58 protein-coding genes and 1 tRNA gene (2 of these 59 only partly in view) are annotated in these 54,696 nt (G+C 68.0%); 26 read left to right on the top strand and 33 right to left on the bottom strand.

The features are described 5' to 3' along the window. A protein-coding gene (locus D7I44_RS08005; protein WP_120789014.1) for an LLM class flavin-dependent oxidoreductase crosses the window boundary here: on the bottom strand, positions 1-906 show its 5' portion. It extends 417 nt beyond the left edge of the window; 906 of the gene's 1,323 nt are visible here — the first part of the coding sequence; its start codon is at positions 904-906; its stop codon lies beyond the left edge, outside the window. A 17-nt stretch (positions 907-923) separates the two neighbouring features. After that, entirely contained in the window at positions 924-2,162 is a 1,239-nt protein-coding gene (locus D7I44_RS08000; protein ID WP_120789013.1) for an O-acetylhomoserine aminocarboxypropyltransferase/cysteine synthase family protein, read from the bottom strand. A gap of 84 nt (positions 2,163-2,246) precedes the next feature. On the opposite strand from D7I44_RS08000, the gene D7I44_RS07995 reads away from it, so the two are divergent. Continuing rightward, positions 2,247-2,546 (top strand): antibiotic biosynthesis monooxygenase family protein, encoded by a 300-nt coding sequence (locus tag D7I44_RS07995; protein WP_120789012.1) that lies wholly within the window; start codon positions 2,247-2,249, stop codon positions 2,544-2,546. Here D7I44_RS07995 and D7I44_RS07990 read toward each other — a convergent pair. The 3 genes from D7I44_RS07990 to D7I44_RS07980 are packed head-to-tail and all read right to left on the bottom strand — an operon-like array spanning position 2,543 to position 4,964. Further along, the gene (locus D7I44_RS07990) at positions 2,543-3,181 is read right to left on the bottom strand and encodes a fumarylacetoacetate hydrolase family protein (protein WP_162940143.1); all 639 of its coding nucleotides are present in this window, start codon (positions 3,179-3,181) and stop codon (positions 2,543-2,545) included. The two genes, D7I44_RS07995 and D7I44_RS07990, sit on opposite strands and share 4 nt — an antisense overlap. Before the next feature lie 44 nt (positions 3,182-3,225). Further along, positions 3,226-3,687 (bottom strand): GNAT family N-acetyltransferase, encoded by a 462-nt coding sequence (locus D7I44_RS07985; RefSeq protein WP_245980127.1) that lies wholly within the window; start codon positions 3,685-3,687, stop codon positions 3,226-3,228. Then, entirely contained in the window at positions 3,684-4,964 is a 1,281-nt protein-coding gene (locus tag D7I44_RS07980) for an MFS transporter (RefSeq protein ID WP_120789010.1), read from the bottom strand. The genes D7I44_RS07985 and D7I44_RS07980 overlap by 4 nt, the downstream gene beginning before the upstream one ends. 91 nt (positions 4,965-5,055) lie before the next feature. On the opposite strand from D7I44_RS07980, the gene D7I44_RS07975 reads away from it, so the two are divergent. Next, positions 5,056-5,715 (top strand): sugar O-acetyltransferase, encoded by a 660-nt coding sequence (locus D7I44_RS07975; RefSeq protein ID WP_245980118.1) that lies wholly within the window; start codon positions 5,056-5,058, stop codon positions 5,713-5,715. Here the strand turns inward: D7I44_RS07975 and D7I44_RS07970 are convergent. After that, positions 5,682-6,269, bottom strand: a complete 588-nt coding sequence (locus D7I44_RS07970; protein ID WP_162940142.1) for a TetR/AcrR family transcriptional regulator — start codon at positions 6,267-6,269, stop codon at positions 5,682-5,684. The two genes, D7I44_RS07975 and D7I44_RS07970, sit on opposite strands and share 34 nt — an antisense overlap. 65 nt (positions 6,270-6,334) lie before the next feature. On the opposite strand from D7I44_RS07970, the gene D7I44_RS07965 reads away from it, so the two are divergent. The 4 genes from D7I44_RS07965 to D7I44_RS07945 all read left to right on the top strand — a co-directional run bounded on the left by D7I44_RS07965 (position 6,335) and on the right by D7I44_RS07945 (position 9,873). Next, positions 6,335-7,360: a hypothetical protein gene (locus D7I44_RS07965; protein WP_120789008.1), complete on the top strand. Its 1,026-nt coding sequence runs from the start codon at positions 6,335-6,337 to the stop codon at positions 7,358-7,360. 207 nt (positions 7,361-7,567) lie between these two features. After that, the gene (locus D7I44_RS07960; protein WP_162940141.1) at positions 7,568-8,149 is read left to right on the top strand and encodes an HdeD family acid-resistance protein; all 582 of its coding nucleotides are present in this window, start codon (positions 7,568-7,570) and stop codon (positions 8,147-8,149) included. Positions 8,150-8,173: 24 nt separating this feature from the next. Then, positions 8,174-8,644: a hypothetical protein gene (locus tag D7I44_RS07955; protein ID WP_120789006.1), complete on the top strand. Its 471-nt coding sequence runs from the start codon at positions 8,174-8,176 to the stop codon at positions 8,642-8,644. A 23-nt stretch (positions 8,645-8,667) separates the two neighbouring features. Further along, on the top strand, positions 8,668-9,873 hold the full coding sequence (locus D7I44_RS07945) for a PucR family transcriptional regulator (protein WP_162940140.1): 1,206 nt from the start codon (positions 8,668-8,670) through the stop codon (positions 9,871-9,873). A gap of 43 nt (positions 9,874-9,916) precedes the next feature. On the opposite strand, the gene D7I44_RS07940 is transcribed toward D7I44_RS07945, so the two are convergent. Beyond that, positions 9,917-10,714: an aldo/keto reductase gene (locus D7I44_RS07940; RefSeq protein ID WP_120789003.1), complete on the bottom strand. Its 798-nt coding sequence runs from the start codon at positions 10,712-10,714 to the stop codon at positions 9,917-9,919. A gap of 74 nt (positions 10,715-10,788) precedes the next feature. On the opposite strand from D7I44_RS07940, the gene D7I44_RS07935 reads away from it, so the two are divergent. Then, a complete protein-coding gene (locus D7I44_RS07935; protein WP_120789002.1) occupies positions 10,789-11,163 on the top strand; it encodes a DUF2255 family protein in 375 nt (124 codons plus the stop codon). A 41-nt stretch (positions 11,164-11,204) separates the two neighbouring features. Here the strand turns inward: D7I44_RS07935 and D7I44_RS07930 are convergent. Next, positions 11,205-11,278 (bottom strand) — tRNA-Gly (locus D7I44_RS07930). 212 nt (positions 11,279-11,490) lie between these two features. On the opposite strand from D7I44_RS07930, the gene D7I44_RS07925 reads away from it, so the two are divergent. After that, the gene (locus D7I44_RS07925; RefSeq protein WP_120789001.1) at positions 11,491-11,763 is read left to right on the top strand and encodes a hypothetical protein; all 273 of its coding nucleotides are present in this window, start codon (positions 11,491-11,493) and stop codon (positions 11,761-11,763) included. A gap of 6 nt (positions 11,764-11,769) precedes the next feature. Here D7I44_RS07925 and D7I44_RS07920 read toward each other — a convergent pair whose 3' ends face one another. Together D7I44_RS07920 and D7I44_RS07915 are read right to left on the bottom strand one after the other, a co-directional pair. Further along, positions 11,770-12,276 (bottom strand): GNAT family N-acetyltransferase, encoded by a 507-nt coding sequence (locus D7I44_RS07920; protein ID WP_245980115.1) that lies wholly within the window; start codon positions 12,274-12,276, stop codon positions 11,770-11,772. Further along, entirely contained in the window at positions 12,276-12,626 is a 351-nt protein-coding gene (locus D7I44_RS07915; protein WP_120790848.1) for an ArsR/SmtB family transcription factor, read from the bottom strand. The genes D7I44_RS07920 and D7I44_RS07915 overlap by 1 nt, the downstream gene beginning before the upstream one ends. 87 nt (positions 12,627-12,713) lie before the next feature. Here D7I44_RS07915 and D7I44_RS07910 point away from each other — a divergent pair, with 87 nt between their 5' ends. After that, entirely contained in the window at positions 12,714-14,021 is a 1,308-nt protein-coding gene (locus tag D7I44_RS07910) for an FAD-dependent oxidoreductase (protein ID WP_120789000.1), read from the top strand. Continuing rightward, positions 14,021-15,247, top strand: coding sequence for an MFS transporter (locus tag D7I44_RS07905; RefSeq protein WP_162940139.1), 1,227 nt, complete (start codon positions 14,021-14,023; stop codon positions 15,245-15,247). The genes D7I44_RS07910 and D7I44_RS07905 overlap by 1 nt, the downstream gene beginning before the upstream one ends. A 4-nt stretch (positions 15,248-15,251) precedes the next feature. On the opposite strand, the gene D7I44_RS07900 is transcribed toward D7I44_RS07905, so the two are convergent. Both D7I44_RS07900 and D7I44_RS07895 read right to left on the bottom strand, forming a co-directional pair. Next, complete coding sequence (locus D7I44_RS07900) at positions 15,252-15,896, bottom strand: arsenate reductase ArsC (protein ID WP_120788998.1); 645 nt, start codon at positions 15,894-15,896, stop codon at positions 15,252-15,254. Positions 15,897-15,917: 21 nt separating this feature from the next. Continuing rightward, on the bottom strand, positions 15,918-16,625 hold the full coding sequence (locus D7I44_RS07895; protein ID WP_342768610.1) for an arsenate reductase/protein-tyrosine-phosphatase family protein: 708 nt from the start codon (positions 16,623-16,625) through the stop codon (positions 15,918-15,920). A 10-nt stretch (positions 16,626-16,635) separates the two neighbouring features. Here D7I44_RS07895 and D7I44_RS07890 point away from each other — a divergent pair, with 10 nt between their 5' ends. After that, positions 16,636-17,349: an aquaporin gene (locus D7I44_RS07890; protein WP_120790847.1), complete on the top strand. Its 714-nt coding sequence runs from the start codon at positions 16,636-16,638 to the stop codon at positions 17,347-17,349. Beyond that, on the top strand, positions 17,346-18,719 hold the full coding sequence (locus D7I44_RS07885) for an FAD-dependent oxidoreductase (RefSeq protein ID WP_120788996.1): 1,374 nt from the start codon (positions 17,346-17,348) through the stop codon (positions 18,717-18,719). Before D7I44_RS07890 ends, D7I44_RS07885 begins: the two co-directional genes overlap by 4 nt. 263 nt (positions 18,720-18,982) lie before the next feature. On the opposite strand, the gene D7I44_RS07880 is transcribed toward D7I44_RS07885, so the two are convergent. The 5 genes from D7I44_RS07880 to D7I44_RS07860 are packed head-to-tail and all read right to left on the bottom strand — an operon-like array spanning position 18,983 to position 23,143. After that, positions 18,983-19,393, bottom strand: coding sequence for a (R)-mandelonitrile lyase (locus D7I44_RS07880; RefSeq protein ID WP_120788995.1), 411 nt, complete (start codon positions 19,391-19,393; stop codon positions 18,983-18,985). Then, complete coding sequence (locus D7I44_RS07875) at positions 19,390-19,743, bottom strand: carboxymuconolactone decarboxylase family protein (protein WP_120788994.1); 354 nt, start codon at positions 19,741-19,743, stop codon at positions 19,390-19,392. The genes D7I44_RS07880 and D7I44_RS07875 overlap by 4 nt, the downstream gene beginning before the upstream one ends. Positions 19,744-19,770: 27 nt before the next feature. Further along, entirely contained in the window at positions 19,771-21,168 is a 1,398-nt protein-coding gene (locus D7I44_RS07870; protein WP_120788993.1) for an MFS transporter, read from the bottom strand. A gap of 5 nt (positions 21,169-21,173) precedes the next feature. After that, positions 21,174-22,073 carry an aldo/keto reductase gene (locus D7I44_RS07865; protein ID WP_120788992.1) on the bottom strand — a complete coding sequence of 300 codons (900 nt, stop codon included), beginning with the start codon at positions 22,071-22,073 and terminating at the stop codon, positions 21,174-21,176. Between the two features lie 32 nt (positions 22,074-22,105). Next, positions 22,106-23,143, bottom strand: a complete 1,038-nt coding sequence (locus D7I44_RS07860) for a zinc-binding dehydrogenase (protein ID WP_120788991.1) — start codon at positions 23,141-23,143, stop codon at positions 22,106-22,108. Positions 23,144-23,306: 163 nt separating this feature from the next. Between D7I44_RS07860 and D7I44_RS07855 the strand changes: the two genes are divergently transcribed. From D7I44_RS07855 to D7I44_RS07845, 3 genes are read left to right on the top strand one after another with little or no spacing between them, the layout of a single operon-like run. After that, on the top strand, positions 23,307-24,215 hold the full coding sequence (locus D7I44_RS07855) for a helix-turn-helix domain-containing protein (protein ID WP_120788990.1): 909 nt from the start codon (positions 23,307-23,309) through the stop codon (positions 24,213-24,215). After that, positions 24,212-24,589, top strand: coding sequence for a DUF2255 family protein (locus tag D7I44_RS07850; protein ID WP_120788989.1), 378 nt, complete (start codon positions 24,212-24,214; stop codon positions 24,587-24,589). Before D7I44_RS07855 ends, D7I44_RS07850 begins: the two co-directional genes overlap by 4 nt. Positions 24,590-24,627: 38 nt before the next feature. After that, positions 24,628-25,332, top strand: a complete 705-nt coding sequence (locus D7I44_RS07845) for a flavodoxin (RefSeq protein ID WP_245980109.1) — start codon at positions 24,628-24,630, stop codon at positions 25,330-25,332. 355 nt (positions 25,333-25,687) lie between these two features. Here the strand turns inward: D7I44_RS07845 and D7I44_RS07840 are convergent, their stop codons facing one another. The 5 genes from D7I44_RS07840 to D7I44_RS07820 form a co-directional block, all read right to left on the bottom strand. Further along, a complete protein-coding gene (locus D7I44_RS07840) occupies positions 25,688-26,425 on the bottom strand; it encodes a M23 family metallopeptidase (protein WP_162940138.1) in 738 nt (245 codons plus the stop codon). A gap of 64 nt (positions 26,426-26,489) precedes the next feature. After that, the gene (locus D7I44_RS07835) at positions 26,490-28,646 is read right to left on the bottom strand and encodes a copper-translocating P-type ATPase (protein ID WP_120790846.1); all 2,157 of its coding nucleotides are present in this window, start codon (positions 28,644-28,646) and stop codon (positions 26,490-26,492) included. A 457-nt stretch (positions 28,647-29,103) separates the two neighbouring features. Beyond that, on the bottom strand, positions 29,104-29,775 hold the full coding sequence (locus D7I44_RS07830) for a DUF305 domain-containing protein (RefSeq protein ID WP_220093847.1): 672 nt from the start codon (positions 29,773-29,775) through the stop codon (positions 29,104-29,106). 85 nt (positions 29,776-29,860) lie between these two features. Next, the gene (locus tag D7I44_RS07825; protein ID WP_162940137.1) at positions 29,861-30,274 is read right to left on the bottom strand and encodes a DUF6153 family protein; all 414 of its coding nucleotides are present in this window, start codon (positions 30,272-30,274) and stop codon (positions 29,861-29,863) included. A gap of 437 nt (positions 30,275-30,711) precedes the next feature. Further along, positions 30,712-31,683 carry an IS481 family transposase gene (locus D7I44_RS07820; RefSeq protein ID WP_120788984.1) on the bottom strand — a complete coding sequence of 324 codons (972 nt, stop codon included), beginning with the start codon at positions 31,681-31,683 and terminating at the stop codon, positions 30,712-30,714. Between the two features lie 242 nt (positions 31,684-31,925). Between D7I44_RS07820 and D7I44_RS07815 the strand changes: the two genes are divergently transcribed. Beyond that, positions 31,926-32,564, top strand: coding sequence for a response regulator transcription factor (locus D7I44_RS07815; protein ID WP_245980104.1), 639 nt, complete (start codon positions 31,926-31,928; stop codon positions 32,562-32,564). Positions 32,565-32,570: 6 nt separating this feature from the next. On the opposite strand, the gene D7I44_RS07810 is transcribed toward D7I44_RS07815, so the two are convergent. Then, entirely contained in the window at positions 32,571-33,641 is a 1,071-nt protein-coding gene (locus D7I44_RS07810; RefSeq protein WP_120790845.1) for a PAS domain-containing sensor histidine kinase, read from the bottom strand. On the opposite strand from D7I44_RS07810, the gene D7I44_RS07805 reads away from it, so the two are divergent. Beyond that, complete coding sequence (locus D7I44_RS07805; protein WP_162940136.1) at positions 33,609-34,091, top strand: response regulator; 483 nt, start codon at positions 33,609-33,611, stop codon at positions 34,089-34,091. The two genes, D7I44_RS07810 and D7I44_RS07805, sit on opposite strands and share 33 nt — an antisense overlap. Positions 34,092-34,157: 66 nt before the next feature. On the opposite strand, the gene D7I44_RS07800 is transcribed toward D7I44_RS07805, so the two are convergent. Beyond that, positions 34,158-35,114, bottom strand: a complete 957-nt coding sequence (locus D7I44_RS07800) for an alpha/beta hydrolase (RefSeq protein WP_120788982.1) — start codon at positions 35,112-35,114, stop codon at positions 34,158-34,160. 164 nt (positions 35,115-35,278) lie between these two features. After that, complete coding sequence (locus tag D7I44_RS07795) at positions 35,279-35,911, bottom strand: DUF2637 domain-containing protein (RefSeq protein WP_162940135.1); 633 nt, start codon at positions 35,909-35,911, stop codon at positions 35,279-35,281. A gap of 86 nt (positions 35,912-35,997) precedes the next feature. Between D7I44_RS07795 and D7I44_RS07790 the strand changes: the two genes are divergently transcribed. Further along, positions 35,998-36,888: a hypothetical protein gene (locus D7I44_RS07790; RefSeq protein ID WP_120788980.1), complete on the top strand. Its 891-nt coding sequence runs from the start codon at positions 35,998-36,000 to the stop codon at positions 36,886-36,888. 115 nt (positions 36,889-37,003) lie between these two features. Here D7I44_RS07790 and D7I44_RS07785 read toward each other — a convergent pair whose 3' ends face one another. The 3 genes from D7I44_RS07785 to D7I44_RS18125 all read right to left on the bottom strand — a co-directional run bounded on the left by D7I44_RS07785 (position 37,004) and on the right by D7I44_RS18125 (position 42,920). Continuing rightward, on the bottom strand, positions 37,004-39,061 hold the full coding sequence (locus D7I44_RS07785; protein ID WP_120788979.1) for a hypothetical protein: 2,058 nt from the start codon (positions 39,059-39,061) through the stop codon (positions 37,004-37,006). Then, positions 39,058-41,949, bottom strand: a complete 2,892-nt coding sequence (locus D7I44_RS18130; protein ID WP_162940134.1) for a hypothetical protein — start codon at positions 41,947-41,949, stop codon at positions 39,058-39,060. The genes D7I44_RS07785 and D7I44_RS18130 overlap by 4 nt, the downstream gene beginning before the upstream one ends. Positions 41,950-42,596: 647 nt before the next feature. Further along, positions 42,597-42,920: a hypothetical protein gene (locus D7I44_RS18125; RefSeq protein ID WP_162940133.1), complete on the bottom strand. Its 324-nt coding sequence runs from the start codon at positions 42,918-42,920 to the stop codon at positions 42,597-42,599. 419 nt (positions 42,921-43,339) lie between these two features. Here D7I44_RS18125 and D7I44_RS07775 point away from each other — a divergent pair, with 419 nt between their 5' ends. The 7 genes from D7I44_RS07775 to D7I44_RS07745 all read left to right on the top strand — a co-directional run bounded on the left by D7I44_RS07775 (position 43,340) and on the right by D7I44_RS07745 (position 49,244). After that, positions 43,340-44,599, top strand: a complete 1,260-nt coding sequence (locus D7I44_RS07775) for a hypothetical protein (RefSeq protein WP_120788978.1) — start codon at positions 43,340-43,342, stop codon at positions 44,597-44,599. Between the two features lie 49 nt (positions 44,600-44,648). After that, positions 44,649-44,867, top strand: a complete 219-nt coding sequence (locus tag D7I44_RS07770) for a hypothetical protein (RefSeq protein WP_120788977.1) — start codon at positions 44,649-44,651, stop codon at positions 44,865-44,867. Between the two features lie 146 nt (positions 44,868-45,013). Next, complete coding sequence (locus D7I44_RS07765) at positions 45,014-45,355, top strand: hypothetical protein (protein ID WP_120788976.1); 342 nt, start codon at positions 45,014-45,016, stop codon at positions 45,353-45,355. Then, positions 45,355-45,891: a hypothetical protein gene (locus D7I44_RS07760; RefSeq protein ID WP_120788975.1), complete on the top strand. Its 537-nt coding sequence runs from the start codon at positions 45,355-45,357 to the stop codon at positions 45,889-45,891. The genes D7I44_RS07765 and D7I44_RS07760 overlap by 1 nt, the downstream gene beginning before the upstream one ends. Further along, positions 45,888-46,754 carry a hypothetical protein gene (locus tag D7I44_RS07755; protein ID WP_120788974.1) on the top strand — a complete coding sequence of 289 codons (867 nt, stop codon included), beginning with the start codon at positions 45,888-45,890 and terminating at the stop codon, positions 46,752-46,754. The genes D7I44_RS07760 and D7I44_RS07755 overlap by 4 nt, the downstream gene beginning before the upstream one ends. After that, positions 46,754-47,239, top strand: coding sequence for a hypothetical protein (locus tag D7I44_RS07750; RefSeq protein WP_120788973.1), 486 nt, complete (start codon positions 46,754-46,756; stop codon positions 47,237-47,239). The genes D7I44_RS07755 and D7I44_RS07750 overlap by 1 nt, the downstream gene beginning before the upstream one ends. Position 47,240: 1 nt before the next feature. Continuing rightward, positions 47,241-49,244, top strand: a complete 2,004-nt coding sequence (locus D7I44_RS07745; protein WP_120788972.1) for a hypothetical protein — start codon at positions 47,241-47,243, stop codon at positions 49,242-49,244. Positions 49,245-49,294: 50 nt separating this feature from the next. On the opposite strand, the gene D7I44_RS07740 is transcribed toward D7I44_RS07745, so the two are convergent. After that, entirely contained in the window at positions 49,295-49,918 is a 624-nt protein-coding gene (locus tag D7I44_RS07740; protein ID WP_120788971.1) for a hypothetical protein, read from the bottom strand. A gap of 188 nt (positions 49,919-50,106) precedes the next feature. On the opposite strand from D7I44_RS07740, the gene D7I44_RS07735 reads away from it, so the two are divergent. Next, positions 50,107-51,369 carry a hypothetical protein gene (locus D7I44_RS07735; protein ID WP_120788970.1) on the top strand — a complete coding sequence of 421 codons (1,263 nt, stop codon included), beginning with the start codon at positions 50,107-50,109 and terminating at the stop codon, positions 51,367-51,369. 34 nt (positions 51,370-51,403) lie between these two features. On the opposite strand, the gene D7I44_RS07730 is transcribed toward D7I44_RS07735, so the two are convergent. The 4 genes from D7I44_RS07730 to D7I44_RS07715 form a co-directional block, all read right to left on the bottom strand. Then, on the bottom strand, positions 51,404-51,916 hold the full coding sequence (locus D7I44_RS07730; protein ID WP_162940132.1) for a hypothetical protein: 513 nt from the start codon (positions 51,914-51,916) through the stop codon (positions 51,404-51,406). A gap of 89 nt (positions 51,917-52,005) precedes the next feature. Beyond that, a complete protein-coding gene (locus D7I44_RS07725; protein ID WP_120788968.1) occupies positions 52,006-53,046 on the bottom strand; it encodes a ParA family protein in 1,041 nt (346 codons plus the stop codon). Between the two features lie 250 nt (positions 53,047-53,296). Continuing rightward, positions 53,297-53,914, bottom strand: coding sequence for a hypothetical protein (locus D7I44_RS07720; protein ID WP_162940131.1), 618 nt, complete (start codon positions 53,912-53,914; stop codon positions 53,297-53,299). Between the two features lie 471 nt (positions 53,915-54,385). Then, a protein-coding gene (locus tag D7I44_RS07715) for a hypothetical protein (protein ID WP_120788966.1) crosses the window boundary here: on the bottom strand, positions 54,386-54,696 show its 3' portion. 241 nt of this gene lie beyond the right edge of the window; only the last 311 of its 552 coding nucleotides appear in the window; its start codon lies beyond the right edge, outside the window — the gene reads right to left on this strand; the stop codon is at positions 54,386-54,388.

Raw genomic sequence — 54,696 nt, 5'->3', positions numbered from 1 at the left:
CGCCTGCAGTTCGGCGTCGCTCGGGTTCGCGCTCGCTGCGACGACCCGCTCGACCTCGTCCCTGCTCGCGACGATCTCGGGCTTGAACACGAAGAGGGTCTTGATGTCGGAGGCCGAGCGCCCGGCATCCGCCGCCGCATCGATGACCCGCTGTCGGTAGCCGGCCACAGACGAGACGTTCAGCGGCGCGAAGGCCAGCTGCACCTCAGAGTTGGCGCCGGCGAACGCGATGCCGCGGGGGCTGCCGCCGGGCGAGACGATGACCGGGTCGCCGTCGTCGAACGGGATCGCGTTGAGCGGACCCGTGACGTCGTAGTACTCCCCCTTGTGCTGGAACGGGTCGATCTTCGACCCGTCGGCGAAGTGCCACGTCTCGGTGTCGTTCAGGTAGGCGCCCTCGCCCCAGCTGTGCCAGAGCTTCGTGACGACGTCGAGCCATTCGGACGCACGGTCGTAGGCGCCGTCGTGCGCGAGCGGCGGCACGCCGAAGTGGCGGCTCGACGCGACGTCCGTCACGACGTTCATGCCGTACCGCCCTCCAGACAGGTGGTGCAGCGTCGCCGCCTGCCGGGCCGCGAGATACGGCGGCGTGGCGACCGGGTTGATCGTCGGAGTGAAGCCGAGGTGGCGGGTCGCGTTGAGCAGATACGGCACGAGCAGCAGCGGGTCGTGCTTGGGGCCGCCGTATGCCTGGCGGGTGCGCAGATCGATGGTCGACGGATTCCCGATCGAGAGCGCGTCCTCGAGGATGACGAGGTCGAGGCCGGCCTGCTCGAGCTGCTGCACCGCCTGCACGTACAGCTCGGGGCGGTACCACTCGTAGCCCCAGCGGTAGTCGGCGCGCCCCCACGCCTGCGGCCCGAAGCCGCGCGAGAAGAACCAGCCGAAGTGCTGCAGTCGGGTCATGAGGAGATTCTTCCCGATCAGTCGGCGACGAGGGCCTGCTCGAGGTCCGCGATGAGGTCGCTCACGTCTTCGATGCCCACCGACAGGCGGATCGTGCCCGGCTCGATGCCGTTCTCGGCGAGCTCGGCGGCGGTGAGGTGGATGTGGGTGGTGCTCGCCGGGTGCAGGATCAGCGAGCGCACATCGCCGAGGTGCGTCATGCGGCTCCACAGCGTGACGCCGTTGATGAGCGCCTCGGCCGCCGGCAGCCCGCCGCGCAGCGTGAACGCGAAGACCGCGCCGTAGCCGTTCTCGAGGTAGCGCTCGGCGTTCGCGTGGTACGGGCTCGAGTCGAGCCCGCTGTAGTCGATGGATGCCACTTCTGGCCGGCTCTCGAGCCACTGGGCGACCTTGAGCGCGTTGCCCGACTGCTCGCGCATCCGCAGCGACAGCGTCTCGATGCCGTGCTGCAGCAGGAACGCGTTGAACGGGGACAGCGTCGGGCCGAAGCGGCCGGCGAGGCTGCGCGCCTTCTGGGTGAAGGTCTCGTCGTTCACGGTGTGACCGTCGGCGAAGGCATCCGTCAGATACTTACTGCCCGAATCGACGATCGCGCCGCCGATCGCCGAGCCGTGGCCCGAGAGGAACTTGCTCGTCGAGTGCACGACGAGGTCGGCGCCGTGCTCGATCGGGCGGATGTGGAACGGCGTGCCCAGCGTGTTGTCGACGATGACGGGCACGCCGTGCTCGTGGGCGACGCGGGTGACGAGCTCGAGGTCGGGCACGTCGTTGCGCGGGTTCGGGATCGTCTCGATGAACACCGCCTTGGTGTTCGGCTGGAACGCGGCGGCCAGTGCCTCGGCGTCGTTCGGGTCCGTGGCGAAGGTGGCGGTGATGCCGAAGCGGGCGAAGTCCTCGCGCAGCAGGCCCCGCGTGCCCTCGTAGATCGAGCGGGCTGAGACGACGTGGTCGCCCTGCTTGAGCAGTGTGAGGAACGCGATGGTGAGCGCGGCCTGGCCGCTCGCGACCGCGAGGGCGTCGACGCCGTGCTCGAGGCCGGCGAGCTTGCGCTCGACGGCCGCGATCGTGGGATTGCCGTAGCGCGTGTAGTAGTAGCCCTCCGACTCGCCGGCGAAGCGCTCGCGCGCCTGGTCGAAGTCGTCGAACAGGAATCCGTTGCTCAGATAGACGGGGGTGATGCGCGCGCCGTGGCCGCCGTCCGGGCGGATGCCTGCGTGCACCTGCTCGGTCGAAAAGCCCCATTCAGTGTTTCCCATGGTGGCTCAAGTTTCGCGCCACGACGTGGGAGGAGCCTGCTGTGTGTCCTGCGGTTACGCAGGTGGGAACAGCAGGATGGGGTCATGTCAGTCGTGAAGATCAATGCCATCGAAGTGCCTGAGGGCGCAGGGTCCGAGCTCGAGTCGCGGTTCGCCGCGCGTAAGCACGCGGTCGATTCCGCCCCGGGATTCGAGGGATTCCAGCTGCTGCGCCCGATTTCGGGTGAGTCCCGGTACTTCGTGGTGACGACCTGGACTGACGAAGAGTCGTTCCAGGCGTGGCGAGACAACGGGGCCGCGGCCGCGCACGGCGGTGGCGCCGGCGGTTCGCGGCCGGTCGCGACGGGTGCGAGCCTTCTCGAGTTCGAGGTCGTCGAGCTCTAGGCGACGGTGAAGGCGATCTCGCCGAGGCCGTCGGCGCGCATCGCGTAGGTGCCCGGAACCAACGGGATCGGCGGGGTCAGCATGCCCGTGATGATGACCTCGCCGGCGCGAAGCGTGCGGCCCGCACTGCCGAGCACGGCGGCGACGTGCTGCACGAGCTCTCCGTAGGGGGCGGTGGCCGTGGTCGGCTCGGCGACCTCGGCGTGGGTCTCGCCGTTGACCAGCACCGTGACGGGCGGCGGGGTCGAGCGGAGCACGCGCTCACCGAAGATCACCCCGTGCTGGAACACGTTGATGTCCAGCGCGGCGACGGCATCGTCCACAGGGCCCGGCAGGTCGACCAGCTCGAAGGCGAGCGAGATGTGCGAGACGGCGGCGGATGCCTGCTCGGGGCTTGCGCCAGCCGGCACATCGGCCCCGAGCCAGACCGCGATCTCGGGCTCGAGCTTCGGGCCGACCCAGTCGGAGACGTCGATGGTGGCACCCGACTCGAGGCGCGCGTCTGCGAGCAGGCATCCGACCAGGGGCGCATCGATGCCCGCCGTGGCCATGCCGCTCGCGCTCGCCATTCCGATCTTCCAGCCGATCGCGGTGTCGCCGCGCTCGGCGACCAGCGCGGCGAATGCTTCTCTCACGTCGGCTCTCGCCCAGACACCCATGCGGTCACCGTACCGGGCGGTCAGAGCGCGAGGGTGAAGTAGACGCTGTTCGGGTCGTCGGTGTAGTCGGCGAAGGGGGCCGAGATGAGGAATCCGTGCTTGGCATACATCGCGCGGGCTGGGGCGAAATAGTTCTCTGCGCCGGTCTCGAGCTTGAGCTCGCGGATGCCTCGCGCTCGGCACTCCGCCACGATCGCGCCCAGCACCGCACTCGCGACGCCACGCCCCCGCGCGGCCGCCGAGGTGCGCATCGACTTCAGCTCGGCGAGGCTGTCGCTGTGCTGTTTGAGCGCCCCGATGCCGAGCAGCTCGCCGGTCTCGGCGTCGCGCGCCGACCAAAAGGTGATGCTCGAGTGGGCCAGTGCCTCGGGATCGAGCGCGTGCACGCTCTCGGGCGGCGAGGTCGCGAACATGTCGCTGAGGTGCTCGTCGAGCAGGGCGAGCACGTCGGGCGCCTTCGGGTCGTCGATCGCGATGATCACGCCGTCACCTCTGAGCGACGGGGCCGGCGCATCGCGAACCACCACGCGGCGAAGGCGCCCACGACGAGCACCGCCGCGAACCACCCCACGGCGGAGATGACTCCGACCGCGGCGCCGAGAACCCCGAGCGTCACCCCGCCACCGGTGCGCAGCCCGGAGGCGAACATGCCGTAGACGCCGAGGGTGCGCCCGCGCTCCCCCGCCGGCGCCTCCAGCTGCACGACGCTCTGCGTGATCGACAGCGAGGCGATCTCGCCGGCGCCGGCGAGCACGAGCGCCACGATCGCAAGCGCATAGTTCGCGGTCAGCGCGAACCCCAGTATCGCAGCCCCGAACACGATCGTCGACAGCACGGCCGCGCGCAGCGTCGGTCTGATGACGCCGGTGGCCTCGAGCAGGAATCCGCCCACCACACCGCCGAACCCCATTGCGAACAGCAGCACGCCATACGTGAGATCGCCCGACGATCCGGCGCCGAGCCGCGCGGCGAACGCCGGCATCGACGACTGCAGGGCGTTGCCGATGGTGACGGCCGTGAGGCCCGAGATGATGATCATCGCGATGATCAGATGATTCGAGCGGATGCCGCGCAGCACCCGCAGCGTGTCCCGGAACCCCACTCGTGGCCTGCCTTCGACGACGGCGTCGCGGGTGTGCCCGGTGAACTTCGTGCGGAACATCAGCACCGTCATCGGCAGATAGAGCAGAACGTTCACGAAGATGCCGCCGGTCGGGCCGAGCCACAGCAGCAGTGCCGATCCGACGACCGGCCCGAACAGGATGCCGAGGCTCTGGAACGTCGCGTTCAGCCGCACCGCGCTCGGCAGCTCGTGCCGTTCGACGAAGTCGTGCAGCATGAGCTGCTCGGCCGGGCCCCAGATCGAGCCGGCCGTGCCGTGCAGCACGAGCAGGATGCAGGCCGCCCATACGGTGAGGCTGTGCGTCAGGAAGAGCACACCCCACACGGCCGAGACGAGCATGAACAAGCCCTGCGCTGCCTGGATCAGCCGGCGGCAGTCGTACTTCTCGGCCAGAGTGCCCGTCCAGACCGAGAGCAGCAGGAACGGCAGCCAGTGGCTGATGATCTGGAAGCCGACGAGCGCCGGCGAGTGGAAGGTCTGCCAGAGTACCCAGTACGTGATGACGTGCTCGGTGTTGTCGGCCATCATCGACAGCCCCGAGGTGAACAGGTACGGTCGCGAGTCGCGATTGCGCAGGGCCGCGAAGCGGCGCGGTACCGAGACGGGGCCGGATGCCCCGGGTGTGCTTGCGTCCATGCCGGCCTCCCTCCTGCCCATCCTACATATGTTGACACTCTCAACATATGGCAGATAAGTTGACGCTCACAACTTATTTGGAGGAGGCAACGTGGCCCACACCGACGGCACGAGCGACGGGCGCTTGACGGCGCTGGTCGCCGTGGATGAAGATCTGCAGAGACTGATGGGCGGCGACTGGATCCGCTACCGCACCTCGCCGGCGCTGCAGGAGCTCAGCTGGAAGGCTCACGCCACGTGTGCCACGATCAACCGCACCTTTTACGAAGCGCCCGACGAGGCCCAGCGTCTGTTCCATGAACTCGTACCGGGCGCCGGAGCGGGCGTTGACTTCCGCCCGCCGATCAGCATCGACTACGGCTTCCGCCTGACCATCGGCGACCGCACCTTCATCAATGCGGACTTCCTCATCATCGGCGGCGGCGCGGTGACGATCGGGGCCGATTGTCTGATCGGCCCTCGGTGCGGCATCTACACCCCGAATCATGCGGAGGGTATCGAGGGTCGACTCGGCGGGTGGGAGCTGCCCGAGCCAGTCACGATCGGCGACAACGTATGGCTCGGCGGATCTGTGACGATCATGCCTGGGGTCACCATCGGCGACAACAGCATCATCGGGGCCGGCTCGGTCGTCACACGCGACGTCCCCTCGGGCGTGGTTGCGGTCGGTAACCCCTGCCGGGTGATCAGGCCGATCGCGGAATCCGATGGTCCGGATCAGCCGAGGGCGGCCGCGAGCGAGGCGAGGTAGGGCACGGGCTCGAGGTCGGCGCCGAGGGCCGAGCGCACGACGTAGCTCTGGGCGATCGCGGTCATGGCGGTCGCCGTCGAGGCGGCGAGGGCTGAGGCATCCGTTGCACCCGAATGCTTCTCGGCCCACGGGGTGATCGCCTCGGTGAGATGCGCTTCGAGCTCGCCGAGGATCTGGTGCACCGCCGCACCCAGGTCGCTGTCGACGGTCGCCTCGCCCCAGAACTGCAGCACGACCGCGAACGGCGGCTGCCGGTCGTGCACGGCGGTGAGCAGCCCCTCGAGCGCCTTGCGCGGGGTGAGCGGCTCGGCACTGTCGCGGGCGAGGGCGACGACGTCCTGCACGCGAGTGCCGAGCACCGTGCGGGCGACGAAGCTGCCGAGCTCGCCCTTGTTGCGGAAGTTGGAGTAGATCGATCCGGCGGAGAGCCCCGACTCGGCGATGATGTCGGCGATCGAGGTGCGCGCGACGCCCTTGCGGGTCAGCACACGGATCGCCGCCTCGACGATCTGCTCGCGTCGGGCCGTGCGGTAGGCCTCTGTCACTCGGGGCATAGCAAAAAGAATACCTGTTCTGTATAGTGAGCCAAACAGAACGGACATTCTCTGAAAGGCACGTCATGACCAGCTCTCGTCAGCACACCAAGTGGGGGTTCACTGTGCTCTTCGGAGTGCTCGGATCGCTCATCGTCGGCCTCTTCCTCCTGGCCTTCCTCTGGCCCGTCGCGACCGCGGCCCCGAACGGCCTGAAGGTCGCGATCAGCGGGCCGGCGCAGACCGTCAGCACCCTCAAGGGCGCGATCGCCAAGCAGACCGGCGGGGCGCTCTCATTCACCGAGGTCTCGGGCCGCTCCGCCGCAGTCTCATCGATCAGGAACCGCGACGTTTACGGCGCCATCGTGCTCGCGCCCCAGCCCGAGGTGCTCACGGCGTCCGCCGCCAACAGCTCGGTCGCGCAGCTGCTCGACACGGCGGCCGGCCAGCTGCAGAACGCGCTGCAGGCGCAGGCGCCCGGGGTCACCGTGAAGACCACCGACGTCGTCCCGCTGTCGAGCGACGACGCGAGCGGCGCGGGCATCACGGCCATGTCCATCCCGCTGGTGCTCGGCGGCATGATCGGCGGCGTCCTCATCTCGTTGCTGGTCGTCGGGGCCGTGCGCCGTGTGGTCGCGCTGCTCGTCTACGGTGCGGCGGCCGGGTTGCTCACGGTGCTGATCGGGCAGACCCGGTTCGGATTCCTGCAGGGCGGGTTCTTCGCCGACTGGGCCGTCCTGTCGCTGGCGATGCTCGCGACGGCCGCCGCGATCGTCGGGCTCAATGCGCTGCTCGGCCGAGGCGGCATCGCGCTCGGTGCCGTGCTGACGATCTGGTTCGCGCTGCCGGTTTCGGGGTCGACCGTGCCGACGCCGTTCCTGCCGTCGCCCTGGGGCAGCATCGGCCAGCTCTTCGTGCCCGGCGCCGGCTCGACGCTCGTGCGCACGCTGAGCTACTTCCCCGACGCGAGCGGCGCGCAGCAGTGGGTCGTGCTCGGCGCGTGGGCGGTCGGCGGCCTGCTGCTCACATTCCTCGGCCACTTCCGGAATGCGGCGCCGGTCAGCGTGCCGGAAGCCGAGCTCGAGCCGGCAGCGGAAGCCGTCCCTGTGTAAGCGGGGGCGGGGGCCCGGCGCGAGACGCTCGGAACGGGGCTTCTCGCGAGCCAGAAGCCCACTTCGGCGCGTCTCGCCGACGCGCCGATGGCGGCGCGCCCCCCGCCGCGCCGGTGCTTGTGGCCGCGCACAATGCGGGGGCGCCCGGAATGGCGGCGGCTCCAGTCCCGCCGCGCGCCGGCCGGTGCCGCCGGAATCATCGGCGCCATGACAGCCCTCTTGCAAACCCCGCTCGAATCCCTCGCCCGGCGCATCGGCGCACTGTGGTGGACCCTGGTGCTCGTCGGCATCGCCTGGATCGTCGTCGGGTTCGTCGTGCTCCGCTTCGACGAATCCACCGTCGCCGTCGTCTCGATCGTCTTCGGGATCATGGTGCTGCTCGCCGCGCTCGGCGAGTTCTTCCGCGCCGCCGTCACCGGCGGCGGCTGGCGGGTGTGGCACATCGTGTTCGGCATCCTGCTGATCGGCGCAGCCGCGCTCGCTTTCGCCAACCCGGGCGGCACCTTCGTCTCGCTCGCCGTGATCGTCGGAGCCTACTTCGTCGCGATCGGCATCTTCGACATCGTCTGGAGCCTGCTCAATGTGAAATTTCCCGGCTGGTGGCTGCAGCTGCTGTCGGGCATCGCCGAGCTCATCCTCGGCTTCCTCGCTTCGCGCTCGTTTGAGTCGAGCGCCGTCGTGCTCGTGACCTTCGTGAGCGTCACCGCGATCTTCCGCGGCATCTCGGAGATCTCCGTCGGTTTCGCCGTGCGCGCGGCATCCGTCCCCACCAAATCCGCAATCCGCTGACCCACCTGACGCAAGGAGAAGAACATGGCCCTTTCCGATGAGCTGCTCAAGCTCTCACAGCAGTCCAAGCATCTCGAAGATTCGGTCGAGGCGACCAAGACGCAGAACGACGCGCGACTCGCCGCCCGCAAGGCCGAGCTCGACCTGCAGCTCGGCGCGGCGCGCGACCGGCTGCACGCCAAGGCCGCGCAAGTGGCCGACGACGAGCAAGCGGCGTGGGCGGATGCTCAGAAGTCGGTATCTGACGCGTTCGCCTCGCTGCGCTCGGACGCGAGCGCGCGCCGTGCACGCTCCGCGGCGAAGCGCGCCGGCCGCGCGGCCGACGAGGCGGAGGCCGACGCGGTCGACGCGGTCGATTTTGCGATCTACGCGATCCAGGAAGCGGAGTACGCCGTGCTCGACGCGGCGGTCGCGCGAGACCTCGCCGCTGCGAAGGCGGGGGACGCTGCACTCTCGACCGCACAGGCAGAGGGCGACTCGACCTGGTCGCAGTGACCTCGTCTCGCTAGCGTGAGCCGATGGACCCCACCACCGCGAGCTGGCCGCTGCTCACCCGCCTCACGCGGGATGTGGCAGCGGCCGACCCGGAGCTCGCGACGCGCATGGCCAAGGCGATCCGCGGCGAGCTCGAGTTCTATCGAACCGACGACACCGTGCCGTTCCCCCAGCTGGTGGAGTCGGCCGCCCGCCACATCGCGGCGGTCGTCGCGATGACCGACCCCGCAGCCGACGTGGCCGAGGTGCGTGACGCCCCGGCCCGTCGGCTCGGCGAGGCACGCGCCCGCGACGGCGTCGCGCTCGCCGACGTGACCGACGCCCTGCGGGTTGGCTCCAAGTTCCTCTGGGGGCGCATCGTCGCCCACGCCCGCGCGACCCAGGTCGCCACAGAGGCAGAGCTCGTCGACATCGCGAGCGAGCTCTGGCTCATGCACGACGAGTTCGTGCAGGCGATGACCGCCGGCTACCGCACGGAGTACTCGCGCGCTCTGCTCGGGCGGCAGCAGGAGCGGCTTGGCCTCGTCTACGGACTGCTCACAGCCCGCGGGCAGGAGGCCGCGTCGCCGTGGGCGGCCGTCGACCGGCTCGGCCTGCCGCGCACCGGCGGCTTCGTGGTCGTCGCGGCCCAGGCGGCAGGGCGCGAGACGGCGCTCGGCCGCATGCCGTTGCCGCGCATCGAGCCGGAGCTCGGCGACCGCGGGCTGCTCTCGGCCTGGGTGATGGCCGGCGGCGTGCAGCTCGGCATCGTGAGCACGGCCGCACCGGACTGGCAGCTACAGCTGCGGGATGCCGCGGCCGACGCCGCGCCGACCGTCGGCGTCAGCCCGGTCGAGCCCGACTACGGTCGCATCGGCCAGTCGGTGCGCCTCGCGCGCACCGCGCTCGCCGCGGCCGACCCTGGCACCCTGTGCTTCTTCGGCGACGCCCCGGTGCCGATGTCTGCGGCCGGCTCGCCCGAGGTGAGCGGGCCGGTCGTCGATGCGGTGCTCGGCGGCCTGCTCGCCGCGCCTGAGACCGAGCGCGATGCGCTGCTCGAGACGCTCACGCAGTGGTTCGCGTCTGACGGGACCGTCGCCGATGTCGCGACGCGCATGTGGGTGCACCAGAACACGGTGCGGAACAGGTTGCGAAGAGTCGCGTCACTCACCGCGCGCGAGGTCGGGCGGCCTCGCGAGGCGGCCGAGCTGTACCTCGCGTTGACGGCGTTTCGGCAGCGGGGGAACTGATCGTTTCGAGACGCGCTACGCGCTCCTCGACGATCGGGAGTCCCTACGCGGAGAGTGCGTTCAGCTTCGCCAGCTCGTCTTCGCTCAGCTCGAAGCCGAACACGTCGAAGTTCTCTGCTTGGTGCTCCCCCGAGCGCGAGCGCGGGATCGGCACGTTCCCCGACTGGATGTGCCACCGCAGCACCAGCTGGTTCGTCGTCACGCCGTGGTCGCGGGCGATCTGCGCGAAGGCCGGCTGCTGCGCCACGCGGTCGCCGAACTTGAGGGGGCTGTAGCTCTCGGTGAGGACGCCACGCGAAGCATCCGCCGCCTGCGCCTCGCTATTGGGGTGCAGCAGCGACACGGGCACCTGATTCACGGCGGGCGTCACCCCGGTCGCGGCGATGACGTCATCGAGCTGCTTCGCGTCGAAGTTGGAGACGCCGATCGAGCGCACGCGACCCTGCTGCTGCAGCTCGACGAGGGTCTGCCACGTCTCGACGTAGCGGCCGTCCTGCGGCTCTGGCCAGTGGATCAAGTACAGATCGAGCTTTTCGAGCCCGAGCCGCTTCATCGTCTGCTCGAACGCCTCGAGCGTCGGGCGGCGGCCGTGGTGCCCGTTCGGCACCTTGCTCGTCACGATGAGCTCGGCCGGGTCGATGCCCGATTTGCGGATGCCCTCGCCCACGGCATCCTCGTTGCCGTAGCTGTAGGCCGTGTCGATCAGCCGGTAACCCAGCCCGATCGCGTGCGCGACGGATTCCGCACCAGCGGCTCCGTTCAGCCCGTAGGTGCCGAGTCCGATCACCGGGATCGTGGTGCCGTCGTTGAGGGGAAGGGTGGGAACAGCGCTGTCCGTCATATTTGCAGGCTAAATCAACAAACGGATGCTGCACAGGGGTCGCGGCGCCGACGACCCTGAGTGACACTGGCGCTATGAGCGAATGGAGCCCTGAGGAAGTTCAGGCGATCGGCGCGATCGAAGAGGTCGGCGTAGCCCCGCTCGCGGGCGACGGCACGCCGCTCGCGAGTGTCACGATCTGGGCGGTGACCGTCGGCGGCGAGGTGTTCGTGCGCTCGGTGCACGGCACTGGCGCCGGCTGGTACCGGCACGTCACCGAGACGGGTCGCGCCGTCTTCTCTGCTGGTGAGATCTCCCGCGAGGTCACGTTCGAGCCGGTCAACGAGGTCAAGAACCAGGCGGTGACGGATGCCTACAACGCGAAGTACGCAGCCCAGCCCGATGCGTTCCGCCAGCCGATGGTCGAGGGCGTCTCGCTCGGCGCGACGCTGAAGGTCGTGCCGGTGTAGCGGTATCGCGGCGCGTCTCGGCGAGCGCTACGAGCGGAAAGTGGAGCCGATGACGGGAATCGAACCCGCGCTGTCTGCTTGGGAAGCAGAAGTTCTGCCATTGAACTACATCGGCGATGCCTTGAAACTACTGGGCTGTGGCCCCTCGGTCAAGGCTTAGTGCACTCATCTGTGCACTCATGCACCTGATTCCAGGTGGTGTTACGAGACCCATCCTATGCGTTGATCTTGGGGAGTCGAACCGGGTCGCGTCGCTCGACCGGTGTCGATACCAACGATCTCCCCGGTCACCGCCGAGCACCATGAGGAGGCGCGCCGACGCCGCGGTTGGTCCTCGGTGCGACCTCATGCTGGTCGCAGACTGGACTTTCCGCGACGATCCTGACCACGGGCAGTTTCCCGTCGACCTGGGTCTTTGACCGCGCCCCTAGCTCGCCCTACAAGTACTGCATCGACCAGGCGGCTGCTGGTACTCAGCGGCTGTTCGATGCGGTGTGTGGCGCTGCCGCGGCGGGGGCCGAAGCGATCGTCGTCGACGAAGTCGCGCCGATCCCGGTGAACGGTGACTTGCCGGAGTTGATCGAGAGAGTCAGCGCCTGAGGCGGTTCAAATGCGAGGCGGGAATCGCCGCTCGATGAGCACCGTGTCGCGCCAGTAGCCTTCCCACGGGCCGTAGCCCATCTGCGCGATGCGCTCGCGGGTGCCGACGGTGCGGAATCCGCGGGAGGCGTGGAGGGCCAGGCTGGCGGTGTTCTCGGGGAAGATCGAGGACTGGATGGTCCAGATCCCGGCTGCGTCGGCGGCCTCGATGAACGCATCGAGGAGCGCGCCGCCGATGCCGTTGCCGCGCGCGGGGGCGCTCACGTAGACGGAGTGCTCGACGACGCCGCGGTACACGGCGCGCGCGGAGGTGGGTGATGCTGCGACCCACCCGACGATCTCGCCATCGAGGTCTGCCACGAGGCGCGGGGCCGGGAGCTTGCCGGAGTCGAACTTCTCCCATGCGGGCGGTTCGGACTCGAAGGTGGCGTTGCCAGTGGCGATGCCTTCGGCGTAGATGGCGTGGACGGCCGGCCAGTCGGCGGCCGTCATGGCGCGGATGCCCACAGGCATCACCTGGTGCGAAGTGCCGCGGCGGCGTTCTTCAGCGCGTCCTCGATGACGGCGTAGTAGGCCCACTTGCCGCGCTGTTCGCGGGTGACGAGGCCGGCGTCGGCGAGGAGTTTCATGTGGTGGGAGACGGTGGGCTGAGATAGGCCGACCGGGTCGGTGAGGTCGCAGATGCACGCTTCGCCGCCGTCGCTGGCTGCGATCAGGGACAGGAGGCGGACGCGGGTGGGGTCGCCGAGGGCTTTGAAGGTCTTGGCGATGCGCTCGGCCTCCTCGACGTCGAGGACGCCGCCGGTCACTGGGGAGCAGCAGGAGGCCGCGTCGGTGGTCAGCGGCGGCAGCGTCGTGGTCATGGGAGGATTCTGCCACATCGCATTGACATTCGTCGATGTGTCCGGCACGCTGATCGCATCGAAGAACGTCGATTCAAGGAGAGTGTTGTGAGCGAGCAGCTGCCCGTCGTGATCATCGGAGCCGGCCCGCAGGGCCTGGCCGCCGCCGCCCATCTACTGGAGCGGGGCATCGAACCCGTGGTCCTCGAGAAGGGGTTCGGCGCGGGCGCCGCGGTCTCCGAGTGGGGGCACGTGCGGCTGTTCTCGGAGTGGCCGGAGCTGGTCGACCAGGCTTCCCGCCGTCTTCTGGAGCAGGGCGGTTGGGCAGCGCCGCTCACGGGCTATCCGACCGGGGGTGAGTGGGTGAAGGAGTACCTCGCGCCGCTCGCTGCCGCACTTGGCAGCCGAGTGCGCACGAGCGCAACGGTCACGGGGGTCAGCCGTGTTGGCCGAGACCGTGTGGTCGACTCCGGCCGCGCATCCCAGCCGTTCACCGTGCACATGCAGCATGCGGACGGGTCCGAGGGGAGGCTGCTGGCGCGCGCCGTCCTGGACGCCTCCGGCACCTGGGAACAGCCGAACCCGGCCGGTGCCGAAGGCCTCCCGGCGCTCGACGAGCGAGCCGCGGCGGCTGCCGGGCAGGTCGAGTACCGCATCCCGGCTTCCGTGTCGGAGCTTTCCGGCAAGCACGTGGTCGTCGTCGGCAGCGGGCACTCGGCGGCGCACGCCGTCATCCGGCTCGCGGGACTCGTCCAGCGCGAGCCGGGCACCCGGGTCGACTGGGCTATCCGCCGCGGAACGCTTGCCGGGTTCGGCTCGGCCGATGACCAGCTCGCTGCCCGCGGCGCGCTCGGCGGCCGGGCGCGGAAGGTCGTCGAAGACGGCCGCGTGAACCTCGTCCCCGGGTTCCGCACGGCCGAGATCCGCCAAGACGACGAGGGCCTCGCGCTCGTCAGCGATGACGGGCAGGAGATCACGGGCGTCAACCATGTCTTCGCACTCACCGGGTTCCGCCCCGAGCTGTCGTTCCTGTCCGAGGTGCGCACCGCGCTCGACCCGTCGTTGCAGGCGGTCGCCGGGCTGGCGTCGGAGATCGACCCGAACGTCCACTCGTGCGGGACCGTGCGGGCCACCGGGGCGCTCGAGCTGGCGCAGCCGGAGCCGGGCTTCTACATCATCGGGGCGAAGTCCTACGGGCGCGCCCCGACCTTCCTCGCGCTCACCGGATACGAACAGGTGCGCTCCGTGGTCGCCGAGCTCGCTGGGGATCATGAGGCGGCCGCACGCAATGAGCTGGTGCTGCCGGATTCCGGGGTCTGCGGCGGTTCCGCGGATCTGGATGGTGGCTCGTGCTGCGCGCCGGCTGCAAGGCAGTCGGTCGAGATCGGCTCGCGCCCGCTGATCCCGCTTGGCTGATGACCGAAGCTGCCGCGGCTCCACCGGCCCGGGCGCTGACCGGTGTGCTCGTCGCACTCAGCGTGACGGTCGTCATCAGCTACGGGGCGCTCTTCTACGCGTTCACGGTGCTCGCCCCGTCGATCACACAGGACACCGGCTGGTCCCAGGTCGCCATCACGACCGCGTTCTCCGTGGGGAGCCTCGTCGGCGCGGTCTGCGGCATCCCGGTCGGGCGACTGCTACAACACTTCGGCCCCAGACCGGTGATGTCGCTCGGCAGTGTGCTGGGCGCGGCATCCGTTGCCGGCGTCGCGATGGCGCCGTCCTTCGCCGCCTTCGCGGCGGCCTGGGTGCTCGCGGGGGTCGCCACGGCGGGCCTGTACTACTCGCCGGCGTTCGCGGCGCTCACCGGCTGGTTCGGGACGCGGCGGGTGCAGGCGATCACGACCCTCACGCTTGCGGGCGGTTTCGCTTCGACGATCTTCGCCCCGTTCAACGCGTTCCTCGACGGGCGTCTCGGATGGCGCGGCGCATACCTGGTGCTCGCCGGCACCGTCCTCGTCGTCACACTCCCTGCGCACGCCTTCTCCCTGAAACTGCCTTGGCAGCCTCATCGCGCCTCGGCTCGGACGCGGGACCGTGACATCCTCGCGAGCCGGCCGTTCGTCCTTCTCGCGGCCTCCGGCACGCTCACCGCGTTCGTCAGCTACGCCTCCCTCGTCGCACTTCCGGTGCTCCTGCTCGGACGCGGCGCGAGCCCGGCCCTGGCGGCCTGGGCGGTCGGGCTCGCCGGTGCTGGGCAGGTCAGCGGGAGGCTCGTATACCCGTTGCTGAACCGCACACTTCGGCCGCGAACGCGCGCCGCGTTCGTCATTGCGCTTCTCGCCGCGAGCCTCCTCGCGCAGGCGATGATCCCGGGCCCGGAGTGGCTGTCGATCACGATCGCGATTCTCGGTGGCGCCGCCCGCGGCCTGTTCACTCTGGTGAACGCCACCCTGCCGGCTGATCTGTGGGGTCCGGAGCGCTACGCGGCGCTCAGTGGCGTCTACCAGGCGCCGCTGGCCGCGGCCGGGGCGCTCGCGCCGGGCATCGGGGCCGGGATCGCCGTGGTCGCCGGCGGCTATCCGGTGCTGTTCGCCATCCTCGCCGCCGTCTCCGTCGCCGCGGCGCTGATCGCTCTCGCCGCCGGGAAGACAGCCGAGTACGCTGCCGCGGTGTCGGCGGCCATCACGGTCGCGGAGTAATGGGTCAGCCGGCTGCGGCCATGTTCAACTCGCCCAGCAGGTGTAGCACGCGCTGCTCGATCGCGTCACGGATCGGGCGCACGTGAGCGACGTCGAGTCCGGCGGGGTCGTCGAGTTCCCACTCCTCGTAGCGCTTGCCGGGGAAGACCGGGCAGGCATCCCCGCATCCCATGGTGATCACGACGTCAGCGGCTCGCACGATCTCGTCCGTCCACGGCTTCGGGAACTCGGCGGCGATGTCGATGCCCCGCTCGGCCATCGCCGCGACCGCGGCCGGGTTCACCCGGTCGCCGGGCTCGGAACCGCCGGACCAGCCGATCGCGGCCTGCCCGGCGTAGCGCTGGAAGAACCCGAGCGCCATCTGCGAGCGGCCGGCGTTGTGCACGCACAGGAACAGCACCGTCGGCTTCCCATCCGCCTGCGGGCCCTCCACCCGGGCCAGCGCGTGCAGCCGCTGGCGGGAGAACCGCTCCGCGAGCACCGGCAGGAACGTCGCGACCGTGGCATGCTCGGCCAGCTGCCGGTGGGACTCGTGCAGGAACCGGTCGATGGTCTCCTTCCCGAAGACTCCCTCGAACTCGGCAGCCAGTCGTTCGGCGCAGTTGCGCAGCGCGAGCTCCTGGTCGAGCGTGACGTTCGCGTGGGACATCGTCGTCCTCACCTCTTCCTCTCAGGCCGCGGCGATCCGCGGCGCCAGATCCTCGACACGTTCGGCCAGCAGCTCGAACGCATCGTCGAACGCCTTCCGGGTGCCGAGTGCAACCGGGTCCGGGATCGACAGATGCAGCGCGTGAGGCTCGGCGAGTTCTTCGTGCGCGAGGTCGCACACCGTGATCACGAGATCGCCCGGCTGCGCCACCTCGGCAAGCGCCTGCGGCGCGACCTCCGGCAGCTCCAGCCCGTGCCGGTGGGCGGCATCCAGCGCGCCGCGGGCGATCTTCTCGCCCGGGTGGGTGCCGGCCGAGGTCGACGGGATCGCGCTCCTCGTGCGCCACAGCGCCGCCGCGAGGTGTGAGCGGGCGGTGTTGGCGGTGCACACGAACACCACCCGTGGCGCCGTGAGCAGCGCGCCCGGCAGGAGCCCTACAAGGCCGGCGCGTTCCAGGGTGAGGTAGCTGCGGCGCCGGTCGGCCTCCGAGCGGTGCCGGCTGATCAGCCCGGCTCCTTCCAGCGTCTTCAGGTGGTGGGCCATGAGATTCGAGGGCATGCCGAGCTCGGCCTGCAGCTCCACCGGGGAGCGGTCCCCGAGCGAAAGCGCGTCGACGATCCGCAAGCGCGCCGGATCGCCAAGCGCCGCATGCACGGCGGCACGCCTCTCCACCTCAGTTCGCTCAACATTCATCGACTCAAGCTTGACTGAGCGATCGGTTTTCGTCAAGCTGTTCGCCGTGACCTCCCATCCCGCCCTCTGGCGCCGCGCGACCGCCGAGTTCCTCGGCACAGGGCTGCTCGTCGCGATCGTCGCAGGCTCCGGCATCGCGGCCCAGCAGCTGTCTCCGCACGACGTCGGGCTCGAGCTGATGGAGAACTCGATCGCCACTGCGCTCGGCCTCGCGGTGCTGATCCTGATGCTCGGCCCGATCTCCGGCGCCCACTTCAACCCCGTGGTCACCCTCTCCGACGCGCTCCTCGGCGGCCGATCCTGGCGGGAGACACTGGTCTACCTCGCCGCCCAGATCACCGGCGGCATCGGCGGCGCCGGGCTCGCCAACGCCATGTTCGGCACCGGCTACGCGCTGTCCACCAAGCACCGCTCCACCGCCGGCCACCTGATCGGCGAGGTCGTCGCCACCGCGATCCTCATCCTCCTGATCTTCCTGCTGGCGCGCACCGGGCAGACCGCTGCGGCACCGGCCGCGATCGGCGCCTACATCGGCGCCGCCTACTGGTTCACCAGCAGCACCTCGTTCGCGAACCCCGCCGTCACCCTCGGACGGATGTTCACGGACACCTTCGCCGGGATCGCCCCGGCCTCCGCGCCCGGCTTCCTCGTCGCCCAGCTCGTCGGCGCCGCCGCGGGCCTCGGGCTCCTCGTCATCCTCGTCCCGGCTCCGCGCCTGCGCGCCGCCGACGCCATCGTCCCCGAAAGGACCCTCTCATGACCCATCTGATCGCCATCGGCGGTAGTGACGCCGGCATCTCGGCCGCGCTGCGCGCCCGCGAACTCGACCCCACGGTCGATGTCACTGTCGTCGTCGCCGACCGCTATCCCAACTACTCCATCTGCGGCATCCCCTACTACTTCTCCGGCGAAGTCCAGCCATGGCAGTCCCTCGCCCACCGCACCGCCGCCGACCTCGAGGCCACCGGCATGAACCTGCGCCTCGACACCTGGGCGACCGGCATCGACGTGGCCGGTCAGAGACTCGAGGTCCGCGGCCCCGACGGGATCATCGAGCAGCTTGGCTACGACGAGCTCGTTGTCGGCACCGGCGCCCTGCCCTCCCACGCCGGCATCACAGGCCTCGACCAGCTCACCGCGGACGACGGCGTGCACGTCATCCACTCCATGGGTGACACCTTCGCCCTCGATACACGCCTCGACGAACGCGACCCGAAGACCGCGGTCATCGTCGGCGCCGGTTACGTCGGCCTCGAGATGGCCGAGGCCTTCACCGTCCGCGGCATCAAAGTCACCCAACTGCAGCGCGGCCCCGAAGTCCTCTCCACCCTCGACCCCGAACTCGGCGCCATCGTCCACGCCGAACTCGACACGCACGATGTCGAGGTGATCACCAGGACAACGGTCACGGGGATCGAGAAGACGAGCGACGGCCTCGTCGTGCGGGGCGTCCGCGAAGACGGCCGCTTCGCACGCCTCGCCGACCTCGTCCTCGTCGTCGTCGGCGTGCGCCCCAACACCGAGCTCCTCGAGCACGCGGGCGCGACCCTCGGCGCAGGCGGCGCGGTCGTCGTCGACGAGCACATGCGCACCGGCCTTCCGCACGTCTACTCCGCAGGCGACGGCACTGTCACCCACCACCGCCTCCTCGGCCCCACCTATCTGCCGCTCGGCACCACGGCGCACAAACAGGGCCGCGTCGCCGGCGAGAACGCCCTCGGCGGCAACGCCCGCTTCGCCGGGTCCGTGGGGACCCAGGTCGTGAAGGTCTTCGACATCGTCGCCGCCCGCACCGGACTTCGCGACCATGACGCAGCCGCCGCGGGGTACCAGCCGCTCACCGTCGGGGCCACCGCCGACGACCACAAGCGCTACTACCCCGGCTCCCACCCGATCAGCTTCCAGATCACCGGCGACAACCGAGACGGAAGACTCCTCGGCGCGCAGCTCGTCGGAACCCTCGGCACCGAAGTCGCCAAACGCGTGGACACTTTCGCCACCGCTCTCTACGCCGGCCTCACCATCGAGCAGATCTCCGAGCTCGATCTCTCGTACACGCCGCCCCTCGGGTCCCCGTGGGACGCGGTGCAGGCCGCGACTCAGGCGTGGTCCGCCGCCACGCGCTCCTGATCACGCTCACCGATCGAGAGTTCCCGGCTGGTCAAGATCCGGCAGCCCATTCTTCGCCGCAGCCCGCGCCCGCCGCAGCCGGCTCACCTCCATCCAGCTCAACCGACTCGTCGTGCACCGCCTCGAAGGCGTCGCGGCACGCGTCAAAGCCGGAGAGCGGGTTGGCGCAAGTGTGCTCAGAGGTGATCTCGACGCCACAGCGGGTGCGGCTGGTGAGGAGTGATGGTTGCGCACGCGGCACGGATGCGACGACCGCGGCTCTTCTACGTCGTGTCGGGGCGACGGTATTCGCCGGGTGCGAGGTGCTCCAGCCAGGTGGTTGTGTCCGCGCGGTCGTCGGCGTTGTCGAGCATCGCGAGGTGTTCCATGAAGTCGTCTGGGGTCGCGCCGTGCCAGTGCTCTTCGCCTGACGGGGTGAAGATCGTGTCGCCGGGATGGGCTTCGATGGTGGTGCCGTCGCGGGTGCCGATCAGTGCGACGCCTTCGGTGATGTGCAGCGTCTGCCCGAGCGCGTGGGAGTGCCAGGCGGTATGAGCACCGGGCGCGAAGCGAACGCGGCTTACGCTCATCCGCTGGTCGCTGCCCTGCGGCGCGGCGATCGCGTCGACCCAGACGTCCCCGGTGAAGTTCGAGGCCGGACCCTTGGAGGTCGGTGACTTCGGGACGAGTTTCACGGCTTCTCCCCGTCGGTCGCGTTCTCGATGTCGCCGAAGACCTGCTTGGCGACGAGGATCGCGGACATCGCTTTCGGCCACCCGGCGTAGAAGGCGAGGTGGATGATCGCTTCCTTCAGCTCATCCTCGGTCAGCCCGTTCTGCTTCGCCAGGCGCAGATGGCTGACGAGCTGCTCGGTGCTGGAGGAGGTGACGAGGCTTGCGACGGTGACGAGGCTGCGGTCGCGGCGGCTGAGTGCGGGACGCTCCCATACGTCGCCGAAGAGGACTTCGTCGGTGAGCTCGGCAAGCTTGGGAGCGAAGTCGCCCACGAGCTGTTGGGCGCGGCTGGGCTGAGGCATGTCGATCATGGTCGTCTTTCTGCGGATGGAGGTCGGTTATTCGTGCGGGACGTGCCGCAGCGTCAGGCTCGCGATGGTGGTGATGGCGACGAGAACGGCGATGGCGATGAGGCTGATGCGCAGCCCGGTCATGAAACTCGTCTGGACGGCGATGACGGCGCCGACGGCGGCCACACCGAGGGAGCCGCCCATCTGACGGAACATGTTGAGCACGCCGCTGGCGGTGCCGGTGCGACTGGCCGGGATGCTGTCGATCAGAAGGCTGGTCAGAGGTGGGACGGTGAAGGACCCGCCGACCCCGACCGGAACCATCAGCACAGCGACAACCCATGTGGGGGCGCTGACTGGGATGCAGGCGAGGGCGACGAGCCCCGCGACCATGAGCGCCTGGCCGCCGACGATCGGGACTCGCAGCCCGAACCGGGCCGCCACGCGAGGAACAATGGGACTCAGCGCGGCCACGCAGGCGGTCATCGGTAGAAACAGCAGGCCGGATGTCAGCGGGGAGGCGCCACGCAGCTGCTGGAAATACAAGCTTTGGATGAACACGACGCCGTAGAAGCCGACCATGCCGATGAACGCGGCGGCCAGCGCGACGATCACGCGCCGGGAGCGGAACAGGTCGAGCGGGACCATGGGATGCATGCCGCGCTGCTGCGCGGTGAGGAAAACGATCACGGCGATGACGAACACGGCGAAGCCGGTGAGGATCAGCGGCTGCCCATAGCCGTGGCTGCCGCCTTCGATGATCGCGTAGGTGAGCGCGGCGAGCCCCGCGACTGCAGCGATCTGCCCTGTCCAGTCGAAGGGATGCTCGCGCCGCGGTGAGGTGCCGACACGGAACAGGATGAGGAGGGCGATGATGCCGACCGGCAGGTTCAGGTAGAAGATGATCCGCCAGTCGACCTGGGTGAGCGCGCCGCCGACGATCGGCCCGGCCGCGGCGGCGATGGAGCCGCCCATCGCCCAGTAAGCGATCGCCCGTGCCCGTTTACGGGCGTCCTGGTATGCCTCGCGGATGAGGGCGAGCGCGGTCGGGGTGATCAGCGCCGCGCCGAGGCCCTGCACGAAACGGGCGCCGATGAGGACCGGGAGGTTCGGAGCGAGTCCGCAGGCGGCGGAGGCCAGAACGAACAGGATCATCCCGGCCCCATAGGCGCGCTTGGCGCCGACGCGTTCGGAGAGAGTGCCGGCGAACAGGATCAGGGCGGAGAACATCAGCGTGTACCCAGTGACGATCCACTGCAGCCCGGACAAGCCACCGCCGAGGTCATGCCGGATCGACGGCAGGGCGACGTTGACGACCTGGGAGTCCAGGGCGACGACGAAGAAGCCGAGCATGGCGACCCCGAGCGCCGCACCAGGATGCCCGGCTCGGGGCGCCCGGGACGCGCCCGGTGACGCCGCGAGCGGGAGGGAGGTGGTTTCGGTCATCGCTCTCAGCTGTTGTCCACGGCGCGGGGGAAGGTACGGGTGTTCAGCAGCTCCGGGTCGGGGCCGCCGCGCAGGCCGGTGTCGAGAGCGTCGATCGCGGCGAGCTCGTCGGAGGTCAGGGTGAAGTCGAAGACGTCGAAGTTCTCCGCGATGCGGTTCGCGTGCGTCGACTTCGGCAGCGCGGAGCGGCCTTCGTCGAGGTGCCAGCGCAGGATCACCTGCGCCGGGCTCTTGCCGTACTTCGCCGCCAGTCCCGTGATGACGGGGTTCTCGAACACGTTCCCGGCGCCGGCCCCATCGGAGGGCCGGTAACGGTGGATGCCGCCGATCGGCGACCACGCCTGGGTGAGGATGCCGAGCGTCGTGTCGGCGTGCTGCACGGTGGCGTTCGTGAAGTACGGGTGGACTTCGACCTGGTTGACCGCCGGGACGGTGTCGACCGTGTCGAGGAGCCGGGTGAGGTGGTCGGGGCTGAAGTTGGCGACGCCGATGGCGTGCACCTTGCCCTCGGCGAGCTTGCGCTCGAGCAGCTGGTAGGCGGCGATGGTGTCATCGAAATCGGCCGGGGTGGGCTGGTGCAGCAGATACAGGTCGACGTAGTCCACGCCGAGACGGCGCAGGCTCGCCTCGAACCCGACTTCGGGCTTGTCGTCGGCGTAGTCGCTGATCCACAGCTTCGACTCGATGACGATCTCGGAGCGGTCGATGCCGGATCGCCGGATGCCTACGCCGACCTCGCGCTCATTGCCGTAGGAGGCGGCGGTGTCGATCAGCCGATAGCCGCCCTGCAGGGCGGTCGTCACGGAGGTGACGGTGTCCTCCGGGGAGGCCTGGAACACGCCGAAGCCGAGGGCCGGGATCGCAAGGCCGTTGTTCAACGTCACGGTTATCTGGTTGGTGGTCATTGCGGTGCTGCCTTTCGATTGAAGTGTTCGAGTCACGGGCGGACGAGGACCTTGAGGGCCTCGCGGTCGTTCATCGCCTGGTATGCCTGCGCGATGTCGGGCAGAGCTACGGTGCGGTCGAATACCCGGCCCGGGTGGATGGTGCCGTCGAGGATCTTGGGCATGAGCTGCTCGATGTACGCGCGGGCGGGCGCGACGCCGCCGGTGAGGGTGATGTTGCGGAAGAACATCCGCGCGAAGCCCACGTTCGCGTCCTGGTACTGCGGCACGCCGACCCGCGAGACGGTGCCGCCGGCGCGGACGGCCCCGAATGCCTGGTCGTAGGCGGCGGGGAATCCGACCGCCTCGATGACCACATGCGTGCCGTCACCGTTCGTGAGATCCTGCACCTTCGCGACGCCCTCTTCACCACGCTCGGCGACGACGTCGGTGGCGCCGAACTCGACACCGAGATCCGTGCGGGCCGGGTGGCGCCCCATGAGGATGATCCGTGGGGCGCCGAGCAGTTTGGCCGACAGCACCGCGGACAGGCCGACCGCGCCGTCTCCGATCACGGTGACCGTCGTCTCCGCGCTCACACGACCCTTGACCGCGGCGTGGTAGCCGGTACACATCACATCCGAGAGGGTGAGAAGGTCCGGCAACAGCTCCGAGTCGGCGGGAACCGGGAGCTTCACGAGCGTGCCGTCGGCCTGCGGGACGCGCACGGCCTCGGCCTGCCCGCCGCCGACGTCCCCATTGCCCCAGGAACCACCGTGGCGGCAGGAGGTGTGCAGCCCCTCACGGCAGAACTCGCAGGTGTTGTCGGCCCACACGAACGGGGCCAGCACCAGGTCGCCCTTCTTCAGCGTCTGCACATCCGCCCCGGTCTCCTCGACGACTCCAAGGAACTCGTGGCCCATCCGGGCAATGCCGGACCGTGTGCCGCCGCCGTGGTAGGCGTGCAGGTCCGACCCGCACACGCAGGAGAGCGTGATGCGCACGATCGCATCGGTGGCGGCGAGGATCTTGGGCTCCTCGGCCTCCTCGACGCGGACATCTCCGGGGCCGTACATGAAGGTGGCAAGCATGAATGTGGTTGTGCCTTTCTCGACAAGCGACACGGGCGGCGATCGTCGATCACCTGCCTGCGTCTTCCACTGTGGGCGGTTCCACGCTGACATGGCAGTTGCTGTCGACCCAGGTACTGGCAGCCCACCCCACACGGCGGGCGCCACGCCTACCGTGGTGGTCATGGATCACAAGAGCGAGGTGCAGGAGTTCCTGCGCACCCGCCGCGCCCGCATCACCCCCGAGCAGGCCAACCTCATCGGCGGCGGCAACCGGCGCGTACCCGGCCTCCGCCGCGAAGAGGTCGCGCTGCTGGCCGGGCTCAGCGTGGACTACTACGCCCAAATGGAACGCGGCGATCTCGGCGGCGTCTCCGACGAAGTCCTCGAAGCCCTCTCCCGCGCCCTCCAGCTCGATGAGGCCGAGACCTCCCACCTCTTCGATCTCGCCCGCGCCGCCCACCCACGCCCGGTGCGCCGCAAGCGGCCGGCACCGAACCGGGTGCGCCCCAGCCTGCAACGCTTCCTGGATGCGATCACGGACGCCCCCGCCTGGGTACGCGACGAGCACATGGACTTCGTCGCCGCTAACCGGCTCGGGCGGGCCCTGAACGCGCCCCTGTTCGCGAACCCGCGGCGCCCCGTCAACAACGCCCGCTTCGTGTTCCTGAACGAACCCGACGCACGCGAGTTCTACACCGATTGGGAGACCGGCGCCGACGACATCGTCGCCACCCTGCGTAGCTACGCCGGCAAGCATCCGCACGACAAGCAGCTCACCGACCTGATCGGCGAACTCGTCACCCGATCCGAGCCGTTCCGCATCCGGTGGGCCGCGCATAACGTGCGCTTCCACCGCGCCGGGATCAAGCGCCTGCGCCATCCCGTCGTCGGCGACCTCGAGCTCACCTACGAGGGCCTCGACCTGCCCGCCGACCCCGGCTGGCATCTCTTCACCTTCACCGCCGCCCCCGGCAGCGCCTCCGAGGAGCGACTGAAACTGCTGGGCAGCTGGGCCGCCACCATCGAAACCGAGGCGGCACCACAGCCGGCGGAGAACACCGAACCCAACCGAACGAAGGAACCATCATGAGCACCTGGGCCGAGGCCGAACTCGAAGTCTTCGACGACGTTGACGAACTGCGCGTGTCGTCCGTGCGTGCCGACGGCACGACCACCCGGCCCGTGATTATCTGGGCGGTGCGCGTCGGGGATCATGTCTACCTGCGTTCCGTCCACGGCCGCGGCGCCGGGTGGTTCAAAGGCACCCGCACCACCGGCATCGGGCACATCAGCATCGGCAACATCGAGCGTGACGTCACGTTCACCGAGGTCACCGACGCGGCGGCCCAAGAGGCGATCAGCGACGCCTACCGCAGCAAGTACCGCCGCTACGCGAAGAACATTGTCGACTCGACCGGTACCGCCGACGCCCTGTCCGCGACCCTCGAAGCCATTCCGCGCTGACCGCTCGCCGAGCACACCAAGCGGAACGGACGTCAGCGATGCCTCGTAGCGGCCGCGTCCGGGAGCTGCGCCGGCGCGATCTTATGCGCACTGGTCTGGTCCTCACCGGCGGCGTTCTGGCATCCGCGGCATTGGCAGCCTGCACCCCACGAACTGGAACCACCGTGAACGAATCAGGACGACCTTCCCCGGCGGCGCATCCCACGCCGTCGGCCGCCCCTGCCCAGCGCGTTCTCATCGCGTACTTCTCCCGCGCCGGCGAGAACTACCGCTACGGAGGCCGGGTCGACCTGAAGGTCGGCAACACGCAGGTCGCCGCCGAGATGATCGCCGACCGCATCACTGCGGACGTCTACCGCATCCAAGCTGCCAACCCCTACCCCCACGACTACGAGCAGACAGTCGCCCGCAACGTCCAAGAGGAACAGGACGATGTACGACCCGCAATCCGCGGACAGCTGCCCTCGCTCGACGACTACGACACGATCCTTCTCGGTAGCCCGATCTGGAACGTTCAAGTCCCGATGATCATGCGCACCTTCGCCGAAGCCCTCAACTGGTCCGGGAAAGACGTCTACCCCTTCGTCACCTACGCCGTCAGCGGCATGGGGAACGCACAGACCGACTACACCGACCTCTGCAACGGCGCCACAGTCCACGACGGCCTCGCTCTGCAAGGAGAAACCATTCACGATGCCGGCCAACGGGTACAGTCGTGGCTGCAACGAACTGGCCTCGCGTAGCTTGACCTCCGTGCGCACACATCAGGCCACCGGCCGAGGCGCAACGAGAACTTGCCGAGTTACCAGTGGAGAGCCCCGGAAGTTGTGAGATCCGGCCTTTCAATCTCCGGCAAGCGGGTCACCTCAGAGCTGACGCTCGGCGGTGAGTTCGGTGCCGCAAGCGACGCATGTGATCATGCGGTCGCTGTTTGCACACTGGCCCGACTGCGAGACCGAATTGTCCACAAGAAGCGATCCCGCACGCGGCGAGCTGTGATCTATCTCAGCTCACGGGCCCCGTCCGCATGCGGCCAATGTTGTGTCGACCTCCACCTCGAGTAGCTCCTGAACTCATGGGATGGCGCTCAACGCGTTCTCACGCAAGCCACGGCAGCGGGTCCACCGCGGTCACGCCGTCGAGGAGGACCTCGAAGTGGAGATGCGGCCCGGTGCTCTCACCCGTGCTTCCCACGGTTCCGATGACAGCGCCGGCCGACACCGTCTGTCCGGCCGAGACCCGGGGCAGGGTTGCCATGTGGGCGTACATGGTGCTCACGTGGCGGCCGCCGATGATGTGGTCGATGACGACGTAGTTGCCGAGTGCACCGCCGTACTTGGCATCCCGGACTATGCCGGGGGCGGCGGCCATGATCGGGGTGCCGACGCCGGGGATCATGTCGACGCCTTGGTGGTTGGACGAGCACGCGGAGCAGGGTGCACTGCGGGCGCCGAAGAGCGAGCTGAGCGGAACGGGATGCCCGAACGGCCAGGCGAGATTCCCGGCCGGCACGGTTTGGAGGGCGGTGCCGGCCTTCGGCGCCTTGGGGGCGGCCGGTCTCGGTGTGACATTCACGGCATAGGAATCCCTGATAATCGCGGCGGCTCCGGTGTCGGCGACCCGCATCGACTGGGTGCTCAGCGGGCGTGCGCTGTGGGATGCCGCGGGTGCGGCCGAAGAGACGATCGGGATCGCCATCGCGGCGAGCAGCCCGGCGATCGCGAGGACCGCGAGGGTGGCTGCGGGGCGGAGCTTCGGGAGGGGCTTGCGCCGCCTGTTGGCTTCCCTGAGCGAGCGGCGTGTGCGGTGAGTGGCAGGGAGGGTGGGTTCTGTCATGGTTCCTTCGTGGTCGGCGGCCGCGATCGCCACCCAGGAGCGGCGGTGCGAGCGGGGCTGCGCGTCAGCGCACGGGGGCGAGGGATTCTGGGGCCAGTCGGATGCGGCGCAGCAGCTGGGCGTTGAGGGCGACGACGATGGTGGACACGGACATGAGGATCGCGCCGACCGCGGGCGAGAGCACGAATCCGATCGGGGCGAGGACGCCGGCGGCCAGCGGCACAGCGATGATGTTGTAACCGGTGGCCCAGACGAGGTTCTGGATCATCTTGCGGTAGCTCGCGCGGGACAGCTCGATGACAGAGAGCACTGCGCGCGGGTCACTGGAGGCGAGCACAACACCGGCGGACTCGATCGCGACATCGGTTCCCGCACCGATGGCGATGCCGACGTCTGCGCGGGCGAGAGCAGGCGCGTCGTTCACGCCGTCTCCGACCATCGCAACCTTCAGGCCGCGATGCTGCAGCTCCGAGACCTTGCTGTCCTTGTCGGCAGGGAGCACCTCGGCAAAGACCTCGTCGATGCCGAGTTGCCGTCCGACGGAGTTCGCGACGTCGGCGGTATCCCCGGTGATCATCGCGACCTTCACCCCGCGCTCGTGCAGGGCGCGGATCGCGGCATCCGACTCAGGGCGGATCTCGTCCTGTAGCGCGAACGCGGCCAGAGCATCTTCGCCGCGAAGGAGGTACAGAACCGTGGCGCCCTGAGCGGCGGCCTCTGCTGCCGGGCCGCTGATGCTCTCAGGGGCCACAACGCCCGTTTCTTGGAGGAGGCGCGGTCCGCCGACCCGGATGAGCGCGCCGTTCACCGTGGCCTCGACCCCGCGGGCGGTGCGCGAGCGGAAGGCCGTCGCTGCGGGGCGCGCTGTGGTGCCGTGCTCGTCGGCGGCGCGAACGATCGCCTGAGCGAGGGGATGCTCGGACGAGGCTTCGACGGCCGCGGCGAGCTGCAGCGCCTCAGCTTTGTCGATGCCGGCCGTGATGGTGCGCGAGACTGCGGGCTCACCGCGGGTGAGGGTGCCGGTCTTGTCGAACAGGACGATGTCGATCGTCCGCATCCGCTCGAGCGCGAGCCGATTCTTCACCAGCACGCCCGCCTTGGCCGCCCGCTCGGTCGAGATCGAGATCACGAGCGGGATCGCAAGACCCAGCGCGTGCGGGCATGCGATCACCAGCACAGTCACGGTGCGGGCGATCGCATCGGTCGGGTCGCCGAGCAGCATCCAGACCACGAACGTGATGAGCCCCGCACCTGCGGCGAAGTAGAACAGCAGCGCAGCCGCCCGATCAGCAAGCGCCTGCGCTCGCGAGGAGGACCGTTGGGCCTCATCGACGAGGCGGCGGATGCCGGCCAGCGCCGTGTTCTCGCCCACGGCGGTGATCTGCACCCGGATCGCGGTGTCGGTAGCCACGGTCCCGGCGACGACCTGAGCGCCGACACCGCGAGTGACGGTGCGGGACTCGCCGGTGATCATCGACTCGTCCACCTCCGCCTGGCCGTCGATCACGGTCCCGTCCGCCGGCACACGGCGGCCGGAGCGGACCAGGACGATGTCACCTTCGGCGATCTCGCCCAACGGGATCTCGACGATGTCCTCGCCGCGGACCAGCTCCGCCGTGTCCGGTAGCAGCGCAGCCAGTGCATCCAGTGCGCCGGAGGCGGCGCCGAGGGCGCGCATCTCGAGCCAGTGCCCGAGCAGCATGATCGCGATCAGCAGCGCGAGCTCCCACCAGAAGTCGAGCTCGAGCGACGGCTTGATCACAGTCGCCCACGACGCGACGAACGCAACCAAGATCGCCATGGCGATCAGCGTCATCATGCCGGGCTTGCGGGTTCGCAGCTCGGAGACGGCTCCGGTGAAGAACGGGTAGCCGCCGTAGACGAAGATTACCGTTCCGAGCACGGGAGAGACCCACGCGGCCCCGGAGAACGTGAGCTGGTAGCCGAGGATGTGCCCGAACATTTGGCTGAAGATGACCACGGGCACCGCCAGGACCAGGCTCCACCAGAACCGGTCCCGGAACTGCGCCGCGTGATCGCCGTGGCCGCTGTGGCCGCCGTGGCCCATCCGGTCATGCCCAGAGTGGCCCATCTGATCGCGCGCGGCATGCTCGTGCGATGCGCCGTGCTCGCGCTCGCGCTCGTGCTCGTGCTCGTGCTCGTGCTCGTGCTCGTGCTCGTGACCAGCATGATCGGCCGGCGCACTGTGCCGAGTCGGCATGCCGCGTTCATCAACGTTGCCGGCGTAGGCGGCCGGGTCGGCATCGAACGCTGCGACGCAGGAGTCGCAGCACAGATAGTAGGTGCGGCCCTCCCACTCGCGGCTGCGTCCTGCTGCTTCCGCCTCGGTGCGGCTCACCTGGTTGTCCGTCATCACCGGGCAGGCGATGAGATCGGTCGCCCCGGCGGGCGTGTCGTGGTGGTGGTCGTGACCGTGGCTGTGTGTGTCGCTCATAGTCGTGCTCCTTTCAGCGCCGCCGTCAGCTGGAACGGTGCTGACGCTATTCCGGTGCGGCGGAGGGTCGATAGCCCCGGCCAGCCAAGGTGGGTGGTCGCGGCGGGAAGCGCCCGGTGTGCGGGTGGGCGGAAGGACGGGGATGGCATCGGTGCCAGCTTTCAAAGCGTCGCAGGAACGCCCGGGAGCGGCCGGACCGCCGGCCGCTCCCGGGCGGCGTCGCTCAGCCCATGCTCTGGAGCATGGACTGCATCGTCTGGATCTCCTTGGTCTGAGACTCGACGATGCTGTGCGCCAGGCGCAGCGCCTGCGTATTCTGACCATTCGAGATCTCGGTCTGTGCCATTTGCGTCGCGCCCTTGTGGTGCTCGATCATCAGGGTCAGGAACGTCTTGTCGACGCCCATGCCCGTCGCGGCTTCCAGGCTCTTCATGTCCTCAGGCGTCATGCCCGGCATGCTGGAGGCCGTCGGCTCGCTCATGTCCATGCCACCCATCGAAGAATCGGACGGCATCGGCATCGAGCTCGGTTCGGACATGCTCACCGGCTCTCGCCAAGCGCGCAGCCATCCGGTCATCTCGTCGATCTCCGGCGACTGCGCCTTCTGGATCTTGTCGGCCAGTTGCCTCACGTCCGGCATCGCAGCCTTGCTCGCGGCGATCTGCGCCATTTGGACCGCTCCTTGATGGTGGACGATCATCATCTGCGCGAACGTCACATCTTGCGCGTTGTGCTTTGCGGAAACGGACGATGACGTCGACGGAGATGTGCTGGTGCCGGGCATTCCCGACATCCCCGAATGAGAGGACGAGTTGCTCGATGAGCAGCCGACGAGAACGCCGACGATGGTGACAGCGGTCGCCGAGGCGACCGCAATGCGGGTATTCAAGTTCACGGAGGTACTCCAAGTACAGGTCTGATGAGGAACAGAAGCGTTGAAGGAGTCGCCCGAAAACAGGCAGACTCCTCCTACGCCCCCATCAGATCCGGAGCACTCCGAGGGTGAGATTGCGTTCGATACCGCGGACCGGGCGCGGCGAATCGGCTGGAGCAATCTGTGCGCGCGGCCGCAAAGACGTGAGGGTGCCGAGCAGCCCCGGGGCTGCAAGCATCGCCAGGGCCAGCATCACCACCAGCGCCATGCAGCATGTCTCCATCGCATGAGACATGTCACCCATCGGCGCCGTCACCGCCGCGTGCGCCATCGGGCCCGTGTCGTGGGCTGCAGCATGGCCGACCGCATGCTCCAGGTGCGCGGCAACCGCAGAAGCGGCGGCGTTCGGGCCGCTGATCACCTCATGCATGCCCGCCAAGCCGAACAACACGCCCAGCGCAAGTACCACCAGCAAGACACGACGCACCACGGCGGCCGCGCGAGAACTGGTGGCATGCACGGAAACAGGGTAGCCCCTCCCGTCCTCCGCCGCCCAGGAAGCTCCGCAACCTCGACGAGTTCACCGTCATGCCGGTCAGCGCTCACTGACACGTGTCAACAGCGAAGCGCCCTCGAGCCGTCGTCCGACTCGGGGCGCTTTTCACAGAATGACCAGATGCCCAGGTTGTGCGCGGCTCCCGCTCAGATCTCCCCTGCGAGCACCTGTGCGCGAATCCTCGCACCGGTCTTCCGCGAGACGTTCCCGAGACGCTCAGCGATCGTCGGCCCGCTCGGAGTCCGGCCAGCCTTGACCTCCGCCTTCACCCACTCCACGACAGCGGCGCGGTCAGCCGGGATTGCTCGCGGCGCCGCGGCCCGGGCGCGAGACGCGGCTTCGGGTCGGCTCGGCGCAGCTGCTGACGGTTGCGCGGGCACCCGTCATGAAGGGTAAGCAGCCTAGCTGTAGTTCCTCGTGAGGTTGTGAACGCGTTCTGAGGGGCTCTTGCCGCCGATGCCGGTGTGGGGTCTGTGGTGATTGTAGTGATGGACCCAGGCCTGGTATTCGGCGGCTCGGGCTTCCTCGGACGCGTACGGCTTGGCGTAGGCCCACTCGGCGGCCAGGGTGCGGTTGAACCGCTCGACTTTGCCGTTCGTCTGCGGCCGGTAGGGTTTGGTGAACTTGTGCTTGATCGTCCCGAGCTCCTTCGCCAGCAGCCGTGAGCGGTAGGCCGAGCCGTTGTCGGTCATGACCCGCTCGATCGTGATGCCGGCCTCGGAGAAGAACGCTTTCGCGCGCTGCCAGAACGCGACCACGGTCTCCTTGCGCTCGTCGGCGAGGATCTCGGAGTACGCCAGCCTCGAGTGGTCGTCCACGACGTGGTGCAGGAACGCGTAGCCGCGCCCGGCCTTGCCGTGCCCGGTGTTGTTCCTGTTGCCCTGCTGCCGGCCGAGCACCCGGTGGCCACCGCCGTCGGGGATGCGGCCGAGCTTCTTGATGTCCATGTGCACCAACTCGCCCGGCTTCTGACGCTCGTAGCGCACCGGCTTCGGCTTCCGGACGGGCAGGCCGGTGTTCTGATCCAGATGGGCGAGCTTGGGCATCCGGTACCGGCTCAGGACGCGCTCGACGGTGGTGCGGGCCAGATGCAGGTGGAAGGCGATGCGGTGGGGGCCCCAGCGGCGGATGAACCGCAACGCGACGATGCGCCGCTCGGTGCGCCTACTGGTGCGGTTCGGGCTCGAGCGCGGCCGGGAACTGCGATCGGTCATCGGCAGGCCCGCGCGCAACCGATCCGCCCACTTCTTGGCCGTGGCCGGCGAGCACTGGAACCGCTCGGCTGCCCGCCGATAGGACCAGCCCTGCTCGAGGATCGACTGGGCCAACCGCAGCCGGCCCTTCGGAGTCAGATGGGCATTAGCGTGAGTCACGAAGACCTCCGGTGAACGAAGTGAGTGTGGTAACCCACATCGTCCCGGAGGTCTTCACTACATCAACCCACGTTCACAACGTGCCGAGGAACTACACCTAGCCAGCGCATAGCGGCTTGACGGTGCTCATCCCAGCCGCGCAAAGGTAGCCTGGCGACGTGAGCGCTTCTCCACGTGAACCTGGGACGCGGGGCGCGGATCACCCTGCAACGGCGGCAAGCCCCGCCCCGCACGAGCTTCGCGTGCTGGTTGCCGAGGATCAGACCTTCGTCCGAGAAGGCATCTTGCGCGTTCTAGAGCACGCTGGGATGAAAGTCGAAGCAGTCGGCGACGCTGACGCCCTTCGCCGTAGGGCAGCTCAGAGCCGACCGGATGTGCTTGTCACCGACATCCGGATGCCACCCAATATGAGCGATGACGGTATCGACGCTGCACGAGAACTGCGCACCGAGTTCCCGGATTTGGGGGTCGTCGTCCTCTCCCAGTACCTCGACACCGGCTACGCCATGAAGCTCGTCGCCGACCGTCCGCAGGGGGTCGGCTACCTCCTCAAGGAGAAAGTCGCGCAGGGAGGCGTGCTCGCAGACGCGGTCCGACGAGTCGCGGCCGGCGAGTCCGCTCTAGACCCAGACGTCGTGAGCCTGCTGATCGGTCGACGGAGAGAGCCAGGCGAACTCGACATGCTGACGTCACGCGAGCGTGACGTCCTCGCGCTCATGGCGGAGGGGCGCTCGAACGCCGGCATCGCCGCAATGCTCCACATCAGCGTCGGTGCGGTCGAGCGATATGCGACCCGGATCTTCAGCAAGCTAGGCCTGCAAGAAATCGACGCGGGTCAGCACCGGCGAGTCCTGGCCGTGCTCAAGTTCTTGCGACACTGACTCTCGTCATGCGGACGCCGGAATCCAGACTCTGACGCATGTGCCTCGTCCGGGACTCGATTCGATGGCGACTCGCCCGGCGAGGGCCGCCGCACGATCGCTCATATTCTGCAGCCCCGAGCCGACTGCCGCGTGGTCGATACCTGCGCCGTCATCAATGACGGCCAAGACAAGCGTTTCGTCGATCAGGTCTACGTCGATGGTGACGGATGTGGCACGAGCGTGCTTGGCAGCATTCGTGAGCGCCTCGGAGACGATGAAATAAGCGTTCAGCTCAACCACCGGCGGGAGGCGTCGCTGGCCCAGCCCGCCGCGGATGTGCACAGGGATCGGGGAGCGGTCGCGAAGGGCCTCGAGGGCCGCAACCAGCCCATCCGATCCGAGTGCAGGAGGATGGATGCCCGCCGCAAGCTGGCGTAGCTCCGCGATCGCCGCCTGAGCGTCCTCCCTTGCAGCCGCGAGAAGGGCGCTCTGAGGCCTGTCGTCCCCGAGACTCTCCGAGAGGAGTCCCAGCGAGATCGTGAGGTTGACCAGCCGCTGCTGGGCGCCGTCATGGAGATCGCGAACGATCTGCCGACGCGCGGCGGCGACACCCTCCATCAGGCGACGATGGCTTTTCTCGGCTTCGCGTCGAAGAAGTTCTGCGGCGTCCCGTTCGCGAATCGAACGCTGTAGCGCGTATCGCTCACTCACATCGGCGAAGGAGAGCACTGTTCCTCGTCCTCCGGGCAGCTCGATCGGTGCCGAGACGAATGCGATCGGGAAGAACGTCCCATCCTTTCGGATGAACCACTCCTCGCCACGGCTTGTGCGCCCGTCTCGCGAGGGCGCGAGCATCGGGCACTCATCCATTGGGTAGGGAGTTCCGTCCGGGTGAGAGTGGTGCACAAGCTGATGGCTGTTGCGGCCGAAGACCTCATCCAGCGACGAGTATCCGACGGCAGCGAGCGCCGCAGGATTCGAGTATTGAATGTTCCCCTGCGCATCAACGAGCCAGACGGGTTGCGGAACCTTCGCGAGGATCACGGGGATCAGCTCTTCGAGATGGTGCGCACGGTCGTCAACGACATCCGTCATGCTTCAACTCTGACACTGTCGCGTTACGGCCGCATTGCGTATATTGACGGACGCAGCCCGGCATTGTGTGCCATCCACGATGATGATCACGTGAGCATCCGGGTCGCAGTGGTCGACGACGATGACGGCTTCCGTCGCGTAGCTTCGCTTCTGCTCACTTCTCGCGGCATGCATGTGGTCGTGTCGAGCAGCAGTGCAACGGACGCGCTCGAGTTGATCCGTAGCCTGCGGCCTGAGGCGGCGCTCATCGACGTCGAGATGCCCGGGATGGGCGGGGTGGAGCTGGCGGAATGCCTCCATCGGCTACCGCGGCCGCCACGGGTGGTTCTGACGTCCGCGGCCGATCAAGCACTGAGCGAACAACGCTTAGCCAGTGCTGGCGCACAGGCGTTCATCCGCAAGGAAGAGCTTCAGCGAGCCGACCTCGCGACGCTGTTCGGCCTCAGCTGACACTCAGCGCAGCAGGGGCTCGGCCAACAGCCGAGCCCCTGCGAGTAGATCGCGATGTTGCGATTACTAGTCTGTACCGAAGGCCTTCCGAAGGACGTTGATGGCCTGCTCGATGGCGGCCGTCGCCGCCTGCGTCGGACGTTCCGGGTTCAGCATCATAAAGTCGTGTGTGACCCCGTTGTAGTGGACGCTCGCAGTCGGGACCCCGGCCTGGATCAGCTTGTTCGCGTACTGCTGACCTTCGTCACGCAGCACGTCATTGTCGGTAATGACGAGGGCCGGCGGCAGGCCCTTGAGGTCCTCGAGCGTTGCCTGGAGCGGCGAGGCGGTGATCTCCTTGCGGCGCGGGTCGTTCTTGTCGGGAATGTAGGCGTCCCAGAACCACTCCATCGCCTTTGCGCTGAGGAACGGGCCGTCGGCTAGCTCCTTGTAGCTGCCGGTGTCCTGCCCAGCGTCGGTGACCGGGTAGAACAGCAGCTGGTGGATGAACTTCACGTCGCCGCGCTGCTTCGCCATCAGGGTCAAAGCCGCCGTCATGTCTCCACCAACCGAGTCACCGGCGACCGCCATGCGTGACGCGTCGAACCCTTCCTGCTGCGCGTTGGCGATGATCCATCTCGCGGTCGCGTAGGCCTGCTCGATGGCTACCGGGTAATGGGCTTCCGGTGAGCGGTCGTATTCGACGAAGACGAGCGCAGCGCGTGCACCGTCCGCGAGTTCGCGAATCAAGCGATCGTGGGTTCCGGAGTTGCCGAGAATCCACCCTCCGCCGTGCACGTAGAGGATGACGGGGAGGACACCCTCCGCACCCTTCGGCTTGATCACACGGACCTGCACGTCGCCGACCTCAGCAGCGACCGTGACCCACTTGTCCTCACCGATCTCGACCTTGTCGACCGGGGCTGCCTGGATGTCGTCGAGGACCTTGCGAGCCGCCTCGGGTCCGATCTCGTAGAGGAACGGAGGTTTCGAGGTCGCGTCGGCGATCTCTTGCGCTTGCGGCTCGAGCACATACTTTCCCATGATCAGGTTCCCTTCGGATGTTCTGGAGTGGTGCTGACACGCCCAGCGTCTCCGAGACCGACGCCCACGAACACTAGGCGGGCCCCACAACACGTCCGCGTCCAAGGTAGGGAAAACCCCAACCCTTGAAGGCTCGGATGATGGCGTTGGTTGTCGCCGCTGGCCTACAGCTCCCCTGCGACGAGCGCCGCACGCAGCCGACTCCCCGACTTCCGCGACTGCCCCAACCGCTCCCCCAACTCCGGCCCGCTCGGCCACGCGCCCGTCTCCGCGAACCGTTCTTGCGCCCACGCGATCACGGCGTCTTTCGCCCCGCTCGCCGCGACCCGCGGCGGCGTCGACGCGCTCCGCTTCGCCATCGGCTGGTGGTCGGCGGCAGTCACGGTCGCCTTCTTCGCCTTGGCAGCGGGCGCCGGCTTCGTCAGGAGCCTGGTCGCGAGCTCGGCGCACGCGAGCAGCGACAACGCCGGCGCTGCCCCGATGACAATACGCGCGCCGATCGGCAGGTCGACAGGTCCGAGCGCCGAGTGAAGCACGTTTGCAGCAAGCGACAACGACGTCAGCGTCGCCATGACCACGAACGCGATGCGTCGCGTCACGCGCTCCTTCTCGCTCCGGCAGGTGAGCGCGACCCAGCCCGCGAGCAGTGCGCAGCCGTCGACGTTCACGGGGTAGATGACGGACAGCCAGCCGCCGAGGTGGGAAGCCGCCGCGAGGGAGGCTAACGCGTTGAAGCTGAGCGTGAAGGCGCAGAGCGCGACCAAGCCGATGAGGGTGACGGTGATCCAGCGCTGCATGAGGACTCCATTCCGAGATGACGCGGGCTGGGAGACTATGCGCGGCAATGTCGCCCCTCGTGATCTACTTCGCATCGGAGGACCTGATGAGCGCACCCGAGCCAAGACAACACAACGGCGAGACGCCGGAGGAAGCGCAGGCTGCCGGGCGCGAGATCCTGGCGATCATCGGTCAGCTGCGACAGCTCGTTGACGGCCACGAGCGCCGCAGCAAGATCCAACCCGTGAAGAACTCGGAGATGGCCACCGACGACGAGGTCACGCACCCGGATCGCCTGAGCCACCTGACCAGTAGCTACCTGAACTCTGCAAACGACCACTGCCGCGCTCTGCTCACGCTGCTCGATGATGGGAACGGTGGTCTCTCGATTCTCATAGTCGCCTTGCACTCGCACATCCGCGCCATCATCGAGCACGCCGCGCTCACCAGTTGGCTCCTAAGCCCTTCGGACCCGCACGAGCGCAGACGGCGCGCACTCGCCGCTATCTCGTCAGAACTCACCTTCGAGAAGCAACTCGTCAGCTCGATCAACCAGGGGCGCCCGCCGGAGACTCGTGAGCAGCGGTCAACCCGCGCGAAGGCTACGCGCGACGCGAACCGCAGGGACCGGACGCGACAGAAGACGCTGAAAGCCGCCGCAAAGGCGTGCGGGATCGCGGACGACGAATACAGTGCAGGGCTCCCCAAGTGGTCTGAGATCCTCGACGACGCGTCCACCTCTTCCACACGCTTCCGTGGAGGGTTCCTCCCCAAGACGATCTGGATGCTGACGAGTGGGCTGACACACCCTTCCGCCTCGCGCGTGATGCTCGTCGCCGCGATGCAAGAGACCCGTGATTATGGGAATGGAACTTTGCAGGTCGAAGTCACCGCCAGGATCGGATCGCTTGTCGCGCCGTTGCGAACCGCGACCTCGATGCTCGAGGACGCCATCGACTGGGAGCGGTATCGGAAAGCGAAAGTCGCCGAGCACTGAGCTCAGCTCGGCACCAACCAACCCGGAACCCAGATCGAGCCGGCCACCCCTCAGATGACGGCCGACGGGACGACCGCGGTCAGCGTCAACCGCTGCGCCACGACCCGCTTGCGCACTACTGCGGCCCCCTTCCGGCGCCGCCAGCGACCGCCCATCCGACGGGCAGCGTCATGATCTGCTCGAACTGCCCCTCGTCGAGCGTCGGATCGGTTCCTGCCGTGCTCCCAGCCTGCCAATGCTGATGTGTGCAGGTGTCGTCGCCCTCAGTGATGTTTACGAGCGGGATCTTGATCCCGGCGGCCGCCCGACAGTTCGCCTGTCCGGCCCACGCGGTCTTCGGGCTCATCGGGTCGAGGATCTGAAGGAGGGCAACGTCACGTGCGTCGCTTCCCTGGACGGTCTCTCCACCCAGAGATCCGAAGTCGACGGCGAGCCCGATGAAGTGTGCGGAATGAATAGACGCGTCCGTCGAATCGTGCTCACAGGTGCGGTTCAAGTCGTTGATCTGTACCGAGCCGAATGAGTGTTGCGCGACGAGGATCGCCTCGAGGACACCGGTCCCCAGCCAGCAGTCGCTGGTCGCGGTTCCGTTGGCGATGTTGTCGACCTCTGACTTGAGAGGAATCGACGAGTCCGGATTCGACCAGTACGTGACCTTTCCGGCCGCCTCGAGCGCAACGATCTGCTGAGCGAGACCCTGCTGGCTGGTGGAGATGTTCGCGCTGTCACCAGAACATACCGTGGTCGGGTCGTCGCTTGCCGGCGCCGTTTCGGTGACCGGGGCGGCGGCGCTCGGGGTGGTGGACTGCATGGACGTGACGAGGGGCTGGATCGTGGTGGAGGGCGTCGCCTGCGACCAGAGCTCCTCGACGAGGGTCTCGGCGAGCGCGACGTGCGGGGTGTATGCGTTCGGGTTGTTTGAAACCTCCACGCGCTGGGAGGCAACGTCGGGCTGCAGGTCCTGCCACCCCGGCTGGTCGAGGAGCGGGGACGTGGAGTGCTCGTCGGACGGCCTGAACGGTCCACCCAGGTAGCGGATCACCTGCTGGTGCGGGTCCATGAGCTCGGCGACTGTGCCCCAGTTGCCGCCGTTGGCTCTCATTTGGAAGAAGCCGAGCGAGTCGTGATCAGAACCCACCTTGTCGTGCGGATAGTTCAGTGAGTCGGGAACGGTCGAGTTCGCCTGCATCAGGATTCCCGACTCTGTGATCGCAGAGTCGAGCGCGTCGATAGACGCCTGCCGAGCCTGACCATCGTCGGTGAGCAGGCCGCGGATGTCAGAGATGATCTGGACTGCGTGAGCAGTCTGAGTCGAGTTGAGCGCGTTGCCGCTCGAGCCGGGGTCCTGATCGGTGGCGCCTGTTGTTCCCGACGGGCAGGTGTTCTGCTGGCCCGAGATGACGGCCAGCGCTACATTCCAGATCTGGGTGGCGTTTGCGTTGCTCAACCCGACCTTCACCATCGCGGCGACCCAGATCTGCCCGACGGCTGCGACTTCGTCGGTGCGTGCCTGGTCCACGGCAAGGCTCCCGTCGGACCCCAGGTCGATATATCCGACGAGGCTCAGGTCGAGGCCGTGGTCGGAGGAGACTGCGGCGTCGAGCTGTCGAGCGGCGGCCTGAGTCATCGCGGCCCCCGTCACGCGTGCGTAGGCGAGTGCGAGCACCCAGGGGACGCGGGTCCCCGACACGGCGTCGGACGCGTCAGACACCTGGTCATCGGTGAACCCCGCAGTCTCAGCGGTCGCCGACTGTTGTGACTGCACGCCGGCCTCGGCTGTCGCTGCAGCGGTCGAGATGATCTGGGTGAGGAGGAGGAACGTGCAGATCGACGCGATCACCGGGCCGAGCACTGCCCAGAGAATGATGCGCCGGCCGGTCTTGCTTTTGAGGACGGCCAGGGACCCCTTGACCGCGGCGCCCGCCACCGCGCCGTGCGCGCCGCCCTTGGCTGCGCCCTCCACCGCGCCTTGCACCGCGGCCTGCGCGACGTCCCGCTTGAGGTCTCCGACGGTGTCGTCTTTCGGCTGGGCGAGTCCCTTGATGTCGTCGGCCGACACGCCCAGTCCGCCCGGCTTCGCCGCGGCTGCCGTCCCGGCTGCGACGCCCCCGCCCTGCCGGCTGCGGATCGCGGCGAGCTTCCGCGCCTTCTCCCGTGCGTCCACCTCGCTCATCGACGACCGCCGTGCAAGTTCTGGCTGGCGCGCGGCTGGTTGGCCGGTCGCAGCGGGATGAGCGGCGGCTGCGGCTGGAAGCGGGGCCGTTGCGCAGCTGGTGTCTGAGCGGACCTCGCAGATGCGGGCGCCGGGGTCGGTGTGACCGGGGTCCCGGTCTCGGTCTTAGCCGAGCGGCTCTGCTGCGCGGCGTGCTGGGCGCCGCGCTGAGCCGCGAGCCGGTCTGCGACCGGAAGGTCCGCCTTGATCGCTGACGCCCCCGTCGAAGCGACGGCACCGTAGGTGACCACGGTCTGCAGCTTCTGTGCCCCGGTCGTGCCGAGAGCGAACGAGAGGTCGCGTGCGCGTCCGACGCCTGGCGCAACTCGGTGCCGGGGCGCGGGTCCATCGACCGCGGGGAAGCGAGCGCTGCCCATCACCCAGGCGCCAGACACGTCGCGGGTACCCGCGGACGCCGCCTTCGCGCCGGCCGCCGCAGGTCCCGGCTTCGGGCCCGGCTTCGGCCCCGGACCGGGCATCGGTCCAGGCCCTGGCTTCGGCTCATCGCCAGCCGGTCCCGGCTTCGGACGCGGATCATCCGTTGGCTTGGCCTTCGGGCCACCGGTCGCCGGCGTCATCATGTTCTTGCGCTGCTCGCTCTGACCGCGCAGCAGCCGCAGGCCGTTCTGAGCGCCTGCAACACCCGTCGCCGCACCGGCGTGGATCGACTTCGCGCCGTCGAGCAGGCTGCGTCCTTCCGCCTGGCGTGCCTTCCCGATGTAGCTCTGCACCCAGGAGGCGGCGGCGCCCCCGATCCCGCTTGCCGACGTGCCCCAGTTCATCGCGTCGGACGGCCGGAAGATGCCCGGCTGCCCGATCGACTTGAGCAGCCAGTTGAGGAGGAACAAAGCGATCGCGGGGCTCGCACCGACCCACGCGATCGACAGCGGGCTCGCGGTGGGGAAGAGCTGGTTCCCGAGGCTCGAGATGAGCGTGGACACCGCGACAACCAGGGCCAGCGCGAACGAGGACGCCCACGCGAGGATCATCCCGCCGAGCGCACGCTTCCCGAACTTCGCGATGACCGCTCCGCCGCTCTCGGGCCGAATCATGACGCGGAGCATGACACCGGCCAGCGCGAGGATCATGACGACCGTGCCGAGCTTCGCGAGAGCAACCGCGAGTGCCAGACCGCCCAAGCCGAAGAGCACGACGAGGCCGGAGAGGCCGAATGACCCGGCGGCCGCTAGCCCATCCGCAGATCCTGACCAGGACCCGCCGTGCAGCGTTGAGACGAACGTTCGGGCGCTCTGGACTTCAGCGAGGAACTGGTCCGGGGTGCCCGCCTTCTCGGGTTCACCGTCGGGGTATGACGCCGGGTTCAGCGGGAAATTGCTGTTGACGGCGCCAGTGGACCCGCCGATCTTGAATGCGTCGAGCGCGGGTGAGTCAGGATTTCCGAGAGCGTCGTCAATCGCGCCGTTGATGCCCAGCGACTCGACGTTGTTCAGCGCGTTGCCGAGCCTCTGGATCTCCGCCCACGTCTTGTTCTTCGTGGGCGCGTCGGGGCCGTCGGTGTCCCACCAGTCGGCGCACGCCTGGTCGCCGCCGGTGACCTTGCTGAAGGCGGGGCGGACCGAGATGTCGAACCCGTTGCCCGCCTTGTTCTCCGTGACCTGGCATGCGGCCCATGCGATCCAGTCCTCGTCGACCTCTGTGTTGTTGGTCTGGTCGACATACCAAGCAGCCGAGTTCGTGTTGATCTTGTGGTTCTTCGTGTCGGCGGTGTCTCCGATGAGGTTCATGTTGCCGCCGGTGAACGCGGCGGCGATCTGCGCCGGAGGAACGGACGACTGCTGGTCGAGCATCACGCAGCCGGCCTCAGACACCCAGGTGCGGTCGGTGTCCGGCGTCTCCGTGGACGATCCGCCCTGCATTGTGAAATACGAGGCGAGCCCGCTTTCCAACCAGAGGTCGTTGACGCCCTGTGCCACAGCGCCGAGGTCGGCGTTCTGCTGTGTCCCGTCGAGTCCGTTCGCGAAGTCGCTGTCGAGGGATTTGATCTCGGCGGCGCAGTTCGAGCCGGTGGGCGCGACAGTCCGCTCGATCGTCCCGCCCTGAGCGGCCAGGACCCCGGCCGCCGGCAGTGACGTCGCCCCGTTGATCACCGTGGACGCCTTCTGTACGACCCAACCCGGGCTCATGAAGCCGGGATTGAAGACGCCGTCTGTCGTTGTCGACTGGGTCGCCCCACCGATCATCGTCGTGAAAATGCCCAGCGCCACGGCGACCGGAATCAGCTTCTTCAGGGCGACCAGCCCGTCCTTCCGCATACGCCAGACCGCCGCGACGACCATGATGATGACGAGCGCTGCGATCACCGAGAACGTCTTGCCCGTCGAGTCGAAGAGCGCGCTGCCGATGACGCCGACGATGTTGTCGGCCTTCGCTCCGAGGAGGTTCAGCGGCTGCATCGAGGTCGCAAGAGACACCAGGTCGGCGGCGGTGCGATACGACCAGTCGCCGATCGTTGCGCCCCATACCTGCGGCGTGGTAACTGAGGCGTTCGCGACCACCGAGCTGACGACGTTCGAGAAGTTGGTGTGGATCGACGCCGTGAAGGACGACCACCGATTGATAGGAAGGAACTGGACGAAGTACGGGTCGAGGTAATAGCACTTGGTCTTCCCGTCGACGACCTCGGTATGCGTGTCAGCCGAGCATGTCGTTGTGGTGTCGACGTCCCCGCTCGCCTGCGTGACCGGTGCCGGCGCCGCCACGACCACGCTCGCCGCAACCTGGCTCCCACCCACCCCAGCCGCCTGAGCGGCCCCCGCACCCGCGAGGGCACCGGCGACGGCGAGGGTCGTCGCGAGGATGACTGCGGCGAGGCGGTGACTGAGCTTCACGAGCTGGCTTTCCGACGCGGGGACGGTCTCCGCGCCTGACCTGGATGAGCGCGGCGAGCCACGGGACGCGGTGCGAGCGACCGCAGGACCGCGCGAGACGAAACCGCCAAACGTGCGCAGGAGTTCACCGTCGAATGCGCCGGTGTCTCCGGCCCGGATGTGCCACGAACCGACAGATTTTCTCCGCGTGTCCCGCGCGATCAGGCCCGCCAGAACCCGCGCAGATCCCGCGTCCCCGAGCGTCAACCCGCGGCTGCCGGACTGCCAGCCCGCCACCGGCGAAATACAGGGTTCTCAGCCGCAGAACCATGCGGCCAGATCGACCGCTTTCAACTGAATACCGGGGCACCTCCGTGTCGACGCCGACGAGGGCTAGAGAGGGGTGTGGTGATGGCGGGGCAGGGATGGATGGCGACGCGCCGAGCTAGCGGGCTGCGCCCGCGGCAAGAAGACAGGGTGGGGATGCCGACAGGCCCGGGGCGGGCGGATGTCACTTCGGACTCTGCGGGAAGCAGTCTGCGTTACGGACGAGAAGGCGTCACCTGTCCCCGCGTCCCGGGACAGGTGTCCCCGATCTCCATCTCAGAGATGTCACGCAAGCCAGGTCCCCGGGCGCTTCGCGCCCGGCGCAAACGCAACGCCTCCCGTCACGTCTCCGTTACCCGCGCTTCGCGCGGTCGCCCGCTTCGCGGCCGTCGCAACGTGTCGCCCAGCATCCGAAACGTCACCGTGATCAGCGCAGCCGAATAGTGGCGCAGCGGTTTCGTATCGACGACGTCGGCCGAAGGGTGCGAAGCACCCTCGAATGGCCGATGGGCGGGCGACGCCCGCCGGTGCGAAGCACCCCGCGCATTCGCGCGGGCGCGCCGAAGGCGCGGGTCAACGAGACGACAGCTCGGCGCAGCGCTCATCGACGACGCCACGAGCGCTTCGCGTTGGCCGAGCGCTTCGCGCTCGAACGACAGCGCCACGGTGAACGGGTCGTCAGCGCTTCGCTCGCGGCTTCGCGTTGGCTACGTTTCGGTGACGCCGGCCGAGAGCAGCCGAAGGCTGCTGGAAGGGCGGGTGAGACGAGACGGCGAAGCCGGGTCGTCGAGAGGCGACGTGCGGAGCACGGCGCCGGTGTCCCGTGCTGATCGGAAGATCGCACCCCGCCGGCTCGGCCCCGGTCCCCGGGGCCTCACCCTCAGAGGATCGCGGCTATCGCCGGGTGCGCCCGCGGTGCGGGCGCCGGAGGCGTTGCTACGCCCCGCCAAGCAGGTCTCGAAGGAACTGGCCGGACGCCCCAATTGGGGGCCGCCGTGGATGAGCTGCTCACCCTTAGGTTGAGGTCGTGGTTGCCGCCCCGACGCCTACTGCGTGCCCGTGTTTGGATTCACATCGCCGTCTGATGGACCTTCACGAGGACATCCATCGCGCGATCGAGTCGTACCTTGACGCGAATGAGTTTCGGCGCTTCTTGAACAGCGCTATTCAGAACTCCCGGGGCGTCACGTTCCTCCTACAAAAGCGGAAGTCGAAGTGGCCAGACTTCGACCAGTGGTATGGCGCGTGGCAGGACGAGGCCCGCACTAACCCAGTACTCGCTTGGGGCATTGCGGCGCGGAATCGGATCGTCAAAGAAGAGGACCTCACGACATACAGCGAAGCGACGATCCGTTTCTTCGGCGATCGAACGCAGGAGGCAGAGCAGGTTATTCAGGCGCCGCCCGCATCCACGTCGGCCCAGCTCATCGCGGCCTTTGCCGAGCGCTTCAGGAATCGTCCGTCGGGTCGCAAGGGGTGGATCGGGGTTGAGCGGCGGTGGGTTGACGACCAGCTGAGAGACAACGAGCTCGTCGCAGTCCTGCGAGAAATGTACCGCGCGGTGGCCTCCGTCGTGAAGACAGCTCACGAAAAGAGTGGGATCGAGCTGTGCCTTGCACCAGAGTTCTCGCGTCCCTGCATCGGTCCCGAGATCGACCCAGAGCTGCACTGCATTCCTCCGGGCGCTCCGCTGCCGACGACCTTCCTCGACGTCGAGACCGGCGAAACCGCGCACTACTCATACGCCTCGTTTGAGCGAGATGACGATGCGATCGAGGAGGCAGCCGAGAAATACGGCGAGCCTCCCACGATGAGTTCAGATCCGATTGATCACGCGCTGGAACGGCTCGAGATGTCAAAGCGGTACCTCGAAGTTGATGGGTACTCCGGCCCAATGGTCTTGTTCTTCGGCGAAGATGGTCGCCGGCAACTGACCGGAACAATGTTCCCGGATGGCACACCGCGCGAGGTCAGCATTCGAGGGCTTGTCGAAAGCCTCGGCTCGTGGCCGTTCAGTGGTGCCGTCTTCGCGTCTGAAACGTGGCTCGGCAGGCCGGGCGATCGAGGGACATTGGTGCCCGTTCCGATCTCAGAGATGCTGCCGCCCGAGGATGGCTTCTTCAACGCCGGCGCGGCAGCCGATCGCGACGAGGCCCTCATCGTGGTTGCGCTCACCTCCGACGGCCGAAACCGCTCGTTGACCTTGCCGTTTGCGCGAACCAAGGCCGGGATCGTCTACGGGAACCTCCTTGACGAAGACGATCCCGACGCCGTCCCCAACTTCCTCCGACCGATCTCGAGACGATGGGTTGAAGGCGGCGGTCGCATTCGCAAGCGCTCGTAGCCTCACTTGCCGGGAGTGCGTCGCAGATCCCGCCGCGCTCATCGACGGCATGACCGATCTCGACGATCTCCTCACCCGAGCCCACGTGCGCACAGATGCTTCCCGCGTCGAGCAGCTGCGCCAGGTCGCTGACCTGCGCCGCGCTCTCGCCGACCGCCGGGCGCTCGAGCAGCTGGTCCGCCGTGCGATCGCGGAAAGCGGCGAGGCGCAGGTCGGCACGATCCTCGGCGCAAGCCCCGAGCTGATCTCGATTGCCTGGGGCTCCTGAGCGAGACCAGCTGAGCCAGGGCCGCCCCAAGGGGCGGCCCTTCTTCGTACCCGGTGGACAGAAAAGACGCTCACCTCTAGAGCTCCGCCGCATCTGAGGGGTGTGAGCGGTGCAGGACCGCTCCATCGACGAGATCGGCCGCCACCATGCTCCTCAGCACCGTAGATTCCCTCGACAAGACGTACAACGACGGGACTCGGATCACCGACTTGGCTTTCCGCGACTCCGTTGAGTGGACGGCGCTGTGCGCCGAACTGCACGCGCTACTCGCCGCGGCCCCAGAGTGGGTGCTCGACGTCGCCGAACTGCTTGCAGGATTCCATTCTCAGAAGTGGACCCCGGCCTCTGTGCTCACGGTCAGTCGCCAGCTCGGCGTCGCGCAGGACCGCGCCGCCGAGATGATCGACGAGACCCGGACCTACCTGCGTGCCGCGATCCTCGACCGGCCACTGATCGACCTCGCGCTCGTCGGGATCGAGGTCCGCTGATGCCACGCGTATCCGCCGCCCAGGGCCATGAGCTCGTCGAGCTGCTCGCCGAGCTCCCCCAGCTCGAGAGCCGCGCAGGCGACCAGGCTGTTGCCCGTGTCTGGCAGATCCTCGAGCCGAGCGCTACCGCCGACGCCCGGAGGATCGCCGGGCACTTTGGCGAGGATGCCGCGGCCGAGGGCTTGCTCTGGCTGGTCGAGTACCTCGGCAAGGTCCGCACTGGTCAGTCTGCGGCCCCCGCGCGAGACGCGGTCGGCTACTTGCTCGGTGCCATTCGCAAGCAAGGCCTCATCCGCGCCGAGGAGCACGGCATGTTCCACGGCGGGATCACCGAGATCGCCGGCGAAGTGCGTCGCGCGCGCGCCGCGCGCAAGGTGGTGTCCGAGACGCTGCGTCGCGGCGACGAGCTGGATGCCGAAGCAATCACCGAGCGGTACAACCGGGAGAAGCGCGCGAGCGTCAAGGACCCGGAGAAGAGCGGCTCGCTGCTCAGCATCGACGAGGTTCGCGACGCGATTCGGTGGGTCGAGCTGTGAACGGCGTTCTGCGCGGCGCCGCGCTCATCCAGGAGGTGAAAGACCTCTGGAAGAGCGAGCGCGGCGACTTGGCCGCTGATCTCGGGATCAGCATAGGCGTGTTCCTCGCCATGGTCACCGTGGTTTCCGCTCTCGCGATCGGCGCGAAGACGGGTGTCGCCGCCGGGATTAACGACCTGCAGAGCGGCGCCCTGCAGCAGCAGTTGAACGCGTTCACCGCCGAGTCGTGGTCGTCCGTCGCCCCGGCCGTCGACAAGAAGACGACGGTCACGCTCGCCGGCATGCCGGCGACCGTCGCCTCGACGATCACCCAGGACCCGGTGACGGGCGTCTTCCAGATGACGGCAGCCGTTCCCGTGGTCCACGCGAGCGCCATGCGCCCGGCGGACTGCACGAGCGCAGTCGACGGCCACGCCGACCCCAGCAAGTGCCTTGTCGCCGTCGCCTTCAACACGCCGACGGCGGACGAGTGGGTGCCGCCGCAGCCGGTTGGCTTCACCTCCTCGATCAACAGCGCTGGCGTTGGCGTGCAGCTGGCGACCCTCGACCTCGCGAAGCTCGGCGCGGTTGACGGCCTCGGCGACCTGCGTCTGTCCGTGGACCCGGCTGCGAGCGTCGCGGCGGCAACCACTTCGAGCTGGGCCGTCGCCGCGATCTGCTCCGACAGCGATGTGATGACCGCGGCCGACGAGTCGAGCTTCGTGCGCGCGAGCAACGGGTGGCTCAGCGCGACCGTGAACCTCGCGAACGTCGCGGGCTGCTCGACGCCGACGATTCGACTGATCTCCACGAGTGCGACGCAGCCGACGAGCGCCCAGGTCGCCGCGGTCGACGCGTGGCGGCTCGCAGGAGGCGTGAAGTGATGCGCCGCGACGACGGAAACCTGATCCCGATGGGCGTCATCGTCCTCTTCCTGATCACCCTCGTCGCGTTCGGCACACTGTCGTGGCTCGGCATCCAGGTCAAGGAGTCCGGCTACGCAAACGTGCGGATGCGCGAGGCATCCGCGATCAACGAGCTCGCGCAGAGCGTCGTCGAGACGGCCAACGTCTCGGGGATCAGCGCGGCGCGCGCGACGCCCGCGACCACCTACACGCCGGAAGCCGAGCGCGTGCGCCTCAACGGGGTCACCGTCGGCGCCGACGGTTCGCTCGAGATCACGATCACAGCCTCCGATCTGCGCGGCCTGCCACTCGCCGAGCTCAACGAGACGAAGACGGTCAGCGCTCCGCTCGCCAACGTCGGCTCGTTCCTCGGGATGGATGCCGACAGCAACGCGCAGTTCGCTGCCGCCGGCAGCGGCGTTCCGGCTATCGCCATTTGGCAGCTGACAGGGAAGGAAAACTGACATGCACAGGCTCCGCAGCGAACGCGGCGACACGGACCCGATGCTCACAATCGGGAGCATCGCGGTGATCCTGATCCTCGGCCCCGCGCTCGCCGGCCTGATCACGATCCTCATCTCCTGGACCGGGATCAGCGGGCAGAACGCGACATCGGCCAACGACCTGAAGGTCGCCGGCACCAGCCTGGCTGCAGAGCTTCAGTCTGCGACCGCCGTCCACGTCGTCTCGCCCACAGAGATCCAAGTGATCGAAGGGCACGACGGAAGCGTGGTCGTGGATGCGAGCGCGCCGCCCGAAGGCGAATTCCGGTGGCAGGACTGGACCTTCGGTGATCGGATCGTCGAGCGCGTGGGCACCGCCCCCAGCTCGACGACGGCACCGACCAAGTGGCACAACGTGTTCAATGTGCCCCAGGTGAAGAGCGCGGAGCTCACGCTGACCAACGCGAGCGGCCGGACCATCCTCGTGAACGCGGACGGGTCGTTCGGTGCGCCGAGCGCGAACCCGGCGCCGTCGAAGATCGAGAGCTTCCGGTGGACGTCGAACGTCGTCAAGGTGGCGAGCGTCGCAGCCGAGATGGAAGTCGAGCACCCGCACGTGAACCCGCTGGGCCGAGCGCCGTACTCGCTCACGCGGGCGCGGATCGGCGGCTTCACCTACCTGCCCGACCCCACCAATTACACGTCTATCGGCACCATCCCCACCGCCGAGCTCCACTACTACGCGCCGCTCGGCACGCCGAGCGCCACGGTCCAGGGCGCCGTCGGGACGACCGCACAGGTTACGGTCGCCGCCGGCGCGCCCAACGGCCCCGCGTGCGGGGCCCTCTCGATGAAGGACGCGCGAGTCGCGGTGACGCCGGCCACGGAGACGACCGGGGGCACAGGAGCGACCACCTACGACCAGACGAACGTGTTCTACGTGTCAGGTTTGCGCGGCACGCTCACGATGCCCGCGGGTTCCGCCTACGACGTCGTCGAAACGCTGCAGTGCTTCCCGCAGCCGACAGGGAATCAGAAGGATGGGGCGATCCCCAGTTCGACGAGCGTCGTCGGGTCTGGGGTCACGACGTCAGGGACGCGCCTTGTCGTCCCGCTGAACGCACCGAAGCCCTCGGTCAGCTGGAACCAGGGAGCTCAGGCGGTCAACGTCAGCTGGGCGCCGATCTCGACGATCCCCGTCACCTATTCGCTTTCGTGCTCGATGTCGCTGAGCCACGCGTCGTGGAGCACCACGACTACCGGTACCAGCGCGTCATGGCCGCAGGCGACGGGCTCCGCCTATGGGCAGACGGTGAACTGCTCGGTGAGCGGGAAGACCAGTGCCGTCACGTCGCCGACGGGCACTGCGGCGGCCGACGTCGCCTGGCCCTCAATCACCATCCGTCCGCGGCTCTCGGGTCAGGGCGCGGATGGGGAGCAGCCGGTGACCCGGACGATCGTCGTCACGACGGCTGGTTCATGCCCAGCCGGAACCGCTGCTCAAACCCGCGGGTATGACTCGGGCATCGGGAAGGACACCGACTTCGTCGGGGGCAATGCGTCCTACGCAATGAGCGAGAACTATGGGCTCACCTATCTGGCCAACGGCCAGGCCCGCTGCGCTTCGAGCTGGTCCGTCTCGGCGACCTACTCGGTGAGCGCCAAGTGGGCGACCGCTGCGCACCCGCCGGCACCGCGAGCACCCTATTCGGGTTGCGGGCTGAGCTTCGGCTATATCGCAGGCCAGGTCACCGGTCTCCGCTACTCATGCTCGGTTCCGGGGATCGACGAGTGGCAGGGGCAGGCCATCGCCACGCTCGGCAACGGGAAGACATGGACAGACGGACCTGCCACGGCCTCCAACCCGGGGACGCTGGTTCTCATCGGGTGCCTCGACACGACGGCTACCGGGCTGTCTGGTGTTGACATCACCATTCGCGACCACAACGCCGGAGGGTGGTCGGAGTGGGCCGAGTGGGAGCTCAGCGTCGCGGACGCGACGTTCCACTCGGGAACCTGCGAGTGAATACGAAGACGGCCCCGGATTTCCCGGGGCCGTCTTCGTATCGCCTGGGGTCAGCTGCCCGCGCCGACGACGATCACGTAGCTCGGGTCAGCTCCGACCAGATTCTGCGCCGCTGCAACTGCGGCGATAGAGGTCGAGAACCCGGCCGCGTTCGCAGCTTTCATGGCGGGAGTGATATCGCCGTCGAAGCCCCAGACCATCGTGGACGGCCCCTGCGGGGTCTCGTCGATGACGACGGTCTTGTGCCCGGTGTAGAAGTCGTTGTTCCCGGCAAAACTGATCGCGGAGGCAGAGACATCCTGGACGGAGTTCATAGTGTGGTCGGCCGGCGCCTTCACCTGCTGCTTGGCCTTCGTGTCGATGTCGGCGACGACGTTGCCGGGGAGCGCGGCAGTCTGGGAGATGGCGATCTTCGTGCCGTCGGCCAGGGAATACGCCGTGAGCCCAGATCCGAGCTGGTCTCCAGCGCCGATGACCTGGCCGACCGTGTTGACGGTGGTGATCTTCGCCGGCGCCGGAGCCTGCTTCACAGTCGTTGCGAGCGGTGCCGCAGTCACGGTCGGCTTCGACTGTGACGGCTGGTGCCCGGCGCTCGTCGAGCACCCGGCGAGCAGGGCCACCGCGAAGGTCGCACCGGTCAGCGCGAGGGTGGTGGTGAGCTTTCGGTTCTTCATGGTCGTCTCCGTCTCGTTGAGCTCCCGGCTCCCTACCGGGGGTGTTGGGACGGAATCGGCCTTGCCGAGGTCTGTCTCACACACCCTATGCGCGGCATCCGTCTTGGCTACCCCGGTAGATGCGGCGACCGCAGAAAGACACTCACCTGTAGAACTCCGTCCGGTCCGGCGCCGCGCTCATCGTCGGTATGGACACCATCCACTTTGCCGAGCTCTCGTCGGCGATTCCTGACCCTCGGCTTCGTGCCGCAGCTCGACGCGATCCCCTGTTCGACGGGCTCTCCGAACAGCTGGGGGCCGCTGTTCCGCTGAAGCCGAAGACGGGGACGTCGGGCGAGCCCTCATCCGAGTGGCTTGACGCAATCAAGGTCCGCCGCACGCGAGACATCCGCCTCGACACGCTCGCCGCGATCCGGTCGTGGGATCTGCTGAGCGCGGAGCAGCTGGCTGCGTTCGTCGGCGACGAGCGTGTAGCCGGCTCGCGGTCGCCGGCTGTCGCGGAGCTCTTGGAGGTGGGGGCCGCCGGCGTCGTGCCGCGACCCACGCTCCGCGGCGACCGGCTGCGGGTGGTCCGGTGGACCGGCGATCGCCGCGTCGAGAGGCTCGTCGAGCCGGCGCTCACGAAGTCGGAGTGGATAAGCACCTTCGGCGGTATCCCGCACGTCGGCCGCGGGCCGGCGAGTGCGAGGCCGATGCTCGCTGCTGAGCTCGGGCTGCGCATCGCCGAGTTCTGTGAGGTGGAGGCTGTGCTTCCGGCCGTGCATTCGGGAATCACGAATATCGACGGTGGACCTATCCACAGCTTGGAGATGCTGCACGGTGATCTGACTCTCGTTCGAGGCGACGGGCTGCGGGTCGTGGTGGAGCTGGTGACAAGCTCGAGCCCCGCTGTTCAGATGAAGGTTGAGCGCTGGGCGCGATACGCGCACCAGCGGCAGCGCTCGGATACCGGCGTCGTCGTGGTCTTCGTCGCCGTGGACCAGGTGGGTGCCGAGGTGAGCCGGTCCGTCGCGCCGCAGCTGCGGAACATCGTGAAGCGAGCCAGCAAGCTGTGGCCGGGTGCGTGGCAGGACCCGACGAGCTCGCGGCTCCTCGTCGGCGAATGGCGGCGTTGGTTTCCGGAGCGCCTCGCTGCGTCCCCCGGGTTCCTTCCGCTGGAAGCCGAGGTGCTCGGGTCGGCCGGCGAGTTCGTGGAGCGCGCGCTCCTCGACCCGAGCGACGTCACCTTCGACCCGGGCCCCGACTTCGACGCCCTCGGCGTGACCGAACGAGCCGCGACTCTGCGCGCAACGCCACACTGGCTGCGCCGGGCCCCGGCAAAGCCCAGCTGGCCCGAGTCCGTCAAAGCGCTCGGCCTGCAACGCCTCCCCCAGCCGCACGCGGCGGCCTTGCGCATCGGCGTGCCGCGGGGCGCAGCCGGGCAGGTGCGCGCGCCGTGGCGGATCGAGTGAGGTAGATGTCTGAGGGCGAGACCTCGTCGGCTCGCTATAGAAAAGCGTCGATCGAGCGCACGACTTTACAGACAGTGTCGATCGCTGCCAGCGCATCGACATCACTGAGAGCTGTCACCATCCCCGGTACTAGCGGGTCCGAGTCAGCCTGATGGACAATGCGATTTCGCCGGGTGACGATGACGCCCAACGCGACCTTCGTGCCGCCGGCCGCTGCCCCAAAGGCCGCGCTCCAGATCTTTGGTATGCCTACGACTGCCAGTGCCGCCCCTATGTCGTCTGGCTTCTGATACGTCTCTAGCGCCAACCGTTGCGAAACGTGCGTGCGTGCGGCCAATTCTCGCTCAGCTGGCGTCGAGGCAGCGATAATCTGCCGAACCGCGTCGAAGGAGACCCCGACCTTGGTGGAGGCCGTGTTCGACGAAGTGCGGCCAACTATCAGATCGACCGCCCGATCCAGCACAACGCCGTGAAAGTAGTGGTCCATCGCGGACACGATTTGAACGAGCCCCGCGCGATACATATCGGACGCGTCGACGCGACCCACCGTGAGTGTGCCAATGCGTTGGCCCAGTCCAACGACGTCACGAGCGCGAGAAGCGTCGGACTCGAAGTGAACGAGGCGAGCCGTGGACATTAAGCCGTCAAGGTTTCGATCCGCTCGGCAAGCTCCGCGAAAAGTGTGTGGAAGGAGTCAATGCTCGCCTTCTGCGTGTCCCACACAAATCCCCTGCTCTCGGTGTCATCTTTCGTCAGCGCGAATACCGGCTTTCGAGCCTGCTGCGAGTTCGTGATCAGCGAATTGAAGTCGGGAATGCTGATGAGGCGAAGCGACTCGTCCATGTTGGCCGCTTTGTATTTCTCCTTCGGCAAGAGAAGCCCCGCCTCATCCAGAGCGGGCGCGAGGATGTTCTCAACCTCCCGGTCGAGCTGTTCAAAATAGGCGCGGAAGCCTTCAGTGGCCGAACCGCTCTTGAGCCGGTAGCGCTGGATGACGGTTCCGAGGAACTTGAGGTCGGGCTTCGGGAACGGGTAGTCGGCAGTGGTCAACGCGTCAAGCCTGGCCGCGTTCTCTGCCCATCGGTTCCAGCGGGGAAGTACTCGTGCAAGAGACTCCAATGCCATGACTGAGAAGACATCGGGGCTCGCGGGGACGATAAAGAAGTCTGCGGTCGCGACTAGGTTCTGGTTGATTGCGCCGAGGCCGGGGCTCAGATCAACCAGGACAAAATCGGCGCCGTAGTCCTCGGCGGTCTTGTCGAACAGATATCGGAAGCTGCCTGGCAGATTCTTCAGTGCCTGAACCGATTCCGAGAGCTGTTGCGCTATGCCCAGCGACACCTCGTCCTCAGCGAGACCGACGTGGCCGGGGATGAGATAGAGCTTGTCGATACCTTCGACCGGCACACACTCCACCGGTTCGAGCGGTTTGGGCCTCGACGCGAACGCTGGTTCAAGCGCATCACGTAAATTCCGGCCAGGGTTGTCACGGTAGAACGCCGAGAGCGCGTCCTCCTCCTTGATGTCCAGAACCATCCCGGTCAGGTTGCACTGGGGGTCAGCATCGACCATCACCACGGTGTGGCCACGTTCGGCGAGCATCCAACCAAGATTGAAGGTAGTGGTGGTCTTGCTGACCCCACCTTTGTTGTTGAACATGGCGATCGTCGTTGCCACGCGAGACCTTTCTTCGGTGTCCCGGCCACGGTACTGGAGCGGTGCCGCGGCGGCGGGATGCCACGCAACAAGACGCCTATCGGCCGCACGTTCGATGCTGACTTGCCCGGCATCCCTTGTGGTTTGTCAGCGGGACCCAGGCGCGGCGAGCAGCGCTCGCGCAGCACGCAGACGGATCGAAGAAGGTGGTGCGATGCGAGCTGACGGCGGCCCACGCTATCGTGCCGCCCGCGGTGCAGCGAGCTGGAGGTCAGCCCTCAGCCTGGTCGGCAAAGGTGCCTGCGAGATTCTCGAGCAGCTCCTTCATCTCAACGAGCTTCTCGTGGTGCGGGATGAACTTGACAGCGCTCCCCAGCGCCACGTCGGCGGCACCCAGGGAGCGCTCGACGCCCCGGGCAACCCTGCGCACTGCGGGCCGGTTGATCGCGCGAAGGAGACGACGTAGCCGCCCGGCCGTGCGAACCGGCGGGACCGGTTGGGGTAGAAGGTGGTCCGATCCCACGGTCTCTACGTTCGGTGAGTCAAGTGCTGCCTCGAGTCGGCCGCGCGCGTACTCCCAGCCGATGATCTTCGCTCGGAGCTCGAGCCCGATGAGGCCGTAGAAGCTCAGAACTTCGGGGGTTGCGGCGAGGAGCGACTCAACAAACGAGTCCCGCGTGTCCGCGACTGGCCCCCAGGCTTCCGCGATCGCCTCGAGGGCCGCGACGAGATTCTCATCAAAGACGTCCCCGATCACGTCACGGTCGAGGAAGAGAGCCTCTCGCATCTCGACGACCGAGTCGAGATCTTCGTAGACCGTCGCCGTGAAGGAAGCCAAGACCAGCTCGGGACGCTCGAAGTAGTCCGGAAGCTCGAACTCGAGGGGCACGTCGTTCTCCGATCCCAAGGGCACATCGCTGACTGGCGCAGACGCTACAGGTGTTCAGACTCAGCGGCCAGCAGAATCTGATGAATACTCACCCGAGTGGCCATGCGGGTGGCTGACCTCGCTCCCCTGTCACTCAACGGCTCGCCGGCTTCGCCCGCTCGCCGACCTTCGTAACGCGTCTCCGCGCAACCGCCGAGCATCCGTCTCGCCCGCGTGCTGCGCTCGACATTCGTCGAGCTGCGCCGTAGCGGATCGCTGAGCGCCGCGCACCGTTCAGCCGACGTGCCGGCGAAGCGAGCGAAGCTCGCGCAGCACGCAAACGGGTCGAAGGGACGTGGAGCTGCGTGTCGATGGCGGTGCGTAGGGCCGAAGGCCCGCGGGGTCGGCGAGCGGGCGAAGCCGGCGAGCCGTGAGTGGTGGTGGCGCTTCGTCAGCCGTCGCCTTTGCCGTGGGCATCTCGGCCGGCCGTTGTCACGCCGATCGAACGGCCGACTTACCCGAGGGCTGCTTGTCGATCTCCTCGAGCGACACTTCGATTTCCGCGACCAGGGCAGGCACGTCCTCCGGCGCAGCGTCCAGGAGACGCTGGACGAACCGCTCGCGGTGTAAGCGGCGCGCCCAGAGCACCGCAACAGCAACCGCGACGGCTAGAGCCGTGATAAGTCCGACCAGGAACGCGACCAGGGCGACGAGGGCGCCGTCTCCATCGGCGGTCGCCAGGAGCCACCACACCGAGAGTCCGCTGACCGCCGGGAGGACGACGGTGATCCATGGGAAGAAAC

Source organism: Gryllotalpicola protaetiae (assembly GCF_003627055.1).
GTDB classification, from domain to species: Bacteria; Actinomycetota; Actinomycetes; order Actinomycetales; family Microbacteriaceae; genus Gryllotalpicola; species Gryllotalpicola protaetiae.
This window is presented reverse-complemented; position numbering and strand designations above follow the sequence as displayed.

What these genes read in the sequence shown, in the direction of transcription:
- D7I44_RS08000 (WP_120789013.1), bottom strand. Translation starts at nt 2,162, where the DNA reads ATGGGAAACACTGAATGGGGCTTTTCGACCGAGCAGGTGCACGCAGGC.
- D7I44_RS07995 (WP_120789012.1), top strand. Translation starts at nt 2,247, where the DNA reads ATGTCAGTCGTGAAGATCAATGCCATCGAAGTGCCTGAGGGCGCAGGG.
- D7I44_RS07980 (WP_120789010.1), bottom strand. Translation starts at nt 4,964, where the DNA reads ATGGACGCAAGCACACCCGGGGCATCCGGCCCCGTCTCGGTACCGCGC.
- D7I44_RS07970 (WP_162940142.1), bottom strand. Translation starts at nt 6,269, where the DNA reads ATGCCCCGAGTGACAGAGGCCTACCGCACGGCCCGACGCGAGCAGATC.
- D7I44_RS07965 (WP_120789008.1), top strand. Translation starts at nt 6,335, where the DNA reads ATGACCAGCTCTCGTCAGCACACCAAGTGGGGGTTCACTGTGCTCTTC.
- D7I44_RS07960 (WP_162940141.1), top strand. Translation starts at nt 7,568, where the DNA reads ATGACAGCCCTCTTGCAAACCCCGCTCGAATCCCTCGCCCGGCGCATC.
- D7I44_RS07955 (WP_120789006.1), top strand. Translation starts at nt 8,174, where the DNA reads ATGGCCCTTTCCGATGAGCTGCTCAAGCTCTCACAGCAGTCCAAGCAT.
- D7I44_RS07945 (WP_162940140.1), top strand. Translation starts at nt 8,668, where the DNA reads ATGGACCCCACCACCGCGAGCTGGCCGCTGCTCACCCGCCTCACGCGG.
- D7I44_RS07940 (WP_120789003.1), bottom strand. Translation starts at nt 10,714, where the DNA reads ATGACGGACAGCGCTGTTCCCACCCTTCCCCTCAACGACGGCACCACG.
- D7I44_RS07935 (WP_120789002.1), top strand. Translation starts at nt 10,789, where the DNA reads ATGAGCGAATGGAGCCCTGAGGAAGTTCAGGCGATCGGCGCGATCGAA.
- D7I44_RS07920 (WP_245980115.1), bottom strand. Translation starts at nt 12,276, where the DNA reads ATGCCTGTGGGCATCCGCGCCATGACGGCCGCCGACTGGCCGGCCGTC.
- D7I44_RS07915 (WP_120790848.1), bottom strand. Translation starts at nt 12,626, where the DNA reads ATGACCACGACGCTGCCGCCGCTGACCACCGACGCGGCCTCCTGCTGC.
- D7I44_RS07905 (WP_162940139.1), top strand. Translation starts at nt 14,021, where the DNA reads ATGACCGAAGCTGCCGCGGCTCCACCGGCCCGGGCGCTGACCGGTGTG.
- D7I44_RS07900 (WP_120788998.1), bottom strand. Translation starts at nt 15,896, where the DNA reads ATGTCCCACGCGAACGTCACGCTCGACCAGGAGCTCGCGCTGCGCAAC.
- D7I44_RS07885 (WP_120788996.1), top strand. Translation starts at nt 17,346, where the DNA reads ATGACCCATCTGATCGCCATCGGCGGTAGTGACGCCGGCATCTCGGCC.
- D7I44_RS07875 (WP_120788994.1), bottom strand. Translation starts at nt 19,743, where the DNA reads ATGATCGACATGCCTCAGCCCAGCCGCGCCCAACAGCTCGTGGGCGAC.
- D7I44_RS07870 (WP_120788993.1), bottom strand. Translation starts at nt 21,168, where the DNA reads ATGACCGAAACCACCTCCCTCCCGCTCGCGGCGTCACCGGGCGCGTCC.
- D7I44_RS07865 (WP_120788992.1), bottom strand. Translation starts at nt 22,073, where the DNA reads ATGACCACCAACCAGATAACCGTGACGTTGAACAACGGCCTTGCGATC.
- D7I44_RS07860 (WP_120788991.1), bottom strand. Translation starts at nt 23,143, where the DNA reads ATGCTTGCCACCTTCATGTACGGCCCCGGAGATGTCCGCGTCGAGGAG.
- D7I44_RS07855 (WP_120788990.1), top strand. Translation starts at nt 23,307, where the DNA reads ATGGATCACAAGAGCGAGGTGCAGGAGTTCCTGCGCACCCGCCGCGCC.
- D7I44_RS07850 (WP_120788989.1), top strand. Translation starts at nt 24,212, where the DNA reads ATGAGCACCTGGGCCGAGGCCGAACTCGAAGTCTTCGACGACGTTGAC.
- D7I44_RS07845 (WP_245980109.1), top strand. Translation starts at nt 24,628, where the DNA reads ATGCCTCGTAGCGGCCGCGTCCGGGAGCTGCGCCGGCGCGATCTTATG.
- D7I44_RS07840 (WP_162940138.1), bottom strand. Translation starts at nt 26,425, where the DNA reads ATGACAGAACCCACCCTCCCTGCCACTCACCGCACACGCCGCTCGCTC.
- D7I44_RS07835 (WP_120790846.1), bottom strand. Translation starts at nt 28,646, where the DNA reads ATGCCGACTCGGCACAGTGCGCCGGCCGATCATGCTGGTCACGAGCAC.
- D7I44_RS07805 (WP_162940136.1), top strand. Translation starts at nt 33,609, where the DNA reads ATGGTGCGCACGGTCGTCAACGACATCCGTCATGCTTCAACTCTGACA.
- D7I44_RS07810 (WP_120790845.1), bottom strand. Translation starts at nt 33,641, where the DNA reads ATGACGGATGTCGTTGACGACCGTGCGCACCATCTCGAAGAGCTGATC.
- D7I44_RS07800 (WP_120788982.1), bottom strand. Translation starts at nt 35,114, where the DNA reads ATGGGAAAGTATGTGCTCGAGCCGCAAGCGCAAGAGATCGCCGACGCG.
- D7I44_RS07795 (WP_162940135.1), bottom strand. Translation starts at nt 35,911, where the DNA reads ATGCAGCGCTGGATCACCGTCACCCTCATCGGCTTGGTCGCGCTCTGC.
- D7I44_RS07790 (WP_120788980.1), top strand. Translation starts at nt 35,998, where the DNA reads ATGAGCGCACCCGAGCCAAGACAACACAACGGCGAGACGCCGGAGGAA.
- D7I44_RS07785 (WP_120788979.1), bottom strand. Translation starts at nt 39,061, where the DNA reads ATGAGCGAGGTGGACGCACGGGAGAAGGCGCGGAAGCTCGCCGCGATC.
- D7I44_RS07775 (WP_120788978.1), top strand. Translation starts at nt 43,340, where the DNA reads ATGGACCTTCACGAGGACATCCATCGCGCGATCGAGTCGTACCTTGAC.
- D7I44_RS07770 (WP_120788977.1), top strand. Translation starts at nt 44,649, where the DNA reads ATGACCGATCTCGACGATCTCCTCACCCGAGCCCACGTGCGCACAGAT.
- D7I44_RS07765 (WP_120788976.1), top strand. Translation starts at nt 45,014, where the DNA reads ATGCTCCTCAGCACCGTAGATTCCCTCGACAAGACGTACAACGACGGG.
- D7I44_RS07760 (WP_120788975.1), top strand. Translation starts at nt 45,355, where the DNA reads ATGCCACGCGTATCCGCCGCCCAGGGCCATGAGCTCGTCGAGCTGCTC.
- D7I44_RS07750 (WP_120788973.1), top strand. Translation starts at nt 46,754, where the DNA reads ATGCGCCGCGACGACGGAAACCTGATCCCGATGGGCGTCATCGTCCTC.
- D7I44_RS07745 (WP_120788972.1), top strand. Translation starts at nt 47,241, where the DNA reads ATGCACAGGCTCCGCAGCGAACGCGGCGACACGGACCCGATGCTCACA.
- D7I44_RS07740 (WP_120788971.1), bottom strand. Translation starts at nt 49,918, where the DNA reads ATGAAGAACCGAAAGCTCACCACCACCCTCGCGCTGACCGGTGCGACC.
- D7I44_RS07735 (WP_120788970.1), top strand. Translation starts at nt 50,107, where the DNA reads ATGGACACCATCCACTTTGCCGAGCTCTCGTCGGCGATTCCTGACCCT.